Below are 57,671 nucleotides of genomic sequence, written 5' to 3' on the forward strand. Positions count from 1 at the left end.
TATCTATCGTGATGAGGTGTACCACGAAAACAGCGATCTGAAAGGGATTGCCGAGATCATTATTGGTAAGCAGCGTAACGGGCCGATCGGCACGGTGCGCCTGACGTTTAACGGGCAGTGGTCGAGATTTGATAATTACGCCGGCCCACAGTATGACGACGAATAAATCTCCCGAAGCGCATATGCTTGTGGAGAGCGCGAATCAGCTTTCGCGGCGATTCCGGATGTCGGCTATCCGCGCCTGTTGCGATGGCGGGGGCTTCTGATGAGTCGCGACAATGATGTTAATGACCTGGTGACATATTAAGTCAAGGAACAAAGATGCAAGCGGCAACCGTTGTAGTTAACCGCCGCGCGCTGCGTCACAACCTGCAGCGTCTGCGCGAACTGGCCCCTGCCAGCCGCCTGGTGGCAGTAGTGAAGGCAAACGCGTATGGCCATGGTCTGACAGAGACCGCCCGTGCGCTCCCGGACGCTGACGCGTTCGGCGTAGCCCGTCTGGAAGAAGCGATTCGTCTGCGCGAAGCGGGGATTACCCAGCCAGTACTGCTGCTGGAAGGCTTTTTCGAAGCTGCCGATCTGCTCACCCTGACGGCTCTTAATCTCCAGACCGCCATCCATAGCCAGGAACAACTGGAAGCGCTGGAGCAGGCGCAACTCGAAAAACCGATTACCGTGTGGATGAAGCTGGATACCGGCATGCATCGTCTGGGCGTTCGTCCGGAGCAGGCGCAGGCGTTTTATGAACGCCTTTCGCGCTGCCGCAATGTGGCGCAGCCGGTAAATATTGTCAGCCACTTTGCCCGGGCGGATGAACCGGAGTGCGGGGCGACAGAAAAACAGCTGGAGATTTTTAACGCGTTTTGTCATGGCAAACCAGGCCTGCGTTCTATCGCCGCCTCCGGAGGGATTTTGCTGTGGCCCGGGGCGCATTTCGAACAGGTACGTCCCGGTATCATTCTCTATGGCGTATCGCCGCTGGAGCAGAAGCCCTGGGGAGCGGATTTCGGTTTTTGGCCGGCAATGTCGCTGGTCTCCAGCCTGATTGTGGTACGCGACCATAAAGCCGGTGAACCGGTAGGCTATGGGGGGACCTGGACCAGTCCGCGTGATACCCGTCTGGGGGTGGTAGCGATGGGATACGGCGATGGCTATCCGCGCGCGGCGCCTTCCGGTACCCCGGTGCTGGTCAACGGACGCGAAGTGCCGATTGTCGGGCGGGTGGCGATGGACATGATCTGCGTTGACCTCGGCCCGGAGTCCGCAGACAAGGCTGGCGATCCGGTAGTGATGTGGGGAGAGGGGCTGCCGGTTGAACGCATCGCGGAAATAACCAAAGTTAGTGCTTACGAACTTATCACCCGGCTGACGTCGCGGGTAGCGATGAAATATATTGACTGACAGCTTGCCGTCGGCGGCGAAAAAACACAGGGGTATCTGGTTCGATACCCCGTTTTCGTTTTCCGGCACTCGATCTCCCGCCGCTTCCGGTTTATTGTGTCCTTTCGCAACATCGTAAACCTGGAGAACCAAGCGTGTTTCAGAAAGTTGACGCCTATGCCGGCGATCCCATCCTTTCTCTGATGGAACGTTTCAAAGAAGATCCCCGTCAGGACAAAGTGAACCTCAGTATTGGTCTTTACTACAACGAAGAAGGGATCATTCCGCAGCCTAGCGCCGTTGCCGCAGCGGAGGCGCGTCTGAACGCCCGGCCGCACGGGGCGTCGCTTTATTTGCCGATGGAAGGTCTGGGTAGTTACCGCCACACCATTGCGCCGCTGCTGTTTGGCGCCCACCACCGGCTGTTGCAGTCCGGTCGTGTCGTGACGATTCAGACCCTGGGCGGTTCCGGCGCGCTGAAAGTCGGCGCCGATTTTCTTAAACGTTATTTTCCGCAGTCGAAAGTATGGGTCAGCGATCCGACGTGGGAAAACCATGTTGCAATATTCTCCGGGGCTGGATTCGAAGTAGGTACTTACCCCTGGTTTGACAACGATACCAAAGGCGTGCGTTTTAGCGCGCTGCTGGAAGCCCTGAGCGCGTTGCCGCCCCGGGATATCGTATTGTTGCATCCTTGCTGCCATAACCCGACGGGCTCCGATCTGACCAACAGCCAATGGGATGCGGTGGTGGAAGTGCTGAAAGCGCGTGAGCTGATCCCGTTCCTCGACATCGCCTATCAGGGGTTTGGCGCCGGAATGGAAGAAGATACCTGGGCGATTCGCGCCATGGCTGACGCCGGCCTGCCGGTACTGGTCAGCAACTCCTTCTCCAAGATTTTTTCACTGTACGGCGAGCGGGTCGGCGGGCTGTCGGTAGTGTGCGAAGACGCCGATACCGCCGGGCGCGTGCTGGGACAACTGAAAGCCACCGTGCGTCGTAACTATTCCAGTCCGCCAAACTTTGGCGCTCAGGTGGTCTCCACCGTCCTCAACGATGATACTCTGCGCGCCAGTTGGCTGGCGGAAGTGGAAACCATGCGCCTGCGGATAATCGATATGCGTCAGGCGCTGGTGGACGTTCTGAAAACCGCGATGCCGGGCCGGGATTTTGATTACCTGCTCAGGCAGCGCGGGATGTTTAGCTACACTGGCCTGAGTGAGGCGCAGGTCACTGAACTACGGGAAACCCATGGTGTGTATCTGATTGCCAGCGGCCGAATGTGTGTCGCCGGGCTGAATAGCCGCAATGTTCAGCAGGTGGCGCGCGCCTTCGCCGCAGTGATGTAAGTATTTACTAACATTTCGTGCCCTGTGTTCTGCAGGGCACTGTACTCACATTTGACACTTTTTCCTCGATCTGTGTCGGATAAGTCCTTTCTGATGCTGGTGATTCACCAGGCGTTGCGCTAGTTTTTGATCGCTTAAGAACGATTTTCAGGGTAAAGGAATATCTCTATGCGCAAGTTGACCCGTACGTTGGGCGTACTGTGCCTGGTATTTGGTGCTTACCAGGCCGCTTTTGCCGCCACTTCTGCGTCTTTACCGCTCTGGCCGGGGGTGAACAGCGCCCAACTGGCAGCCCAGGCGCCGGTCCACTGGGTATCGGTGGCGCAGATAGAAAACAGCCTGACTGACCGGCCGCCAATGGCGATTGGCTTTGATATTGATGACACAGTGCTGTTTTCCAGCGCCGGTTTCTGGCGCGGGCAGAAAGAGTTTTCGCCGGGCAGCCAGGCGTACCTGAGTAACCCGGCATTCTGGGAAAAGATGAATAACGGTTGGGATGAGTTCAGCATCCCGAAAGAGGTGGCTCGTTCGCTGATCGCGATGCACGTCCGGCGTGGCGACAGTATTTATTTTATTACCGGGCGTAGCCCGACCAAAACTGAAACCGTCTCTCGTGTGCTGCAGGAGAATTTCCTGATTCCGGCGTCCAGTATGAACCCGGTGATCTTTGCCGGCGATCGTCCTGACCAGAACACCAAAATTCAGTGGATTAAAGAGAAGGACATCAGGATATTCTACGGCGATGCCGATGCGGATATCACCGCAGCTCGTGAGGCGGGGATCCGCGGTATTCGGATACTGCGCGCCTCGAACTCCACCTATCGACCTCTGCCCCAGGCCGGGAAGTTTGGTGAGGAAGTGATCGTCAACTCGGAATACTGATGAGCAAGTCCGTCGCGTGAATAAAAATTGCGCGGCGGGTTTTACCTTTCGCCGCTATGTAGCACACTTAAGGGAGCCATTTCACACACGGGAACAGAACATGTGGTTGCAACAAACCTTAACGTTGAGCGCGAAGCCGCGCGGGTTTCATCTGGTGACGGAGGAGATCCTCGGCCAGTTGCCTGATTTGTCGCGCATCAATACCGGTTTGTTACATCTGCTGCTTCAGCACACTTCCGCCTCGCTCACCCTGAACGAAAACTGCGATCCGACGGTGCGTCAGGATATGGAGCGTTATTTTCTCTCCAGCGTGCCGGACAATGCCCCGTATCAACACGACGATGAAGGGCCGGATGATATGCCGTCCCATATCAAGTCGTCGCTGCTCGGCGTCTCGCTGCTGCTGCCGGTACACCGGGGGCGGGTCCAGATGGGGACGTGGCAGGGGATTTGGCTGGGAGAACATCGAATACACGGCGGTTCGCGCAGAATCGTCGCCACGTTACAGGGGGAATAATAATGACCACTTCGGAGCTACTTCAGTACTGTATGGCGAAACCGGGCGCAGAGCAAAGTATGCACAGCGACTGGAAAGCCACCCAGATTAAGGTGGACGATGTGTTGTTTGCGATGGTTCATGACGTGGATCATCGCCCGGCGGTATCGCTGAAGAGTAGCCCTGAGCTGGCCGAGCTGTTACGCCAGAAGCATCAGGACGTTTTTCCCAGCGCGCACCTTAACAAAGCCCACTGGAGCACCCTGTGGCTGGACGGTACGCTACAGGACTCGCAGATTTACTATCTGGTTGACGCCTCTTACCAACTGGCGCTGGCATTGCTGCCGGAACACAGCCGCAGGCAGTTATTCCCGGAGTAATGCTGGCGGTTTGGCAGACTATAACGGCCAACAGTGGGAGCAGGTCATAGCTCGGCGGGCGGGAAAAGAATAATGCCCCCGAGAGGGCATTAGAGTTACTTCAGCATCGGCTTCAGGAAGCGAGCCGTGTGCGATGTCGGGCACTCAGCGACGGTTTCCGGTGTGCCGGAAACCAGTATTTCGCCGCCGCCGCTGCCCCCTTCCGGACCAAGATCGACAATCCAGTCGGCCGTCTTGATCACGTCAAGGTTGTGTTCAATGACCACGATCGTATTGCCCTGATCGCGTAGCTGATGCAGCACGTCCAGCAGTTGCTGGATATCGGCGAAGTGCAGGCCGGTCGTCGGTTCATCGAGAATATACAGCGTCTGGCCGGTACCACGTTTGGACAGCTCGCGAGCCAGCTTGACGCGCTGCGCCTCACCGCCGGAAAGCGTCGTGGCCGACTGGCCGAGCCGGATATAAGAAAGCCCGACGTCGATCAGCGTTTGTAGCTTACGGGCCAGCGCCGGCACGGCATCGAAGAACTCGCGTGCTTCTTCGATGGTCATATCCAGCACTTCGTGAATGCTCTTGCCTTTGTATTTAATTTCCAGGGTTTCGCGGTTATAGCGTTTACCTTTGCACTGGTCGCACGGTACATAAATATCCGGCAGGAAGTGCATCTCTACTTTGATCACCCCATCGCCCTGGCAGGCTTCACAGCGCCCGCCACGCACGTTAAAGCTGAAACGGCCCGGCGTATAGCCGCGGGAGCGGGATTCCGGTACCCCGGCGAACAGTTCGCGTACCGGGGTGAAAACACCGGTATAGGTGGCCGGGTTCGAACGCGGCGTGCGGCCAATTGGGCTCTGGTCGATATCGATGACTTTATCGAAATTTTCCAGCCCCTGGATATCGCGATAGGGCGCGGGTTCGCTCAGGGTCGCGCCGTTGAGCTGGCGCTGAGCGATAGGGAACAGCGTATCGTTGATCAGCGTCGATTTCCCCGAGCCGGACACCCCGGTGATACAGGTAAATAGCCCTACCGGCAGAGTCAGGGTAACGTCTTTCAGGTTATTGCCCCGGGCGCCGATCAGTTTCATCACCTTCTGCGGATCGGCCGGTACGCGCTGTTTCGGCACCGCGATCTGGCGAACGCCGCTCATGTACTGACCGGTCAGTGATTCCGGCGTCGCCATAATAGCGTCCAGCGACCCTTCGGCCACCACCTGGCCGCCGTGAACTCCGGCGCCGGGGCCGATATCGATAATATGGTCGGCGGTACGAATGGCGTCTTCGTCATGCTCCACCACGATCACGGTATTGCCGAGGTTGCGCAGATGGATCAGGGTTTCCAGCAGGCGCTCATTGTCGCGCTGATGCAGGCCGATGGACGGCTCATCCAGCACGTACATAACGCCGACCAGCCCGGCGCCAATCTGACTGGCCAGACGAATACGCTGGGCTTCCCCCCCGGAAAGGGTCTCCGCGGAACGGGACAGCGTCAGGTAGTTAAGGCCGACGTTAACCAGAAATTGCAGGCGATCGCCAATTTCTTTGAGCACCTTCTCGGCGATTTTCGCTCGCTGGCCGGCCAGCTTCAGATTGTTGAAGAAGTCCATCGCATGGCCGATGCTCATATCCGAAATGGTTGGCAGCGCGGTATTTTCAACAAAAACGTGGCGCGCTTCGCGCCGCAGTCGCGTACCTTCGCAACTGGCGCAGGGACGATTGCTGATAAATTTCGCCAGCTCTTCGCGCACTGCGCTGGACTCGGTCTCTTTGTAGCGGCGCTCCATATTATTCAGCACCCCTTCGAAGGGGTGGCGCCGCACCGAAGTATCGCCGCGATCGTTAATATATTTAAATTCGATGGTCTCTTTGCCGGAGCCGTAGAGCACTACTTTTTGCACCTGAGCGCTCAGGCTATCCCAGGGGGCTTCAATATCGAATTTGTAGTGCTCGGCCAGCGAGCAAAGCATCTGGAAGTAGTAAAAATTGCGACGATCCCAGCCGCGGATCGCGCCGCCGGCCAGCGACAGTTCGCTGTTTTGTATTACCCGATCGGGGTCGAAATATTGTTGCACCCCCAGACCGTCGCAGGTGGGGCAGGCGCCGGCCGGGTTGTTGAATGAGAATAGGCGCGGCTCCAGCTCGCGCATACTGTAGCCGCAGATCGGGCAGGCGAAGTTGGCGGAGAACAGCAACTCCTCGGCCTGCGGGTTATCCATATCCGCCACGACCGCAGTGCCGCCGGAAAGCTCCAGCGCGGTTTCAAACGACTCCGCCAGACGCTGGGCCAGATCTTCACGCACTTTAAAGCGATCCACCACCACTTCAATGGTATGTTTTTTCTGCAGTTCCAGCTTCGGCGGATCGGACAGATCGCAGATTTCGCCGTCAATGCGCGCGCGGATATAGCCCTGGCTGGCCAGGTTCTCCAGGGTTTTGGTATGTTCCCCTTTGCGCTCTTTAATGATGGGGGCCAGCAGCATCAGGCGTTGGCCTTCCGGCTGGGCCAGCACATTGTCCACCATCTGGCTCACGGTCTGGGCCGCCAGCGGTACATCATGATCCGGGCAGCGCGGTTCGCCGACCCGGGCGAACAACAGACGCAGGTAGTCGTGGATTTCGGTAATCGTCCCCACCGTCGAGCGCGGGTTGTGAGAGGTGGATTTTTGCTCAATGGAGATGGCCGGGGACAGCCCTTCGATATGGTCGACGTCCGGTTTTTCCATCAACGACAGGAACTGGCGCGCATAGGCGGAAAGAGACTCCACGTAACGGCGCTGCCCTTCCGCGTACAGGGTGTCGAATGCCAGAGAGGATTTGCCGGATCCCGACAGCCCGGTAACGACGATAAGTTTGTCGCGCGGGATGACGAGGTTGATATTTTTGAGATTGTGGGTGCGGGCGCCCCGAACTTCGATCTTATCCATTCACCTTTCCCGGTAATAACGTATGAACCTGGGTTGCTGCCTGTCTTTGTGATGTCGCGGAAGTGAGCGCCCGGCCTGCGCGGCGCAGGCGCGCAAAAGCGCCATCTACCGATTTGCAGACGAACTCAGCCCCCGGTGGACAACCATCGGCCTGAAACGGCTAATTATGACACAGTTTAACCTGAATGAATATACAGTAGTGGATGTCGTCTCGCAGGCCAGAATGTAACCGTTTCATCTGGCAAAACATTTTTGGAATCTGTTTCCCGGCGATTACAGCAGGCTTTTGCCGTGATAGAATCCCCGGTTTACACTCTTAAAGAAACGTTTTCAGGAGATTCGAACTATGGCCAGCAGAGGCGTCAACAAGGTGATTCTCGTCGGTAATCTCGGGCAGGACCCGGAAGTACGCTATATGCCGAATGGTGGCGCAGTTGCCAACATTACGCTGGCTACTTCCGAATCCTGGCGCGACAAGCAGACCGGCGAAATGAAAGAGCAGACCGAATGGCACCGCGTTGTGCTGTTCGGCAAACTGGCGGAAGTGGCCGGCGAATATCTGCGCAAAGGCTCGCAGGTGTATATCGAAGGTCAGCTGCGTACCCGTAAATGGCAGGACCAGAGCGGCCAGGAGCGTTACACCACTGAAGTAGTGGTCAACGTGGGCGGCACCATGCAGATGCTCGGCGGCCGTCAGGGCGGCGGCGCTGGCGCTCCGGCCGGTGGTGGGCAGCAGAGCGGCGGCTGGGGTCAACCACAGCAGCCGCAAGGTGGTAGCCAGTTCAGCGGCGGCGCGCAGTCGCGTCCGCAGCAGCAGGCACCGGCAGCACCGTCTTCCAGCGAACCGCCGATGGACTTTGACGACGATATTCCGTTCTAATCCTGTGGAATATCTGAGAGATCATTTGTTGATATCTCCTTTTTGGCCCCGATTATTTCGGGGCTTTTTTATTGTCGTATGAGATGAAAATACCCGTTCTGTCTTCTGCCGCAGTTTATGGCCTCACACAGGGCTGTCGCTTTGTGAAATATGCGATGTTCGGGTGTAGCAAAATTCCTCTAAACTTTCCGTTAACCCATTCTCTAATTTCTGCCTAATTTAGCGCGCTTTTTCCTTCCGTTTCCTTTCCCTTACTTTGCGGTTTCTATATCTCAGCATCTCAGCATCTCAGCATCTCAGCATCTCAGCATGTCGCCAGCGCTTGTGGATATTTACTGACGGCATATTGCGTTGATGCTTGCGTCAGTGCTCAAAGGTAGGTCGGATACACCTGGCTGGGGAAAGTTTTTCGCTGCGGTTGATGGGTTCAGGGGACTGCTGCAAACGCAACAGGGAATATCATCAGTTGTTGCGTTTCCCACTCCGTATAAAAATTTTAATTAATTTAACTGCATGAAAAATAATATTTTTTTATTTTTCTCAGTGTGGCACAACTATTGCTTTGGTCGCTTATAACATGAGTAGCCAGATGTGAAAATGTTTATTCAATAACGGTATAAAAATATCCATATGTACATTATGGCTATCGCGTGTGATAGCCGGGAAAGGAATGGTGATTATGTCTGTTAATACTGAGACCAAACGTTATATACAACACGCGCCGGATGCCCGGGTGATTGGCAGTGATTCGCAGGCGCTGGCGGTGGCTCATGAGGTTGCCGCGCTTTTACTCAGCGGCGCCGCTGAGCGGGATCGTACCGGCATTGTACCGCCGGAGATTATCAATGCTTTTTCCGACAGCGGTCTCTGGGGGATCACGGTGCCGCGTAAGTGGGGCGGCGCAGAGGTTTCTGCGGCGACTCTCGCATCGGTCATTGCGATCATCTCCGCGGCAGATCCCTCGCTGGGGCAAATTCCGCAAAACCATTATTGCCTGCTGGAAGATATCAGATTGCAGGGGAGTGAAGAGCAGCAGCGTTTCTTCTTTGAACTGGCGTTGAAGGGAAACCGCTTTGCCAATGCGTTATCGGAAACGACAGGGAAAAACGTTCAGGATATCCAGACCCGTCTGACTGAAACCGCGCAGGGGTTACGGATTAATGGGCGCAAAGGTTACTGCACCGGGTCGGCGTACGCCCACTGGATAGGTATTCTGGCGCTGGATGAGGCGGGTAACGCGCAGCTTGCCTTTGTGCCGCGCGATACGTGTGGCCTAACCGTACTGGATGACTGGGCGTGTCTGGGGCAGAAAACTACATCCAGCGGCACCGTCATTGCAGAAAACCTTGCGGTATCCGCCTTCCATTTAATCCCCACCTGGAAATCTTATGCTTCACCGACGCTGGCGGGACCGTTCGCCCAGTTAACCACGGCGGCTATTGATGCCGGAATTGCCCGGGCGGCGCTTAACGACACTGTGAACTTTGTACGTCAGATGGCGCGTCCGTGGATTGATGCCGGGGTTGAGCAGGCGGGGGACGATCCTTTAACGATTTACCAGGTAGGGATGCTGGATAGCCGACTGGCTGCAGCGGAAGTACTGCTGGAGCGGGCCGGTAAGGTACTGGATGAATTCCGGGATAACCTGAGTGAAGAAACCGTTGCGCTGGCTTCTGTCGCCGTCGCGCGGGCGAAAATTTTCACCACGGAAATCGCTCTGGAAGCGGCGAGCCGTCTGTTTGAACTGGGAGGTACGCGCTCGACCCATCCGCGTTATCACCTGGACATGCACTGGCGTAATGGTCGTGTCCATACGCTGCACGATCCGGTGCGCTGGAAATACCATCTGCTGGGCAACTGGGTGCTGAACAATAAATATCCGCCGCGTCACGACTGGAACTGAGGGGGCGATGATGCTGGCGTTACTGGCGGAAATCGACTGGGCCGATGTGGCGGAAGCGGGTATCGACACGCTGGTCATGCTGGCGTGCGCGTTAGGCTTTACGGTTTTGATTGGGCTACCGCTTGGGATCGTACTTTACCTGACCGGCCAGCCGCGTTTATTGCACGCTCCGTTGCTGCATCGGGCTTTGTCGCTGGTGGTGAATGTGCTGCGTTCGCTGCCGTTTATTATCTTGCTGATCGTGATGATCCCCCTTACCACGCTGCTTACCGGAACGTCGCTCGGCGTTGAGGGCACCATACCCCCTCTGGTCGCGGGCTGCGCGCCGTTTTTCGCTCGCCTGGTTGAAACGGCGCTACGCGAGGTCGATCACGGTCTGGTGGAGGCGAGCTGGGCCATGGGAGGTAATACCTGGCAACTGATCTGGCATACGCTGCTGCCGGAATCCCGTACAGGGATTATTGCCGCGGTCACCGTCACGGCCATTGTACTGGTGGATTATACCTCAATGGCCGGGGTCATCGGCGGCGGCGGTTTGGGGGATCTGGCGATCCGTTTCGGGTATCAGCGTTTTCAGACCGATGTGATGATCGTGACCGTGGTATTGCTGATCGCCTTAGTACAAATCTTACAAATGAGCGGCGACAGGTTAGTACGCCATGTCAGCCGTAAATAACCCTTACCTGTTGTTGAATTTAAAGGAAAATGCAATATGCAAAAACGACTTCTGGCTGTCCTGTTGGCTTTATTTCCGATATTTGTTTTCGCCAGTGAAACATTAACCGTGGGAGCGACTCCGGTACCCCATGCGGAAATTCTGGAGTTTGTGAAGCCGACGCTGGAAAAAGAGGGGGTGGAGCTGAAAATTAAAGTGTTTAACGACTTTATTCAGCCTAACCAACAACTGGCTGAGAAGAATCTGGATGCTAATTATTACCAGTATCGTCCGTTCCTTGATGATTACAATAAAACGCGTCATACCAACCTGGTTCCGGTGGTTGGGGTGCATATTGAACCGTTCGGCGCTTATTCAGTGAAGTACCACAGTATTAAAGATCTGCCTGACGGGGCGACCATCGCCGTTCCTAATGATCCGGTTAATATCGGGCGGTCGCTGGTATTGCTGAACGAAGCGGGACTGCTGACCCTGAAAAATCCGCAGGATCCGCAATCGGATGAAAAGGACATTATTGCCAATCCGCACCATTTTAAAATTCGCCAGTTAGAGGGCGCGATGCTTGCCCGGGCGGTTAATCAGGTCGATTTAGCCTTTATCTTTGCAAACTATGCGCTGGAAGCCGGTATTGATACCGATAAAGCCCTGATTGTTGAGAAAGGAAAAAGTCTCTATGTCGAATATCTGGTCGCCAGGCCGGACAATATCAACGATCCGCGGATTCAGAAACTGGCGAAAGCCCTGAACTCTGATGCGGTGCGCCAGTTTATTCTGACCCGCTATCAGGGGAAAATTATGCCCGGCTTCTGAGAACTTTGTATACCGGATGTTATCGCCTGGTCGGGTATCAGTGAGGGGGAGGAAAAGAGAGTGAATAATATCATTCGGGCGCCATATATTCAGTTAACCGGAATCAGTAAATCCTATGCGAATGGGGTTCAGGCATTACAGGATATCAACCTGGATATTTATCCCGGCGAGGTCTTTGGCATTATTGGTCGCAGCGGGGCAGGTAAGTCGACACTGTTACGCCTGTTTAACCGGCTCGAAGATGCGGATAGTGGAAAAATCACTATTGGCGGGGAGGATATCCGCCAGGGAGGCCACTCACGGTTGCGCGATTTACGGCGGCGGGTAGCGATGATCTTTCAACACTTCAACCTGATGTCGACCAAAACGGTGGCGGAAAACGTTGAACTGCCGTTGCGTATGGCTGGCGTACCGGCCAGTGAACGCCGCCAGCGAGTGGATGAGATGCTACATCTGGTTGGGCTGGAGGCATTGCGCGACAGTTGGCCGGCACGGCTTTCCGGCGGGCAGAAACAGCGCACCGGTATTGCCCGGGCGCTGGTGACGCAGCCGGAAATTTTATTGTGCGATGAAGCCACTTCGGCGCTCGATCCGGAGAATACGCTGTCAATACTGACGCTGCTCAGGCAGATTAATCAACGGCTTGGGTTAACCATTATCCTGATTACCCATGAAATGGATGTTATCCGTACGCTGTGCGATCGGGTCAGCGTACTGGAAAAGGGAAACATTATTGAGCAGGGGGAGGTGTGGCGAGTTTTCGGCGAACCGCAGCACGCGGTCACCCGAAGTATGCTGGGAACCCTGCATCATGGCCGACCGGAACGTGAAAACCGGTTGAATGACAGCCGCCAACAGATCACCCTGTATTTCAATGGCGCTAACGGCAGGGAGCCGGATCTGCAGCAGATAGCCAGCGTGCTGGGCAATCGCTCCAGGCTGATCTACAGCAGTTGTGAGCAAATCCAGGGGCGCGTGGTTGGCCAGCTACAATTCCGTATCGAGCGGCCATTAACCGCGGAACTATTACGAATGGCTGAACAGATTGCTGATAAAATCGCTATGCCATAGCCCTGGGTTTTCCCGGTTCCTGTCCGGCGTCGGTGAATAATAAATGCAACTGGTCTTTATGAGTCATTGATTATCGATAATTTTCGGCCTTGCCCGGACATTTCCCGGACAGTCGTTTTGGATTAAAAAATATTCTCTCCCGCAGGCCTGTCAGGAAAAGATGCGCCTGCGGATATTCCCGTTAACCGCGCCGATCTCAGAGATAACCGTCCCACTCCCCGCTATCAAGTGACTAAAGAGCGACTTCCCGAGCCGGTCGTTACGTTCGTTATATTCACGTTGTATATATATGTGGTCTTATGATCAATCCGCATTTATGGCCTGTGATAGGCTGAATCCATTAACCTTATTAAGAGCGCGGTGAAACGCGTCTATGTTGAGAGTCTGGCAGTAAAAATGAACAAAAAGACCTTTTTTACGCTGCTTCTGGTCGTGGTGGTGATTTCTCTTGCCGTCTTGTTCCGCGCACAGAATCAGGATCTTCTGTTGCAGGGGGAAGTGGATGCGACCGAAGTGATCGTGACCTCGAAGGCGAAAGGGCGAGTGGTTGAGCGTCTGGTGGAAAGGGGCGATGACGTTAAAGCCGGACAATTGCTGATGAAGCTGGAAGCCCCGGAGCTGATAGCCCAGCTTAAAGCCGCCCAGGCGGCCCGCGATCAGGCCCAGGCGCAGCTTGATTTATCCCTGCACGGCACCCGTGAAGAGAGCCTGCGTAATCTGAGGGCGAACCTTAAAGACGCCGAGGCCGCCTGGCGCAATGCCGAAGATGTCTGGCAGCGTAACCGCAGCGTGGCGGCGAAAGGCTATATCTCCGCTCAGGAGCTGGAAGATTCGCGCAACAGCCGCGATAGCGCCTGGCAGAAAGTTCAGGCGGCGAAGGCCAGTATGGACGAAGGGTTGAACGGCGATCGCGACGAGCAGCGCCGTATCTACGTCGCTCAGCTACGCCAGGCAGAGCAGGAACTGCTGGAAATTCAGGTCCAGGTTGACGATCTGAATGTGCTGGCGCCAGTTGACGGTGAAGTGGGCCCCATTCCGGCGGAAACGGGAGAACTGCTGAACGCCTCCAGCCCGTTAATTACCTTAGTGCGCCAGCCGCAGGCGTGGTTTGTATTTAACCTGCGTGAGGATATCCTCGCCCATGTCCGCAAAGGGGATAAGGTGAAGATCCGCGTGCCGGCTCTGAATAATCAGGAAATAGAGGCGGAGGTGCGCTATATCGCGCCGCTCGGCGATTACGCTACCAAACGCGCCACCCGGGCCACCGGGGATTTTGACCTGAAAACCTTCGAAGTCCGGCTGTGGCCGAGTCAGCCAGTTGACGGACTGCGTCAGGGGATGAGCGCGCTATGGCAATGGAAGGTTTAAGGTCCGGCTGGCGCAGCTTCAGCCAGGCTTTCCGCCGCGAAATTCGTACCGCGTTCCGTAAACCGGTGATCCACTGGCTGGGCTGGTGCTTTCCGCTGCTGCTGTTCGGCCTGATCGGCAGCAACTTTTCCGAGGGTACGCTGCTGGAACTGCCGGTGTCGGTGGTGGATAACGATCACAGTCAGCTTTCGCGTAACCTGATCCGTAAGCTGGATGCCGGTTCCCATGCGCGAATTTCCGCCTATGAAGGCGGTCTTGCGGCGGCGGAACAGCGGCTACGCAACGCCCAGGATTACGGTCTGCTGTATATCCCGGCGGATTTTGAAGCCGATGTGCTGGCCGGACGCCAGCCGCAGGTGGTGTTTTACTATAACGCGCTGTTTTACGGAGCCGGGCTCTACTCCACCCAGGATTTCAGTAGCCTGATGGCTGAACTGAACGGCAGCTATCGTTCGATTATCGCCGCCCAGACCGGCAAAACGCTGCCATCGCTGCCTGAGGTGGTGTTGTCCTATGACAGCCTGTTCAATGCCAGCGGCAGCTATGTGTATTATCAACAGTTTGCCGCGACCATCCACCTGGTGCAACTGTTCGTGGTGACCTGCATGATCTACGTACTGGCACGCAGTAAGCCGCTGATCTACTCCAGCTCTTTCAGCATGTCTTTACTGGGGAAGCTGGCGCCTTACACGCTTTGCTATACCACGCTGCTGATGGCGGAGCTGGCGTTACTGGTGTGGATTTTCGACGCCCGGGTAGTGGGAAATCCGTGGTATATGCTGTGCGTCGGTTTCTTTTACGTGATGGCCGCCCAGAGCATTGGTCTGCTGCTGTTCGCCTTCACCAGTAGTGCGATTACCGCTTATACCCTGATGGGGATTATGGTCAGTATCGCGCTGACCTTTTCCGGGGTGGCGGTGCCGGAGCTGTCGATGCCGCTGCCGGCGCGCATTATCGCCAATATCGAGCCGTTAACCCACGCGCTGTATGCGATGTTTGATATTTTCCTGCGTCAGGTGCCCGGCAAACCGGTGGTGAGTGTTTGCGCGCTGCTGTTGATCTACCCGCTGGTGGCGGGTCTGCTGGTGCGCAGGCGTCTGCCGGCCAGGCTGCGCAAGCAGGAGGTGGTGCGGTGAAAGCGGCGCTGAAAATGTACCAGGCGACCTTTATCAAAGTGTTGATGGGGTTGCTGGAGCGGCCGATGTGGATGCTGCTGTTGGTCTCCCTGTGCGTGATGAGCATGGTCTATGCCCACCGTACGGTCTGGGATCTGCCTGTGGCGGTGGTCGATCAGGATCACAGTACCGCCAGCCGGCTGCTAATTCGCAATCTTGATGCGACCGCGAAGATCAACATGCGCAGCTACGAAAGCGTTAACGAGGCGGTGCGCGATCTCGGCTGGCGCCGGCTGTTTGCGGTGATCATTATGCCGCAGGATCTGGAAAAGAAGCTGCTGGCCGGTAAGTCGGTGACGGTGCCGGTTTACGGCGATGCCACTAACCGATTAGCCAATGGTCAGATCCAGCAGGACGTGGTGGCCGCATACCAGGAGATGCTTAACCATTACGATATTGAATTGATGCTGCGCAGTGGCTTCAGCTATCGTCAGGCGCAGGTCATTCTGACGCCAATCATCGCCCAAACCCAGGATCTGTTTAATCCCGGTATCAGCTTTGCCGCGATTATTTTCCCCGGTCTGTTGGTGATGTTGTTACAGCATTCGCTGATGATCGCCAGCGTGCGGGTCAGTATCGCCATGCGCGCCCAGGGGAAGCCGCCGCTGCCGGTCTACCTCGGCGGGCTGTCGGCGCTGCTGCCGATCTGGCTGTTTCTATCGATTGTGCTGTTTGTACTGTGGCCCTGGGTACTGGGATACCGCCAGACGGCGGGGATAGCGGAAATCTTGCTGTTGACCTTTCCGTTTCTGCTGGCGGTGCTGGGGCTTGGCAAGTTGCTGACCGAGTGCCTGCGCAGCGTGGAGATGATCTATCTGACGCTGTCTTTCATCACCATGCCGGTATTTTATATTTCCGGTACTATCTGGCCGTTACAGGCGATGCCTGGCTGGGTGCGGGCGGTCTCTTATATGCTGCCGTCGACATGGGCGACCAAAGCGATCGCCGGCGTTAACCAGATGGGGCTCTCCTGGCACAGCGCGCTGACGGACGTCATGATGCTGTTACTGCTGGGGGCGTTTTACACGCTGCTGGGAATGGGCGTTGGGCTGCTGCGCGATACCGGGCGCCTGCGGAAACTGCTGCGGCGCCGGGCCGGATAACGGCTGCGTTACTCAGACCCGGCCCTGAATGCGTATTTGGGCCTGGTCGATGACGGGAGGGCTGATTATCAGTTCAGCATCATCGGCCATTCCGGCGGCGTGCGGCTCATCACATCCATGAATACCTCTTTGAAGTGGGCCCACATCACCGGAAAATCGAGACTCAGGCCCAGCAACCCGGTAGCGAACCAGCAGGAGGCGGCAATCCCCATGCCGCTGGAGACGATCGCCAGCGCGTGATAGTCCGACTTGCGAAATTTAACGTTCAGGGTGCTGGCCAGAAACATAAGCACCGCACTCAGCAACTGCCAGCGCATTAAAATCACACTGGTGGTGATGGTAGCCATGAAAACCGTTCCTCAGGATATGTCGAATAACGCTCACGGACGCTTGCGGCATCACAATCCGGGTCTGAGAGCGTTAGTTGCTGCAGAAAAATAGACAGAGAGCGGGTTAGCTCTCTTTTGTGAACTATATCACATTTGCGGATTTATTCACCAGCAACAAAACGGCGCCTGGCGCGGTTAATGCCCCACGGCGGCGGCGGGGCCGCCAGCGGGCTTTCAGGCGTGGTGGCGGTAGTCGGTCGGGGTGCGGTCATACTCCCGGCGAAAGACCCGGGAAAAGGTTTGCTGGGAAACGTAGCCAAAATCCATGGCGATATCAAAAATAGGTTTTTTGGTGGTGCGCAACGCTTCGGCAGCCAGCACCAGGCGACGCTGGCGAATGTAGTCGCCCAGGGTCTGGCGCATCACTGTGCGGAACATACGCTGCAGGTACCACTTCGAATAACCGGATTTTTTGGCCACGATATCAATGTTCATGGGCTGGTCAATGTGCTCGTCAATCCATGCAGTCAAGGTGTGAATAATCTCCCGGTGTGACATGTCATCCTCTCCTTTATCGATTAGCTCTTGTTACTGACCGGGAGTATAATTCCTCAAGTTAACTTGAGGTAAAGTCCATTTTGCAAAACCAGGCATCTGCTTTAAAAAAATTCCTCACCCCCGGCGAAGTAGCGAAGCGAAGCGGCGTGGCGGTGTCGGCCCTGCATTTTTATGAGAGCAAAGGGCTTATCAAAAGCATTCGCAGCGCCGGCAATCAGCGGCGCTATACCCGCGATGTCCTGCGCTATGTGGCGATTATCAAAATCGCCCAGCGTATCGGCATTCCGTTGAGCACTATCCGCGATGCGTTCAGCGTTCTGCCGGAGGGGCATACCCTGAGCGCTAAAGAGTGGAAGGTGTTGTCGCGCCAGTGGCGTGAAGAGTTGGATCGGCGTATTCGCACCCTGGTGGCGCTGCGCGACGATCTGGATGGCTGCATCGGCTGTGGCTGTCTGTCGCGTCGCGACTGCCCGCTGCGCAACCCTGACGATCGTCTGGGTGAGCAGGGGACCGGCGCCCGATTGCTGGAAGACGACTAAACGCTGTTCGCGTAGCGGTAGTGATTAGCCGGCGCGTCCACGCCGCCGGGCGGAATCGCGCGCTATTCTCTATAGTGGAATGAATCTCACCGCTTTGCGGAGGCACTATGGTTGTTGTCCACCACCTTGAACGTTCGCGCTCCTGGCGCGTGCTGTGGATGCTCGAAGAGCTTGGTATTCCCTGGAAAATGGTGCGCTACTCCCGGGAACCTTCGATGCTGGCGCCGGAGGCATTGAAGAAGATCCACCCGCTGGGTAAGTCGCCGGTCATTGAAGACAACGGCCATGTACTGGCGGAGTCCGCGGCGATTCTTGAGTATCTACAGGAAACGTACGACAGTGCGCAACAGTTGCGGCCGCAAGGGCAGGAAGAGCGCCTGCAATACCGTTTCTGGCTGCACTATGCCGAAGGTTCCCTGATGCCGCCACTGTTGCTGAAACTGGTACTTGGGCAAATGGGCAAAGCGCCGGTACCCTGGCTGCTGCGCCCGCTGGGTAAGGTGCTGGGTAAAGGGGTGGAAAGCGCCTTTCTCAACCAGCAACTGGCGACCCATAGTCGCTTTATTGAGCAGCATCTGGCTGAGCACCGCTGGTTCAGCGGCGAGCAGTTCAGCGTCGCCGATATCCAGATGAGCTTTCCGGCGTCGGTTCTGCTGGCGCGCGGTGGGCAGGGCGATTTACCCCATCTGAGCGACTGGCTGGCGCGCGGCAGGCAACGTCCGGCGTGGCAGCGGGCCGAGGAGGCGGGCGGTCCTTTTGATCTGCCTGGTTAGTGTGAACGGCGCAGATGTTAATAATTTGCGCACCGGCGATAACGTTTGCGCATCAGCAGGCGATTAATTCGCCGGCAAGCGGTTTTTTTCGCAAAAAGCGTGAAAGTTTGGTTGAAACGGGCGCTATGAAGACCGGATAATCGTTTGCCTGTATTTCTTAGCCGTTTTTTACGCGCCAGGTTAAACGTTTGCGTGGCGACTGGCGTAATGCAGCAGGGCAGATATTTTGCCGGCGAAAGGATGTTCGCGCTGCGGGAAAATTCAATCATAAATACTCAGGGGATGTTTCACTATGTCTACGCCTTCAGCGCGTACCAGCGGTTCGCTTGACGCCTGGTTTAAGATTTCCGCACGCGGCAGTACCGTGCGTCAGGAAGTTGTCGCCGGTCTCACCACGTTCCTCGCTATGGTCTATTCGGTTATCGTGGTGCCGGGAATGCTGGGCAAGGCCGGTTTTCCGCCAGCGGCCGTGTTTGTTTCAACCTGCCTGGTCGCTGGTTTCGGGTCCATCGTCATGGGGCTGTGGGCAAACCTGCCGATGGCTATCGGCTGCGCCATCTCATTAACCGCATTTACCGCTTTTAGCCTGGTGCTGGGTCAGCAGATCAGCGTACCGGTGGCTCTCGGCGCCGTATTCCTGATGGGGGTACTGTTTACCGTTATCTCCGCGACTGGTATCCGCAGTTGGATCCTGCGTAATTTGCCGATGGGCGTCGCTCACGGTACCGGCATCGGGATTGGTCTGTTCCTGCTGTTGATTGCCGCCAACGGCGTTGGCCTGGTGATTAAAAACCCGCTGGAAGGGTTGCCGGTGGCATTGGGCCACTTCACCAGCTTCCCGGTGATCATGACGCTGATCGGGCTGGCGGTCATTATCGGTCTGGAGAAAATGAAAGTGCCGGGCGGTATTCTGCTGACCATTATCGGCATCTCTGTTGTCGGGCTGATTTTCGACCCGACAGTGCATTTCTCCGGCATCTTTGCCATGCCGTCCCTCAGCGATGAGCAGGGTAACTCACTGATTGGTAGTCTGGATATTATGGGCGCGCTTAACCCGGTAATTCTGCCCAGCGTGCTGGCGCTGGTCATGACCGCGGTATTTGACGCCACCGGGACCATTCGCGCGGTGGCCGGCCAGGCGAACCTGCTGGATAAAGACGGGCAGATTATTGATGGCGGCAAGGCGCTGACCACCGACTCCCTGAGCAGCGTCTTTTCCGGCCTGGTTGGGGCGGCGCCAGCGGCGGTATATATCGAATCCGCGGCGGGTACCGCGGCAGGAGGCAAGACCGGCCTGACGGCGATTACTGTCGGCGTGTTGTTCCTGCTGATTCTGTTCCTGTCGCCGCTCTCTTACCTGGTGCCGGCCTACGCTACCGCGCCGGCGCTGATGTATGTTGGCCTGCTGATGTTGAGCAACGTCGCTAAAATCGATTTCAACGACTTTGTTGACGCGATGGCCGGGCTTATCACCGCGGTGTTTATTGTCCTGACCTGCAACATTGTGACCGGTATTATGATCGGCTTCGCGTCGCTGGTGGTGGGGCGCATTGTCTCCGGCGAATGGCGTAAACTGAACGCCGGCACCGTGGTTATCGCCGTGGCGCTGGTGGCGTTTTACGCCGGTGGTTGGGCTATCTAACGTTTCTGACTTTCCCGGACAGGCCGAATTTTCGGCCTGTTTTTTTATCTGGTTTAATCCGCTTCCTGTTTCCTTATCGTAGAAAAAGTTGTTCTATTATCAGAACAACATTCGCCTGCCGGTTGGCGGGTAGCAAAACATCGCGACTAAGGAAAGCATGGAAATCTTTTTTACTATTCTCATTTTGACCCTTGTGGTCTCACTGTCCGGCGTAGCCACGCGCATCCTGCCTTTTCAGGTTCCCCTGCCGCTGATGCAGATTCTGCTCGGGGCGCTACTGGCATGGCCGACGTTCGGGTTGCATGTCGACTTTAACCCGGAACTGTTCCTGGTACTGTTTATCCCGCCGCTGCTGTTCGCCGATGGCTGGAAGACCCCCACCCGGGAGTTTATCCACCACGGCCGGGAAATTATCGGCCTGGCGCTGATGCTGGTACTGGTGACCGTCGTCGGGATCGGCTACCTGATTTACTGGATGGTGCCGGGGATCCCGCTGATTCCGGCGTTCGCCCTTGCGGCTGTATTGTCGCCCACCGATGCCGTCGCTCTGTCAGGCATTGTCGGCGAGGGGCGTATTCCCAAGAAAATCATGGGGATTTTGCAGGGCGAGGCGCTGATGAACGACGCTTCCGGCCTGGTGTCCCTGAAGTTTGCCGTCGCCGTGGCGATGGGGACGATGGTCTTTACCGTCGGCGGCGCGACCTTTGAATTTATGAAAGTGGCCGTGGGCGGTCTGCTGGCGGGGATTGCCGTCAGCCTGCTGTACGGGCGCTCTCTGCGCCTGATGAGCCGCTGGAGCGGCGACGAACCGGCAACCCAGATTGTCCTGCTATTCCTGTTGCCGTTCGCCTCTTACCTGATTGCGGAACATATCGGCGTTTCCGGGATTCTGGCGGCGGTGGCCGCCGGGATGACCATTACCCGCTCCGGGGTGATGCGCACCGCGCCGCTGGCAATGCGCCTGCGCGCTAACAGCGTCTGGGCGATGCTGGAATTTGTGTTCAATGGCATGGTGTTCCTGATGCTGGGTCTGCAACTGCCGGGGATTTTGCAAACCTCGCTGGCGGCGGCGGAGATCGATCCCAACGTGGAGACCTGGATGCTGTTTATGGACATTATCCTGGTCTACTTTGCGCTGATTCTGGTGCGCTTCCTGTGGCTGTGGGCAATGAAGAACATCAGCCTGCGTTTCCTGAAGAAGAAGCCGATGGAGTTTGGTAGTTACAGCACCCGGGAACTGCTGATCGCCTCCTTTGCCGGGGTGCGCGGCGCCATCACGCTGGCCGGCGTGCTCTCTATCCCGCTGTTCCTGCCGGACGGCAGCGCCTTCCCCGCCCGTTATGAACTGGTGTTTATCGCCGCCGGAGTGATTCTGGTCTCGCTGCTGGTGGGGGTTGTTATGCTGCCCATCCTGTTGCGCCACGTCGAGGTGACTGATCATGCCCAGGCGCACAAAGAGGAGCGCCTTGCCCGGTCAACAACCGCGGAAGTCGCTATTGTGGCGATTCAGAAGATGGAAGAGCGCCTGCTGACGGATACCAACGAGAACATTGACGATCAATTGATTAAAGAGGTGAGCTCGCGGGTGATCGGTAACCTGCGGCGCCGGGCCGATGGTCGTGACGACGCGGGCAATAGCGAGATGGAAGAGAACCTTGAGCGCCGTTTCCGCCTGGCGGCGCTGCGCTCCGAACGCGCCGAGCTCTACCATCTGCGCGCCACGCAGCAGATTAGCAACGAGACCCTGCAAAAGATGCTGCACGATCTCGACCTGCTGGAAGCATTACTGATCGAGAAGAGTTAACTCTCAGGCTGGCCGGCAGACGTCGGCCAGCGCTGCTGGCAGCAGTCGATCCATGCCCGGGCGCTGTGGGACTGGTAGACGCCGTCGCGCCAGATCATCCCCAACTGCCACTGTAGCTGGCTGTTCAGAGGCAGCCACATCAGGCGCTCCCTGTCCAGCCGCTGGCATACCGGCTCCGGCAACACCGCAATGCCGACGCCGGCTTCCACCATCGCCGCCAGAAAATCCCACTGCCCGCTGCGTACCGCAATGCGCGGCGTGACGTTGCGCTCCTGAAACAGCTGCATAAGCTGGCGGTTCAATGAAAAGTCTTCACTGTAAATTACCAGCGGATGCTCGCCGAGCTCCTCCGGCGCCAGGGCCGCGCGCTGCTGCCAGTCGGCGGTTTTCGGTACCAGCACGCACAGTGGATAACTGAATAACGGCATGGTGGCGAAATGGCTCTCATCCGCGAGGGGAAAAGCGGTAATGGCGAGGTCCAGCTCGCCGTTCATCACCGCCTGCTGGACCGTCAGGCCGCCAAATTCGGCGATTTTCAGCTCCACGCCGGGGTATTGCTGACGATAGGCGCTCAGCGGCCCGGCAATCATCATTCCGACCATGGGGGGAATGCCGAGGCGCAGGATCCCTTTGTTAAGGTGGTTGATATCCCCCAGCTCGCTTTCCAGTTGGTGGAATTCCGCCAGAATCGCCAGCCCGCGTTCATACACCACCCGGCCGGTATCGGTCAGCAGTAGCCTGCGGCCGTTGCGCAGCAGCAGGGTACAGTTAAGTTCGTCTTCCAGGTTACGCAGCATCTTGCTGATGGTCGGCTGGGTGACAAACATTTTTTCCGCCGCGCGAGTGAAACTCTGCTGACGCACGACTTCGACAAAATAGCGCAGCGTTCGGATATCCATAACTATTCCTGTTAACTATACCTGCAATGATTTTAATTCATTTCCTGCCAGTAAAGCGCCTCTCTATACTGCCATTTCTCTCTCTTCCTGGAATGTGATCATGTCTGTGGCGTTACGTCGTTTTACGCCCGCTGTGTTGCAGCGCCTTCAGGTACCGGTTCAGGTACTGCTGTATGCTGGATTGTTTGTGGTGGCCGAGCGGCTGGTGGCCTGGCTGCATTTACCGCTGCCCGCCAATCTGGTGGGGATGGCGCTGCTACTGGCGCTGATTTTGTGTCGTATCGTCCCCCTGAACTGGGTACGCGCCGGTGCGCGCTGGCTGCTGGCGGAGATGCTGCTGTTTTTTGTGCCGGCGGTGGTTGCGGTGGTGAATTATGCCCAGTTACTGATGGTGGACGGCTGGCGAATTTTCATGGTGATCGCGCTCAGCACAGTGATGGTGCTCGGCTCTACCGCCTGGGTGGTGGACCGCATCTATCGCTATGAGCTGGTCAGGGAACGGCGCAGAGGTGACAGACGATGAGCGGTATTGTCCTGAGCCAGTTTTGCCTGCTGGCGACCCTGGCGCTGTATTTCGCCAACAAAAAGTTATACCGACGCTTCCACGCCCTGCCGCTAATGCCGCTGGTCCTGACGCCACTGTTGCTGGTGGCGATACTGGTATCCGGGCATATCTCTTACCAGAGCTACATGGGAGAAGCCCACTGGTTGCTCTGGCTGCTGGGGCCGGCGACCATCGCCTTCGCCGTACCGGTCTACGATAATCTGGCGGTGATTAAACGCCACTGGATGTCGTTGTCGGCAGGCGTGGTGACCGCGACGCTGGTGGCGGTCACCAGCTCCGTCTGGCTGGCGCGTCTGTTTACTCTGCCGGATGAAGTGCAGCGTAGTCTGGCGGTGCGCTCCATTACCACGCCGTTTGCTCTGGCGGCGGCGAAACCGCTGGGGGGCCAACCAGATCTGGTAGCTCTCTTTGTGGTAGTGACCGGGGTATTTGGTATGGCGGTGGGAGATATGCTATTTCTACGCCTGTCGATTCGCGCTGCGATGGCAAAGGGCGCCGGGTTTGGCGCCGCATCCCACGGTGCCGGCACTGCGCGCAGTTACGAGCTCGGTCAGCGGGAAGGCGTGGTCGCCAGCCTGGTGATGATGATGTCCGGGGCGCTAATGGTGGTTGTGGCGCCGCTGGTGGCGTGGGTGATGTTCTGAACGGTACCCTCCATGGAATTGCGAGGGGAATCTCCATCAGGGAGGATGGCACATTGTTTATTCTGCAGGATCTGTTTACTGGCTGGCGTGCAGGCACTTTTGGCCGGGTGAAGTTTTTTATCTATTTTCTGGTGCTGGCAGTCAACGTTTGGTTGGGCGTGCAGGTCATTTGGCTCACGTATTTCGTCAATAACTGGCTGCTTCAGTGGCTGTTCTGGCTAACAGTGGTGCTTAATTACTACTGCGGTCTGTTGCTGTACATCAAACGCTTGCGCCAACTGGTGGCGTACCCTGTGCCATGGGCATTGGGGTGCTGGATATTAACGATATTGTTTCAGCGTTTCCCCTGGAGTCACGAGCAGTACTGGCTACGCATGGGGATATCTCTGGTGAATTTAGTCATGCTGTGCCTGCTGTTGTTTTCGCCGGCGCGGCGTTTCACTGCGCCGGTGAAAACAGCGGCCTCTTCCTGAGGCCGATCGTCATATTAATGGGCGCGGCCCTGCTCAATACCGATCCCGGTCTGGGAGCGGATAAACTGGGCGCGGAACTGTTCGCGCTCCAGACTCCCCTCCGGGCTGTTATCGGTGATGGAGAAGAACCAGATACCGATAAACGCCACCAGGATAGAGAACAGCGCCGGGTATTCGTAGGGGAAGACCGGTGCGGCGTGGCCTAAGATCTGTACCCAAATCGTCGGGCCGAGGACCATCAGCACCACGGCGGTGAGCAGCCCCAGCCAGCCGCCGATCATCGCGCCGCGGGTGGTCAGTTTCGACCAGTACATCGACAGCAGAATGATCGGGAAGTTACAACTGGCGGCGATGGAGAACGCCAGTCCGACCATAAAGGCGATGTTCTGGTTTTCAAACAGGATCCCCAGCAGAATGGCGATCACCCCCAGCACCAGTACCGTAATTTTTGATACCCGCAGCTCGTCGCGTTCGGTGGCGCCTTTGCGGAACACATTAGCGTACAAGTCATGAGAGACCGCGGAAGCGCCGGCCAGCGTCAGCCCTGCGACAACCGCCAGGATGGTGGCGAAGGCCACGGCGGAGATAAAGCCGAGGAACAGGTTGCCGCCCACCGCGTCGGCCAGGTGTACCGCCGCCATGTTATTGCCGCCGATCAGCCCGCCCGCCGCGTCTTTAAACGCCGGGTTAGCCCCCACCAGCATGATGGCGCCGAAACCAATGATAAAGGTCAGGATGTAGAAATAACCCATAAAGCCGGTAGCGTAGAACACGCTCTTGCGCGCCTCTTTGGCATCGCTGACCGTAAAGAAGCGCATCAGAATGTGCGGCAGGCCGGCGGTGCCGAACATCAGCCCCAGGCCGAGCGACAGGGCGGAGATCGGGTCTTTAACCAGACCGCCGGGGCGCATGATCGCTTCGCCTTTCGGGTGGACCGCCATCGCTTCGCTGAACAGATTGCTGAAGTTAAAGCCGACATGCTTCATCACCATAAAGGCCATAAAGCTGGCGCCGAACAGCAGCAGTACCGCTTTGATGATCTGTACCCAGGTGGTGGCCAGCATGCCACCAAACAGTACGTACATCACCATCAGTACTCCGACCAGCACCACCGCGACGTGATAGTTAAGGCCGAACAGCAGTTCGATCAGCTTGCCGGCGCCCACCATCTGGGCGATGAGGTACAGCGCTACCACCACCAGAGAACCGCAGGCGGAGAGGGTGCGGATCGGGCTTTGCTTCAGGCGGTAGGACGCCACATCGGCGAAAGTATAACGCCCGAGGTTGCGCAGCCGCTCGGCTATCAGGAACAGAATGATCGGCCAGCCGACCAGAAAGCCCAGCGAGTAGATCAGGCCATCGTAGCCGGAGGTGTATACCAGCGCTGAAATGCCGAGGAACGATGCGGCGGACATATAGTCGCCGGCGATGGCCAGGCCATTCTGGAAGCCGGTAATATTGCCGCCGGCGGTATAGTAGTCGCTGCGTGAGCGGGTTCGTTTAGAGGCCCAGTAAGTGATGCCAAGGGTAAAACAGACGAAAACGACAAACATAATAATCGCCTGCCAGTTGGTCGGCTGGCGCTCGACCGGGCCGCTGAGGGCGTCGGCCGCCATCACGCCGGCGGGCAGGCTGAAAAGGGAAACGGCCAGCGCCGTGAGAAACGCTTTCATAATGCCTTTACCTCGCGCAGGACGGCGTTATTCAGCCGGTCGAATTCTTTATTGGCTCGCCAGACATAAATCCCTGTCATTACAAAAGAAATAATAATAATCCCCATCCCGATGGGAATACCGCGCGTAACGCTGGTATCTGGCCCAATGGGGGCGCCCAGCCAGCCAGGGGCAAAGGCGATAAGTAAAATAAAACTGATATAAATCACCAGAATAATCAGTGACAGGATGCCGGCAAACCGTTGCCTTTTTTCGACTAACTCCCTGAAATGCGCACTGTCTTCTATCCGTTGATAAATGGGTTCATTCATCACAGAGTCTCCAGAGGTAAAGTACAGGTTGTCGTTATGGAAAATCTCCCGGCGAGTAACGGCCGTATCCACCGCCTGAATCGAGGATATTCAGGCGGTTTCCACGCCGGGAGTTGAGGTTATGATGGCATGGCGATCGCTTGTTTTTCTTCCAGCAGTTTCTCCACCACGCCCGGATCGGCCAGGGTTGAGGTATCGCCGAAGTTGCTGGTATCCCCGGCGGCGATTTTGCGTAGAATGCGGCGCATTATCTTCCCGGAGCGGGTCTTGGGCAGCGAGTCGGTCCAGTGCAGAATATCCGGCGTCGCCAGCGGGCCAATCTCTTTACGCACCCAGTTACGTACTTCGGCGTACAGCTCCGGTGACGGCTCTTCGCCGTGGTTCAGGGTGACATAGGCATAGATGGCCTGGCCTTTAATGTTATGGGGGATACCCACCACGGCGGCTTCGGCGATCTTCGGGTGTGAGACCAGCGCGGATTCGATCTCCGCCGTTCCCAGACGGTGGCCGGAGACGTTCAGCACATCGTCGACGCGTCCGGTGATCCAGTAGTAGCCGTCCTCGTCGCGGCGGGCGCCGTCGCCGCTGAAGTACATGTTTTTGAAAGTAGAGAAGTAGGTTTGCTCGAAACGCTCGTGGTCGCCGAACAGGGTACGCGCCTGACCCGGCCAGGAGTCGGTGATCACCAGATTGCCCTCGGTGGCGCCTTCCAGCGGATGGCCTTCATTATCCACCAGCGCCGGCTGGACCCCGAAGAACGGACGGGTGGCGGAACCGGCTTTCAGTTCGGTGGCGCCAGGCATTGGGGTTATCATAAAACCGCCGGTTTCGGTCTGCCACCAGGTGTCCATCACCGGACATTTCTCTTTGCCAAACTTTTTCCAGAACCACTCCCAGGCTTCCGGGTTGATGGGTTCCCCCACCGAGCCGAGAATGCGCAGCGAATCAAGGGAGGTACCCTCGATGGCGATATCGCCTTCCGCCATCAGCGCGCGGATCGCCGTCGGCGCGGTATACAGAATATTAACTTTATGCTTGTCCACCACCTGGGCCATACGGTTGGGCTTCGGCCAGTTCGGTACGCCTTCAAACATCAGCGTGGTGGCACCGCAGGCCAGCGGCCCGTAAAGCAGGTAGCTGTGGCCGGTAACCCAACCCACGTCGGCGGTACACCAGTAGATATCACCGGGATGGTAGTCAAAGACGTATTTGAAGGTAGTGGCGGCGTAGACCAGGTAACCGCCGGTAGTGTGTAATACCCCTTTTGGTTTACCGGTTGAGCCGGAAGTATAAAGAATAAACAGCGGATCTTCGGCGTTAACTTCCACCGGCCGGTGATCGCTGCCGACTTTCTCGATTTCGTCATGCCACCACAGATCGCGTCCTTCATGCCATTCGGTGTTGCCGCCGGTACGGCGCAGAACCACCACATGCTCCACGCTGGTGACGCCGGGGTTTTTCATGGCGTCATCGACGTTTTTCTTCAGCGGGATGGTGCGTCCGGCGCGCAGGCCTTCGTCGGCGGTAATGATCAGGCGGGCGCTGGAGTCGATAACGCGCCCGGCGACGGCTTCCGGAGAGAATCCGCCGAAGATCACCGAATGAATTGCGCCGATACGCGCGCAGGCCAGCATAGCGACGGCGGCTTCCGGCACCATCGGCATATAGATAGCTACCACATCGCCTTTCTTAATGCCCAGTCCCACCAGCACGTTGGCGAAGCGGCAGACATCGTGGTGCAACTGTGTATAGGTTATAGTTTTGCTCTGGCTGGCGTCGTCGCCTTCCCAGATGATGGCCGGCTGGTCGCCGCGTTCATGCAGGTGGCGGTCGAGACAGTTAGCCGCGAGGTTAAGGGTGCCGTCTTCGTACCACTTAATCGAAATGTTGCCCGGGGAGAATGACGTGTTTTTTACCAGGGTATAAGGTTTGATCCAGTCGAGAATTTTGCCCTGTTCGCCCCAGAACGCGTCGGGGTCCTGAACTGACTGTTGGTAGCCGCTTTGATACTGCTGCGGATTTATCAGGCAATGTTGCGCAATGTTTGCGGGAATAGGATGCTTGTGTATTTGGCTCATGGCTTTTTTTCTCCTTAAGATTGTTAATAATATGTCAATTAAAGGTTAATTAAAGAGATAACAAAAGCTTTGTTTGTTATTTGAGCTGTAGATCACGCAATGTAAGTGTTGATTAATTCTTAATCGAACGATGCTTAATAAAGAAATAGTCACTCTGTTTGATTATTCGGTAAGGGGTGTGCAAATATCATTTCATAACAAATGGTTATATTTGAAGATTGGTAAAAAATAGCGATTATTTGGCTTTTGCAAGTGAATAGCCCTTTTCCCCGGGGGTTGCATAGCAGGCCATGCAAATGGTACTGATTACCCACGATAAAAAAATCCACACAACCATCCATCGTTTGTCATAACCCTTTCCGTTATTGACGTTCTCATACGGCAACAGCATGGGAATGGCGTGTTACTGAGGAAGTTCCTTGATGAAGAAAAATAAAATCAGCCTGGCCTGGCAGATCCTGCTGGCCCTGGTGCTGGGTATTCTATTGGGTAGCTTTTTGCACTATCAGTCTGACAGTCGGGAGTGGCTGATCAGTAATTTGCTCTCACCGGCGGGAGATATCTTTATTCATTTGATCAAGATGATCGTAGTACCGATAGTGATTTCCACGCTGATCGTCGGCATTGCCGGGGTGGGCGACGCAAAGCAACTGGGGCGCATTGGCGCCAAAACTATCATCTATTTTGAGGTGATCACCACCGTCGCCATTGTGCTCGGTATTACGGTCGCCAATGTGTTCCAGCCCGGTCACGGAATCGACATGTCGCAGCTGGCGACTGTGGATATTTCTAAGTACCAGAGCACGACCCAGGAAGTACAGAACCACGCCCACGGTCTGATGGGCACCATCCTCTCGCTGGTGCCGACCAACATTGTGGCGTCGATGGCGAAAGGGGATATGCTGCCGATTATCTTCTTCTCGGTACTGTTTGGACTCGGGCTGTCGTCCCTGCCCGCCGCTCATCGCGACCCGCTGGTCACTGTTTTCCGCTCAATCTCCGAAACGATGTTTAAAGTCACCCATATGGTGATGCGCTACGCGCCGGTTGGGGTATTCGCGCTGATTTCCGTCACGGTGGCGAACTTTGGTTTTGCCTCACTGTGGCCACTGTTGAAACTGGTGGTGCTGGTTTACCTGGCGATTCTGTTCTTCGCGCTGGTGGTACTGGGGGCGGTGGCGCGCCTGTGCGGGCTGCGGATCACCATTTTGATCCGTATCCTGAAAGACGAGCTGATTCTGGCCTATTCCACCGCCAGCTCCGAGAGCGTTTTGCCGCGAATCATTGAAAAGATGGAGGCTTACGGCGCGCCGGCGTCGATAACCAGCTTTGTGGTGCCGACCGGCTATTCATTCAATCTGGATGGCTCCACGCTGTACCAGAGTATCGCCGCTATCTTTATTGCCCAGTTGTACGGTATTGAGCTGTCGATTGGCCAGGAGATCATTCTGGTACTGACGCTGATGGTGACTTCGAAAGGCATTGCTGGTGTGCCGGGCGTGTCGTTTGTGGTGCTGCTGGCGACCCTGGGCAGCGTCGGGATCCCGCTGGAAGGACTGGCGTTTATTGCCGGGGTGGATCGGATTCTCGACATGGCGCGCACCGCGCTGAACGTGGTGGGTAATGCGCTGGCGGTACTGGTTATTGCCAAATGGGAGCATAAGTTCGATCGCAAAAAGGCCCGCGCTTACGAGCAGGAGATGCTGGGGAGCTTTGATAAGCAGGTCAACTCTTAACGGCTGAGACGTCAAAAAGGACCGCCTCCCGGGGGCGCGGTCCTTTTTTTGGTCTTTATCCCAGCGCGCTTTCGCGCAGCCGTGATTTCAACTTGTTGTACTCGTCAATCACATAGCGTTCGGCGGCCTGCTGGTCGGCAATCGGTTCAACCCGCACCGCGCAGTACTTATATTCCGGCGTTTTGGTGATGGGACTGAGATTTTCCGTCACCAGCTCATTGCAGGCGCCAATCCACCACTGATAGGTCATATACACGGCGCCCTGGTTGGGCCGCTCGCTGACCTGGGCGCGGGTGATAACTTTGCCTTTGCGGGAATGGATCCATACCAGCTCCTGATCCTGAATGCCGAGGCGTTCAGCGTCCGCGCTGTGCATCTGGGCATAGCCGGGCTCATCCGCCAGCGCGGAGAGCGCCGCGCAGTTGCCGGTCATCGAGCGACAGGAGTAGTGGCCGACCTCACGCACCGTGGAGAGCACCATCGGAAACTCTTCCGTCAGCTTGTCGACTGGCGCTACCCAGTCGCAGGTAAAGAACTGCCCCAGCCCGTTGGCGCGGTCGAATTTTTCCGCATACAGATAAGAGGTACCCCGATCGGCATCCGATTCGTCGCGGCACGGCCACTGGATATACCCCAGTTCGCCCATTTTTTCATAGGTGGCGCCAAAGAAGTTCGGGCACAGCGCGCGCAGCTCGTCCCAAATCTCTTTGGTGTTGGTGTAGTGCATCGGGTAACCCATACGGGTGGCGATTTCACTGATGATCTGCCAGTCGGTTTTCAGATCCCATTTCGGCTCCACCGCTTTAAAGAAGCGCTGGAAACCGCGATCCGCGGCGGTGAACACCCCTTCATGTTCGCCCCATGAGGTGGAGGGCAGGACGACGTCCGCCGCCGCTGCGGTTTTGGTCATAAAGATGTCCTGAACTATCACCAGTTCCAGATCTTCAAAACCCTGGCGCACCGCGGACAGCTCGGCATCGGTCTGCAAAGGGTCTTCGCCCATGATATACGCAGCGCGTACTTCACCGTGGGCGGCGCGGTGCGGCAGTTCGCTAATGCGATAACCGACCCGATCCGGTAGTGATTCCACCCCCCAGGCCGCGGCGAACTTTGCCCGGTTCTGCGGGTTCGTGATGAACTGATAGCCTGGATAAGTATCCGGCAGGGCACCCATATCGCAGGCGCCCTGGACGTTGTTCTGGCCGCGCACCGGGTTGATGCCGGTATTCGGTTTACCCAGGTTGCCGGTGAGCAGCGCCAGGCTGGTCAGTGAGCGTACGGTTTCCACGCCCTGGTAGAACTGTGTTACTCCCATACCCCACAGGATGGTGGCGGTTCTGGCGCTGGCATACATCCGCGCCGCAGCGCGAATCTGCGCCGCGCTGATACCGGTGATTTCCTCAACCGATTCCGGGGTATAGCCGGCGACGATTTTACGGTATTCCTCAAAACCTTCAGTACGCCCGGAGACAAAGGCCCGGTCATAGAGGTTTTCGGCAACGATCACATGGCCAATGGCGTTCAGCAGCGCAATGTTGGAACCATTACGCAGTTGTAAATGGATATCGGCGATGCGCGCCGTTTCAATGACCCGCGGATCGCAAACGATGATTTTCGCCCCCTTCTGTTTAGCCTTAATCACGCGATTGGCCACAATGGGGTGTGAATCCGCCGGGTTATACCCGAAGATCAGAATTAAATCGGTATCTTCTATCTCGACGATAGAGTTACTCATGGCGCCATTACCGACCGACTGGTGCAGACCTGCAACCGAAGGGCCGTGTCAGACGCGCGCGCAGCAATCGACGTTATTGGTGCCAATAACGGCGCGCGCGAATTTCTGCATGATGTAGTTGGTCTCATTGCCGGTACCGCGCGAAGAGCCGGTGGTCATAATGGCATCGGGACCATATTTTTCTTTTACCGCGCTCAGGCGGGCGGCGACGTAGTCCAGCGCTTCGTCCCAGGAGACGGCTTCCAGCTTGCCGCCGCGCTGGCGGCGAATCATCGGGGTTTTCAGGCGCGGGGTCAGGATCTGGGTATCGTTAATAAAATCCCAGCCGTAATAGCCCTTCAGACATAAGTTTCCCTGATTGGTTTTCCCCATTGCGCCTTCCGCCCGGACGATTTTCCCGTTATCAACCACCAGGTTAATCTTGCATCCCGAGGCGCAGTATGGGCAAACAGTGACGACCTTTTTCATCCACATTGCTCCATTAATGCTGTGTTGCTGTAGCGGCGCGCCAGGCGCCATATTGTTGTCATTTATGCCATATCAAAAGCAGGGTTACTGACGATGATACGCAGAAAAAATGGCCGAAACCCTGATGAAAAACAGGTCACCGGTAAAATCGCCGCGACGGTGGCTGGCGGTGAATGTGACAGAGGTTGAATTTTCGAGATTCATTGTTGGCGATTTTGCCGCACGATCAGCACCATCACAGGCTGGTCACTCCATCCTCCCCGGAGAAATTATGATAAAACCTGCCATTATGGTGGTGGATGACGACCCGGCGATTTGTGATGTTTTACGCGATGTTCTCAATGAGCATGTCTTTGACGTGCGTATTTGTCATCGCGGCAATGACGCGCTGGCGCTGGTGGCTCATCGTCCTGAAATCGCGCTGGTCCTGCTGGATTTAATGCTCCCCGACATCAATGGATTGCAGGTGTTGCAGCAAATTCAGGCGCTGCGGCCGGAACTGCCTGTGGTCATGCTCACCGGTATGGGCAGCGAGTCGGATGTGGTGACAGGGCTGGAGATGGGCGCTGACGACTATATCGTCAAGCCGTTTCATACCCGGGTGGTGGCGGCGCGGGTCAAAGCGGTGCTGCGGCGTAGCGGCGTGATGGCGGGAGAACTGCCGGTGAAAACCCGCGCCGGGATGACTTTCAATGGCTGGACGCTGGATACCGAACGTTGCCTGCTGCTGAATTCGCGGCGCGAGTCCGTTGAACTGAGCCAGAGCGAATACAGCCTGTTGCTGGTACTGGCCAGTAATGCCCGCAAGGTGCTGAGCCGTGAACAACTGCTGGCGCTGACCCATAGTGAATCACGGGAAATATTCGATCGCACTGTCGATGTTTTGATTATGCGGTTGCGGCGAAAAATTGAGACCAACCCGCAGCACCCGGGATTGATCCGTACCATTCGCGGCGCGGGATACGTGTTTTCTGCGGATGTAGCGCCGATAGAAGATACCGCAATATAATGCCGGGGTCGCAGAGGTTGTTGTAAATACTTTGTGCGTTTTTAATTATTAAACTGAAATAACTTTTTTGATATGGAATGCCGGTAACTTTATGAAAAACCAAGAGAAGTTAATTTTATGTTACAGCGTGGGTTCTTAATAAATATATTATATATTGCCATGGTATTTACTCTGTTCAGTAAGTAATGGCGCTGGTCGTTAGCTTTCGCTAACGCTGATTTATATTCAGAATAATATTATATAAGCGATGTCATAATGCGGTTGAATAATTATAATGCGACACCGTCGCGATATTATCCCTTCATTGATGGACTACGGGCTTTAGCGGTTATTTCAGTTATTATCTACCACTTACACGCTTCGTGGCTGCCCGGCGGTTTTGTCGGGGTGGATGTCTTTTTTGTGATATCCGGTTTTGTGGTCAGTGCGTCAATCACCCATTTCCGGGGCAGCGGCTTCTGGCATTTTCTGGCGTTTTTTTATGCGCGCCGCATCCGACGTATCTTTCCGGCACTGATTGTCTGCCTGCTGGTAACCGCCGTAGTTTCGGCGTTATTCATTCCCGACTCCTGGCTCAGCGATGTTAACCAGCAGACCGGGTTATTCGCTTTTTTTGGACTCAGCAACTTTATTCTGGCGGCGAACGGCCGGGATTATTTTGCGCCAACCACGGAATTTAATCCTTTCACCCACACCTGGTCGCTTGGCGTGGAAGAGCAGTTCTACCTGATTTTCCCCGCGCTGTTTTTTGCCTGGCTGTGCGGACAGCGCGGCAGAGGCATTTCGGTCGCTCTGTTTGCGATTGGGCTACTGACTTCCGCGGTGTTTTCGGCATGGCAGTCGCAGGTACAGCCCACCAACGCCTATTTTCTGAGTCCGGGACGTTTCTGGGAACTGGCGAGCGGCGTATTGCTGTACCAGATAATCACCTGGTCGCGCCCGCAGGGGGAGGGGGGCGGAAGCGGGTTTGCGAACACGATTGGCGTCGCGGCGTTTATCGGCTTATTGATCTCTTTTGTTGTTTCCACACCGCACCAGTTCCCGATGCCGGGCGCGCTACTGGCTGCCGTTTCAACACTGGGTATTATTTATAGCCTGTACCGACAGCCGGGGCTGCCGTGGCTGCACGCGTTATTGGGCAACCGCTATATTCTGTTTTTCGGCAAAACCTCCTATTCGCTGTATTTGTGGCACTGGCCGACATTTGTGCTATTCCGCTGGACCTGCGGCCTGGAATCTCCGCTAACAATGCTGTGTGCGCTGGCGGTGACCCTGGTACTGGCAACGCTGTCTTATTACCTGATTGAAACGCCAATGCGCCAGTCCGGGCTGGTTAAAAAGGCCGCCAATGCGCTGGTGATTAGCGCAGGATTGTGCGTGATAGCCATCGCTTGCTGGGGCGCCAGCGTGCTGAATGCGCATTCGAACAGGCTGTCCCTGAGCCAGGTTAGCGCCGATGCCGATCTCTGGTACCCCGATCGTGGGCCGGCGACACCCGATTTTCCCGGTTGTCGCGCCGATCCTCAGACCCTTGACGTGGAAGGGACCAGCGTGATGGTGATTAAACCGGAAGGCTGCCTGCAGGAGAGCGCTTCCCGCTACAACGTGCTGCACGTGATCGGCGACTCCCACACTCTTGCCTATATGACGCTGTATAAGCAACTGGCCATTCGAAACAATCTGCAGGTGGATGTTTATCGTAACGGCGGTTGCCCGTTTGTCAGTTTCCAGACCGAGCGCGATCTGGATGATGCCCACTGCCGGCAGAATATCGCGTCATCTTTACGCGCTCTGCGCCAGCGTATCAGGCCTGGCGATGTCCTGCTGCTGGCCTCTTTACGCCTGCCGCGGTTTGGCGATCAATGGGTCTATTTCGGCGCGGCAGCACACCAGCAAAGTTTCTTTAGCGATCGGGCGCAGGCTAACCGACAGCGCTCAGTAGAGTGGGCAATAGATGTGCTACGGGAATTCAGCGCCAAAGGGGCTCAGGTGGTTTTTGAAGCGCCGAAACCTATCTTTCAGGTGCCGCCCTATCGCTGTGCCGACTGGTTTAACCGCGATAATCCGATTTGCGCGCCGGGTATGACCATGGATCGCGCGTTATTACAGAAATACCGGGCGCCGGTGCTGGACAGCTACGCACAGGTAGTTCAGGCGGTTCCATCGGTGAGCGTCTGGGATCCTTTCCCGGTATTGTGCCCGGGTGAGGTCTGCAGCGTCTGGAAAGACGGCCACGCGCTGTTTTTCGACGGCGACCACCTGAGCGCCTGGGGTAGCATGACGCTGTTGGCGGATTTTTCCGCCCGCGTACTGCCGAGACTGCGCAAGCCCGCCCGGGAAGGCAGTATGCATATTCCTGAACAGGGCTACGCCTTTAATCAGCAGGGAGTACCCGATTTTCTGGACAGCCTCTCCGGGTTATCCCACGTCGAATCATGGGGACGCTGGAGCGATGGTCGTCTGGCGCCGGTGGTGCGCCTGGCGTTTCACCAGCCGCTGCCGCAGGATTTTACCCTTGAAGTGACCGCTCAGGGGTATGGTCCCAATATCAACCAGCCGGTGAGCGTTGTTGTTGGCAACGAACGTCACCAAATGCGCGTTGCCGGGCAGCCAACAACGACGAAACTGTATTTCGCCAATCCAGGCGGCGCCAGGGTGATTGAAATCACGCCGCCTTATCCGCAAAGTCCACAGGCCTCCGGAGAGTCCGGGGATGGCAGGCTGTTAGGTATCGGGCTGGTGGCGATTAAAATTACCGCCGCCGCATCGCATTAACCGGAGTACCGCCAGCCGCAGGCGGAATGACGCGTCGGCGGGAGGCTCCCGGGTCGTCATAATTGTTGAACGCGATCACATTCAGCGTCTGTCAACATTTGTGTAACATTCATCCGCCGGGTAGTGTCAGGTTTTTACAGCGGAGAGTGGCTATGTGGCGGTCGGTGTATCAGTTTCTTGTCAGTGTCCGGGGCCGGCTATTATGTTTCAGCATGCTGGCGATAGTGTTGCTGCTGGCGGTCGGCGCCAGCGCGGTATTTAGCCTCCGGCAGGCCGGAGCGCAGGCGGCGCAGATTCAACCGACGGTGGCGCTTACGCTGCTGGCGCTGGTCGCGCTGGCGGCGGCGGGCGGGTATCTTTACCGTAATATCGGCACCAATCTGGCGGCGATTTCCCGGGCGATGAGCCAACTGGCGCGCGGTGAATCCGGTGTCAGCGTACCTTCCCTGCTACGCCGGGATGAACTGGGCGAACTGGCGCGGGCCTACGATATTTTCGCCCGCAATATGACATCGCTGGAGGATGCGTCGCGGCTGTTGAAGGAAAAAACCAGCCAGCTGGAAGCGACTTTTCACGCCATGCGCGACGGGCTGGCGCTGTTTGATAATTACGGCAATCTGGTGGTGTGGAACCCCCAGTACCCGGTGATGCTCGGGCTGAACGGCAACATGCTGCAGCGCGGCCAGCACTATTTGACCCTGCTCAGCCAGGTCGCATCATTGTCAGGGCCGCTACTGGATAACCTGCAGCAGCCCCATCCCCGCACTCAGGAGATCAAACTGGCGGATAACCGCACCATTGAACTGCGCTTCAGTCCGGTGCCGGAGCGCGGTATGGTCAACGTGGTGTTGGATCGAACTGAACACAAAGGGCTGGAAGAAGCGCTGCTGCATAGTCAGAAAATGAAGGCGGTTGGGCAACTGACTGGTGGACTGGCCCACGATTTTAATAATCTGCTGACGGTGATTATCGGTAGCCTGGAGCTGGCGGCCCCGGATTCGCCGGACGCGCCACGCGTCACTCGCGCCCTGAAAGCGGCGGAGCGCGGCGCACAGCTTACCCAGCGTCTGCTGGCCTTTTCCCGTAAGCAGTCTCTGCATCCGCGCCCGGTAGCGCTGAAATATCTGCTGGAAAACCTCCAGGAGCTGATGCGCCACTCACTACCCGCCAGCCTGACGCTGGAAATTGAAGCCCAGTATCCCGCCTGGCCGGCGTGGATTGACGTCAACCAACTGGAAAACGCCATCATTAACCTGGTAATGAATGCCCGGGACGCCATGGAAGGGCGCAGTGGCGTTATCCGGATTCGTACCTGGAATCAGCGGGTAATGCGCAGCGACGGGCGCCGCCAGGATATGGTGGCGCTGGAGGTAATTGATAGCGGCTGCGGTATGTCTCCGGAGGTACGTTCCCAGGTGTTTGAACCGTTTTTTACGACCCGGGTTCACAGCGGCGGTAGCGGGCTGGGACTGTCGATGGTGTACGGTTTTGTCCATCAGTCCGGCGGCAGGGTGGAAATTGAAAGCACCCCCGGAGCAGGGACCACCGTGCGCCTGCAACTTCCCCGGGCGGCGGTGGAGGTGGATACTGCGCCGCCCCAACAAACGCCTCCTGAGCCAGACAGCGACGATCGGTTGGTACTGGTGCTCGAGGATGAGCCGGACGTGCGCCAGACCCTGTGTGAACAGCTTCATCAACTGGGCTACCTGACCCTGGAAGCGGAAAACGGCGAACAGGCGGTTGCGTTGCTGGAGGCGGTGGAAGATATTCGTATTTTTATCAGCGATTTAATGTTGCCTGGCCATCTGAGCGGGGCGGATGTGCTCAACCACGCCCGCGCCCATCATCCCCATTTGACGCTGCTGCTGATTAGCGGCCAGGACTTGCGTCCGGCTCATCACCCATTACTGCCGGATGTGGAACTGCTGCGTAAGCCGTTCACCAGCCAGCATCTGGCGCTGGCGTTGCGCCGGGCCGGCAGCTAACCGGCGGATTTGGGAATTCTCCGCTACTGATCGCTGCGGTGGCTGATTAGCGTAAAGCCGGTCATCAGATGGAGGCAGGTGTTATGAAATATTCTCTGGGGATTCTGGCGCTCGGGCTATCGCTGGCTGGCGGTCAGGCCGCGCGGGCTGACGTTATTGATGAGGCGGTCAGTAATATTCAGCAGGCGCTGGAAGAGGCCTGGCCGACGGGCAAGGCCGATACCGATAGCGAACGGCGTTCGTCTGCCGTCGGCGCTGACGGCGGCAACCGCCAGTACGACAACCAGCGCCGGCAGCTTGAGGCGCGCCAGCAGCAGATCGACGATCGCCAGCGTCAGCTCGATCGGGAGCAACGTCAACTGGATGATGAATACCGGCGCCTGGAGGACGAGTACGATCGTTAGGTAACAGGAGAGGTCTTCACCCGACGATTGGTGATTTCTTTATCGTGGTCCAGCAGACGTGATAATACGCCGATCGCTCCAGGCGGCGGATCATAAAAATAGTGGTGCAATATCACCTGATGGGTGCCGGACCAGAGACGGAAAACCGCGGCGGGTTGTACCGCCGCATCGGCGGGAATTAACGGAATACGGTGACCGCATCCACCAGACGGGTCGCCTGGTATTTGACCGTGGCGGAGGCCTGCGCGCCCTGCTGTACCAGCGTGGCGTTCTGGCGGGTGATATGGTCCAGCTCATCGACGGCGCGGGTCAGATCGCTTAACCCCTGGGCCTGATGGCTGGTGGCGACGCTGATTCGGGCGATCAATTCACTGACGTTTTTCACTTTGTCGACAATGTCGCGCATGGTATGGCCGGCAGTCTGCACATGTACCGATCCCGACTCCACTTTCCCGGCGCTGGCCTCAATCAAACGGCGGATATCGCTGGCCGCGGTGGCGCTGCGCTGGGCCAGGCTGCGCACTTCGCCGGCGACTACCGCAAAGCCTTTCCCCTGCTCGCCGGCGCGCGCGGCTTCAACCGCGGCGTTGAGCGCCAGAATATTGGTCTGGAAGGCGATACTGTCGATTAAACTGGTGATAGAGCCTATTTCCCGGGTGCTTTCGGCGATCTGCGCCATAGTGGTGATGACGGTTTCCATCGCCTCGCCGCCGTCAGATGCCGCATCACGAGCCGCAAGAGATAGTTCATCGGCTGCGGTGGCGGTTTCTGTGTTATTGCGTACCGTGGTGGAGAGTTGATTCATGGTGGCCAGAGTTTGCTGAACGTTGACCGCGGTCTGGCGGGTACGTTCGTTGAGATCTTCATTGCCTTTGGCCAGTGAGTCGCTCCCTTCGCGGACATCAAAGACCTGACTGCTGACATCGTTGACCAGCCAGCGGAACATTAGCCCCAACTGGCTGATAGCGCGCAGGGTGGTGCCCACTTCATCGGCGCGCTGCATATGCTCCACGCTGTGGCTGGCGCCGGTGGCCACCCGCAGCGCCTGCTGGCAGACCTTTTCAACCGGCCGGGCTATCTGGCTTTCCAGCCACCAGGCGATCAGTAGGATCAGGAACGTATGGATGCCCGGCAACGTCAGAGCAAGCGCCAGCGGTAATTTCAGGGGCCATAGCGCGAGTGCAAAAAGCGGAATAGAGCATATCAGCGGCGTTCTGACTCGCCAGCGCAGGGGCAGAGTTTTTAGCCATGACAGCCAGGACAGCGGGCCGCGACGTACCAGCAGGCCGCTGTGAAAGCGGCGTCCGGGCATTTTCCCTTCGTTCATTGCCCGATAGCGCTGGCTGGCCTGCTCTATCTCTTCGCGGGTCGCCTTGGTGCGTATCGACATGAAGCCGATAGTCTGATTGTTACGCACGATAGGCACCGCGTTGGCGCGTACCCAGTAATAATCGCCATTTTTACGGCGGTTTTTGACCAGACCGGTCCACGGATGGCCTTTTTTCAGCGTTGCCCACATATCGGCAAAGACCTGTTTGGGCATATCCGGGTGCCGGACGACATTATGGGGATGACCGAGTAATTCGTCACTGCTGAATCCGCTGACTTCAATAAAACTGTCATTGGCATACGTAATATAACTTTGTAGGTCCGTGGTAGACATTAATGTGGCATTGTCTTCCAGAATATATTCAGTATTGGTAGTGTAAGGCGTATGTCGCATGATAGTTTCCTGCGCAGCGTTAGCGGATTACGACGGTTCTGTTATTTTCGGCATATTCAGGGCGCGCTTTATATCTGGCGGGAAATATTTTTAATAAAAATTAAACAATCAATATATTATATACAAAAGAATATATATTTTCATTCGACGGCGGAAACGTATACCCGATAATTAACCAGATGAGCAGGAGGAAACGGGGAAGGCGGGTTGTTTATATTGGCCCCGACACTGATGGCCGGGGCGCCAGAATCAGTTTTTCTTCACGAATTCAGATTTCAGCTTCATGGGACCAAAACCATCGATTTTACAGTCGATGTTATGATCGCCTTCCACCAGGCGGATATTCTTCACTTTGGTACCGATTTTCAGCATTGAAGAACTGCCTTTTACCTTCAGGTCTTTAACCACAGTAACGCTGTCACCGTCTGCCAGCAGGTTGCCGTTGGCGTCTTTAACTACCAGCGCATCACTCTCTTCCGCCGGCTGCTGGTCATTCCACTCGTGGGCACATTCAGGGCAGATATACATGCCGTTATCTTCATAGGTATATTCAGAATTGCACTGCGGGCAATGAGGGAGTTGCATTGTATCGTCCTCGGTATCGGGTTACAGGCTGAAAAAAAGAGATTTCAGCGCAAAAATGGGGCAAGTTGCCCAAAAAGTGGCGTGATTATACATGAATCCCCGCATTCAGTGGGGAGAATTTTGCCACGCGGCATATTTACTCGCCATCGGCCTGGCGCGATGAATGACGTGAGATATGTCATTCATCATGTTCATGCCTCAGCGAACGGCGCGTTTTTCAGCCTTGCCGACCGGCAGGTAACCGACCGGATTGGCCGCACTGTGACCATACCTGACCGGGTGGATAGGGTTGTAGTGTTGCAGCATCAGATCCTGAACCAACGGGTACCGATGAATGCCAGCGATAAAATTGTCGGCATTCTGGCTATGCCAGTTATGCCGCCAGTATGAGGCAGCAGGTGGATATGATGGTTCATACTATTCCGGCGTTGATGAATGTCACCGCCCAATATGTCGCCGCGGTTTTCCACCTGGCGGGGCAGCGCTGGGGACCTTCCTGGGGCCGGACAGTACGCGCGATTCTGCGGGAAGGCGGTTTTGGGCCGGTGATTACCGCTGAATAATGCTGGTCAGCGTCCGGCAGGGCTGTTTTCATATCACCAGACGGGTTTTGTGAACTGAATGTGCCGGGTTAGTAAAGGAGGCTTGCCCGGACATGATATTTTAGTCCGGCAAAATACTGGCCTGGCTTATGTCAGCATTGTTATTTTTTCTCCGTCAGCGTAAAAATAAGCAGGGTTTATAAAGTTAGCTGGAGATAAGGATGAACTCTGAGAAATATGGGCTGTTGACTTACTATCCCGTTCAGTTTGTTGCGTATTCCGCTGTCATATCGGTGTTTGGTTATATTTTTTATCTGAATAAACCATCACAAATGATAATTTCATTCTCTATTCTTGCTATCGTTGCTGTACTTTTCGTGATTATATTTTCTCCGGTTGATTATTTGCGAAAGATAAAACCAGCAGGGAAGCTACCGCCCGTTATTCTGCAAAGATATCAGCAAGATAATCCGTTCTGCAAACTGACTGATTTTACATTTTTTGCATCATTGTGCGTGCTGATTCTTTTTTGCGCTGCATTCTGTGTGTATCGACTGGGCTATAGTAGTGATTGGATATGGTTTTGTGCTTTTCTTTTTCTGATGACGCACTCAATCACAGTCTATTTTAAAGTCAGTGACCTGAGCTTTATGCAGGGTGAAAAAGGTAAAACCATCAAGATTTTTATCGTCTTTTTTGTGACTGCCCTGTGGAGCTTCTTCAACTATTATTTAGATAATGTAGCTCGGGGGTTTGTGACGGAGACGCTTGATATTCCGGCATACTCTATAGCAGCAAAAGTCACTTCTGATGGCAGCGCCTGGGTGATAAAAATCGCTTTCTTGCTGATGATTGCTTATGCATTTAGCTCCGCGTTTCTGTTATTTCCTGATCGCTGGGAATATGGCGAAGAGGGAGGAGTAAATTACTCGGTGAACAATGGGTTTATCTCTCTTTCTCTGTTGAGCATCAGTTCTGCGTTATTATTTATCGTCGTTTTTAAGAGCAGTCTTGACGGAATATATCAGAGTGTATTCGAGAAAACGGTCAGGATGGAGACGAGAGATACCATTTTTTGTAACGGTGAATACCAGACTGTCCGGGAGGGTGAAGGCGTTACCGTTCGGGTACTGGAAGTTGCTAAAAACGAGTATCGTATGATTTCTTTTTACCCGAACGCCATGCCGGTATACCGACTTGAATGCACCGACCAGGCACCCTGGTATCGCTACACACCGGTGCAAACGACAAAAAGCCTGCTTGAGGATCAAAAAAGAGAAGCCGAGGTCGGTGATTTGTTGACGACGCTTATTCAGCGGGGCAGGTCGAGCAGCGAACGCTGCGAGAAATGAAGGAATATGCTGGTGCGCAGACATTGAACAGCGCGCTTGCCGCGCTGGCCCCGAAGGGGTGAGCCGCTTGCGGCGAATAATCGAACGTAGTTCGATGGAGAGTCCGGGAGTACCAAAAGCAAAAACCCAGCCAAAGGCTGGGTTTTCTGAATAAGTGGTGCCCGGACTCGGAATCGAACCAAGGACACGGGGATTTTCAATCCCCTGCTCTACCGACTGAGCTATCCGGGCAACGGGGCGCATTAAACCTGATTCGGTACAGCGCGTCAATGGCAAAATCACAAAAGGGCGGTTAATTGATTAACATTACAGCACATCCGGTCTTTTCCTGCCTGGCGGATCGCTAAACGTAGCCGGTACCAGGCGCCATGTATTACGGTATCGCATGGCTTAGCGTCAGGTCAGCGCTCCGGCGGTGCGACATTTAGCAAAGCGCAAAATATCTTCCGCCAGCCGATAAGCGGTATCAATGTCGGCCTGGCTGCGTTTTACCAGCAAACGACTCAGGCAGCCTTCCAGCACCAGCTCCATCTGCTTCGCCACCATGGCGGGATCGTCCACTTCCAATTGGGTCAGCAGTTCGTGACTAAACTCCCAGGCGGCCTGTTTCTGCTGCTCCGCCAACTGGTGAATCGGGTGATCGGCATCCGGGTAAAACGTACAGGCGGCGATAAACAGGCATCCCGGATAGCGTTGTTTATTCACGCATTCTGTTAGTGCCGGGTAGCGGGCCAGCAGCTTTTGCTCCGGCGTCATCTCTTCGTTGTACATCAACTGCCGACGCCAGATATCAACCTGCTGACTCAGGTAGCGCAGGGCATCATAAATCAGCGCTTCGCTGTCGGGCCAAAAACGCTGGATCTCTCCCGGCGCACAGTTGGCGGTTGTGGCGACCATTTCCAGCGTCGTACTGGCTATACCTTCCTGCTCAAGTACCTGCAGGGCGTGGTCCAGAACCTCTTCGCGTTGCACTGTTTCCTCCTCCGTTGTCCCAACGGTTTTCTCAAAGTGTTACTTACGGCCGCTGATTGCGCAAATGATTCGCAAAGTCGGCGGCGTTCATAAAACCGGTGACTCGTTGCTGCGGATGTTCGACGCCGCTGGCGTCAAAGAACAAAATCGTCGGCAGCCCGAGCACATTCAAATGGCGCAACAGCGCCACATCCTGCGGGCGATTGGCCGTGACATCCGCCTGCAGAAGTACCGTATCTTTCAGTGCTTCCTGAACCCGGGTATCGGTAAAGGTATATTTGTCGAACTCTTTACAGGCCACACACCAGTCGGCGTAGAAGTCGAGCATCACCGGTTTGCCCTGCGCGCGCGCCAGGGCGCTGTTAAGCTCTTCTACGCTGCTCACCCGGGTAAAACTGAGGTGCGGCTTTTCTGTTACCGCACTGCTGCCGAAAGCCCAGTCCTGTAGAGGACGAGCGCAAACCAACGCGGCGCCCAGCAGCACAATCTGAACCAGACGCATCCAGCGTTTTTCTGCTTTCAGGCTGGTAATAAATGCCCAGCCGAAGAAGGCCACGCCCAGCAACCCCCACAGACGCAGGCCCCAGATATCGCCGAGCACTCGCTCCAGCAGGAAAACCGGCAGCGCCAGAATGACGAAGCCAAAAGCGGTCTTCACGCTTTCCATCCATGGCCCGCTTTTGGGCAGCAAACGGTTCCCAAAAACGGTAATCAGGATCAGCGGCAGACCCATGCCAAGCGCATACAGATACAGCGTGCCGCCCCCCAGCCACATATTACCGCTCTGGGCGATATACAGCAGAATGGCGCTCAGCGGCGCGGTGGTGCACGGAGAGCAGATCAGCCCGGCCAGCGCCCCCATGGCGAATACACCGCCGGGCGACCCCCCTTGCTGACGATTACTCATCAGCGTCAGGCGAGTCTGGAGCGAAGAGGGCAACTGCAGAGTGAACAGGCCGAACATCGACAGACCCAGCAATACAAACAGCGCCGACAGACCGATCAGTACCCAGGGGTGCTGTAACGCAGCCTGGAACTGCAGCCCAGCCGCCGCGACCACCAGTCCCAGCGCCGTGTAAGTCAACGCCATCCCCTGGACATAGATAAACGCCAGCACCAGCGCCCGGGCAGTAGACAGGCGCTGCTTACCGCCGAGGACGATACCTGAAATCAGCGGGTACATTGGCAATACACAGGGGGTAAATGCAATGCCGATACCAATTAACAGCGCCCACAGGGCGGAGAAGGGAAGTTGAGCGGGAGGCGCCTCTGAAACCGGGATCGGTTGTGTCGGCGTCGGCGCGGCGGCGGGTTGCTCAGCGGTGTCCGCGATGGGCGAAACCGCGCTCAACGGCACCATTTTGGTTTCCGGCGGATAACAAAATCCGGCTTCGGCGCATCCCTGGTAGGTTACGCGCAGCGTCGCCCCTTGTTCGGCGCTGTGCAACTGCACCGGCACTGTTAACTGCCCGGTGTAGATTTCGCTTTTGCCGTAGAATTCGTCTTCGTGCCATGTACCTGCCGGCAGCGTTAGCGGCGCGAAAGCCGCCTGAACTGGCTCAACGCTGATTTGCTGGCGGTACAGATAATAACCGGGTTTGATTTGCCAGCTCAGCGCAAGCTGGCGGTCCTGCTGCCTGAAATCAAAGGCAAATGCCTGATCGACGGGAACAAACTGGTTTTTCCCCTGATTGCTGAACAGGCCAGCGGAAACGGATGTGCTGAGGAATAGCAGAATCAGCGTAAGGAAGCGTAGAGCCATGACAAATATTCGCTATCTCCGTAGGTAACGGGCAGAACCAACAGTTCCGGGGTCTGATAAGGGTGGTGCGATTTCAGACAGGCGACGAGCGCCTCCTGGTGCGCCTGATCGGTCTTTAACAGCAGTTGTACCTCATACTCCTGCTCAAGTTTACCTTCCCAGTAATACAGCGATGTTGCACCAGGGATGATAGTGGCACAGGCGGCGAGTCTTTCGGCCAGCGCCAGGGAAGCAAGCTCTTGCGCAGAGGCTTCATCCGGAGCGGTGCACAGCAGGACTACGGCGTCAGGGGTGGACATGGCACACCTCATATCAGAACCAGTGAAGGTGCGACTATACCATGAGTGGGGAAAAGCAGAGCAAGAAACGGGCTGCGGGGCAGCCCGTTTTTACATCTTACAGAACCATCCCGCCGACAACGAAGCCGAGGATGACGCAGAGTGCGATGGCCACAACCCCCGGGATCAGGAAGGCGTGGTTAAAGACATACTTACCGATACGGGTCGAGCCGGTATCGTCCATTTCTACCGCCGCCAGCAGCGTCGGGTACGTCGGCAGAACGAACAGTGCGGACACCGCCGCGAATGAGGCGATAGCGGTGAGCGGAGTCACACCCAGCATCAGCGCGGCAGGCATCAGCGCCTTAGTGGTCGCCGCCTGAGAGTAGAGCAGTGTGGCGGCAAAGAACAGTACCACCGCCAGCAGCCACGGGTAGCTTTGCAGCAGTTCGCCGGCTACTTCCTGAATGTCGCTGATATGGTTTTTCACGAAGGTGTCACCCAGCCATGCCACACCCAGTACGCAGATACAGGCGCTCATACCGGATTTAAAGGTACTGGCGTTAAGGATTTCGCCCGTGTCGACTTTACAAGTGATGCAGATAAGCGTCGCGACAGTCAACATGAAGACCACGATAGCTTCGTTACGCGGCAGCACCGGGTTTTCGATCAGGCCAACGGTGTCGCTGATTGCGGTAGCATAGAACATAACGGCGACAATACCGATCAGGAACAACAGGACGGAGCGTTTAGCGCCCGGTTTCAACTGGAACACCTGCTCGCCGCGCAGCTTAACTTCACCTTTGGCAAGACGTTCCTGATAAACCGGATCGTCTTTCAGTTCGCCGCCGAGGAAGTTACACAGTACCGCAGTCAGCATGACGGCGACCAGAGTCACCGGGATACAGATGCCCAGTAGCGTCAGGTAGCTTACGCCCAGCGGTTCCAGAATACCGGCGAAGAAGACCACCGCGGCGGAAATCGGCGAGGCGGTAATGGCAATCTGCGAAGCGACAACGGCGATCGAGAGCGGCCGGGAAGGGCGAATACCCTGTTCTTTGGCCACCTCGGTAATCACCGGCATCGTTGAGAATGCCGTGTGACCGGTACCTGCCAGGATCGTCATAAACCAGGTGACCAGAGGCGCCAGGAAGGTGATGTATTTGGGATGCCGGCGCAGCAATCTTTCCGCCAGGCTAACCAGGTAATCCATCCCGCCGGCAACTTGCATAGCGGCGATAGCGGCGATAACCGCCATGATGATTTCAATGACGTCAAAGGGAATGGCGCCGGGGTTGATTTGAAATAATAACGTTAATACCAGTACCCCGAAACCACCCGCAAAACCGATGCCGATGCCTCCGAGTCTGGCGCCAAGATAGATCGCCAATAGGACGATAATAAGTTCAGCTCCAAACATAGGTGCCTTCCTTGTTAGTTAGCCAGTTGAAAATTAAATGTTGTGTATATGTGCTAATGGAACAAAAAAAAGGCACGTCGCGCGTGACGTGCCTTTAATTATCAAGGTGAACAATTATTGTTCGTTTTCATCGGTATAACGCTTCGCTTTATAGGCCGGATGCATCAGATTATCGACAGAGAATATGTCATCCAGCTCCGCTTCGGTTAACAGGCCGCGCTCAAGTACGACCTCCCTCACACTTTTACCGGTTTCGGCACAAATTTTACCCACAATATCGCCGTTATGGTGACCAATAAACGGGTTCAGGTAAGTGACGATGCCGATAGAATTATAGACATAACTTTCGCAGACTTCTTTATTTGCGGTAATACCGGAAACACATTTTTCCAGCAGGTTATAGCAGGCGTTAGTCAGAATATGGATGGATTCAAAAATCGCCTGACCAATAACCGGCTCCATCACGTTCAACTGTAATTGCCCGGCCTCGGAAGCCATAGTGACCGTGGTGTCGTTACCGATGACTTTAAAGCATACCTGATTAACGACCTCCGGTACTACCGGATTGACTTTAGCCGGCATGATAGAAGAGCCTGCCTGCAGTTCCGGCAGGTTGATTTCATTCAGACCGGCGCGCGGACCGGAAGAGAGCAGACGCAGGTCATTACAGATTTTCGACAGTTTCACCGCCAGACGTTTCAGGGAACTGTGCACCATAACGTAGGCGCCGCAGTCGGAGGTAGCCTCAATCAGGTCTTCTGCCGGTACGCAGGGCAGGTTACTGACTTCCGCCAGTTTCTGTACCGCCAGTTGTTGGTAGCCGTCCGGGGTATTCAGGCGGGTACCGATAGCCGTCGCGCCGAGGTTAACTTCCAGCAGCAATTCGCCGGTACGCAGCAGGTTTCTGGTCTCTTCGTTTAACAGTACGTTGAATGCATGGAATTCCTGGCCAAGGGTCATTGGCACCGCATCCTGTAGCTGGGTGCGACCCATTTTCAGGATGGTCTCGAATTCTTTGGCTTTGCCCTGAAAGCCTTCTCCCAGTTGGTTGATGGCATCCACCAGTTTAACGATTGAGTTGTAAACCGCGATACGGAACCCGGTTGGGTAGGCATCGTTGGTGGACTGGCATTTGTTCACGTGGTCGTTAGGGTTGAGGTACTGGTATTCACCTTTCTGGTGGCCCATTAGCTCAAGACCAATGTTGGCGAGAACTTCGTTGGTGTTCATATTGACTGAGGTGCCGGCTCCGCCCTGGTAGACATCGACCGGGAACTGGTCCATGCACTTACCGTTATTCAGTACTTCATCACAGGCGGCAATAATGGCATCCGCAATACTGCGTGGGATGGTCTGTAGCTCTTTGTTTGCCATGGCGGCGGCTTTTTTGACCATCACCATGCCACGAACAAATTCCGGTATGTCACTGATTTTATTGTTACTGATGTAGAAGTTTTCAATCGCTCTCAGAGTATGGACGCCGTAGTAGGCATCCGCCGGCACTTCCCGTGTACCCAACAAATCTTCTTCGATACGAATGTTATTTAACATGTGAACCTTCTTCTTCAAGCTGCCAATGGGGAAACCAGGTCTCTCACAGGATATGTGGTTGTGTGATGGTCAGGCCGACGATTATGTCCATAATCGGCCCGATGAGTATGATGATATGCTGATGATACAAAAAAGCAGTAATCTGGATCACTTATTATTGTCTTTGTCTTATGACTATTTCTAATATGTGAAATAGCTCACTGCTTAACAATCTATACAAAAAAGAGTACTGGACAGCGATTGATTTTTGTCTACCGTGCCTCAATCTCTTGATGTATGCGCTTTGCGCTCCCATTTCCGCGCGGCCGCTGCGGCGTTCGCCCTAATCGACAGGAGAATCCGGTGCGCTGGATACCGTTCATTGCTATTTTTCTCTATGTTTACATTGAGATTTCTATATTCATCCAGGTCGCTCACGTGCTGGGCGTACTACTGACGCTGCTGCTGGTCATCTTTACCTCCATCGTCGGCATGTCGCTGGTGCGCAATCAGGGATTTAAAAACTTTTTGCTGATGCAACAGAAACTGGCCGAGGGAGAAAGTCCGGCGGCCGAGATGATCAAAAGCGTTTCGCTGATCATTGCCGGCTTACTGCTGCTGTTGCCGGGCTTTTTCACCGATTTTCTGGGGCTTCTGCTGTTGCTTCCGCCGGTACAGAAGCATTTGACCATGAAATTGTTACCGCATTTGCGTTTTGCTCGTATGCCCGGAGGTGGCTTTGGTGCCGGCTACCAGAGCGGAGATACCTTTGACGGCGAGTATCAGCGCAAAGATAAAGATGAAGGACGTGAACTGCCGAATCATGACGATGACGATCGGCGGCGTTGAGTTAAGTTAAACGATTGAGGTTATGACGCGCTTCCCCTTGTTCACCCGGGAAGCGCGTTTTTTATGGGTGAGTAGAAGTCGCTGCGGCGTTCAGTCTGCGGCGCGGCAGAAATGCCCACAAACCTGCCAACACGATCAGTGCGTAAAGGCTCTTCCAGCCCACCATCGCGAGTAGCAGCAGACAAAGTACGCCGCCGACGATCGCCAGTAGCCGGTAGCGGCCTTTCAGCAAGCGACAGCCGGCCAGCATGCACAGCAGATAGATCATAATAAAGATGCCGTTGGCATAAACAATCAGCGCTTCAAGATCCATCTCCAGAACGTATATCCCGATTGTGCTGAGAGTACAACAGGCCAGTACCGCATACAGCGCGTTTAGCGGCAGATGACGGCCCGATAGCCTGGCCAGCGGGCTATGAGGTTTGTACTGCGCCTGCGACCAGACCAGGCGTGCGAAACTCTGAATATAGATGTTCAGACTGGCAAAGCAGGCCAGGTAACCGATCACGCAGGCAATCCACAAGGCGTTGACGCCAAACAGTTGCACTACGACGTCTGGCAGCGAGGTAGCTGCCGCGCTGGCGGCGCTGTAAGCGTTGAAGTGCAGGACGATGACGGTACACGCCCAGTACACGGTGCCTGCCAGTAGCAGGCCAATCATTAGCGCCCGCGGGAAATCACGCTGCGGGTGTTTAAATTCCGACGCGAGATGGGCGAAGGCCTCCAGACCGACAAAGCACCAGAACATCACGGCCAGCGCGGCAAACAGCCCCTGCGGCGCGATCTCCGCCGGCGGCGGGAAGGGAATATCCGACACAGAGAGGGAGCCGAACCACCAGATGGCGGCGATTAAGGCGACGATCAGTCCGGCAATCAACGATTGCAGATTGGCGCTGGAGCCTGCGCCGCGGGTACCGAGAAACCACACCAGGGAAAGCGTCACCAACTCTGCTATCAGGAGCTGTCCATCGTGCCAGCCAAATAGCGCCTGCCAGAAGCCTGCGGCGATATGGAGCGCGGCAGGCAGTCCTACCGGGATTACCGACAGGAATAGCCAGCCGGTTACCCTTTCCATATGGTGGCCGAAAGCCATACCGACGAAGTGTGCAACGCCGCCAGCACTGGGGAAATGTCGTCCCAGTACCGCAAAGACAATGGCGATGGGAAAGACCAGAATGATCAACACCGGCCACGCCCACAGGCTGCTGTTGCCGGCTGCCAGCGCCGCAAGAGCCGGGACGGCAAAAACGCCGGTGCCCAGCAGCGATGTCGACAACAGACCAATTCCCTGAACCAGTCCCAGTTCTTGTTTAAGTCCACTCATGCGATTTACTTACCCGATCCGTACCCCGGGCAGGGGACAACAAAAGAATTTTTTATGGTATCACAACCTTCATACGGAAAGGCTATTGGTCTGTAATTGCTAATTTTCTGTTTTTACGCGGTTTTTTACTTTACTGGCAAGAATGCGATTTTTTTTCTTGCTCCCCCCTTGAAGGGCTAAAAATCCGTCCCCATCTCTCTGGTCACCAGCCGGGAAACCGTTTACGGGCCGGCGTCATCCATAACTGATAATGACCTTCTCAAAGGAGAGCTATCAATGAGTATTCGTCCGTTACATGATCGTGTGATCGTCAAACGTAAAGAGGTTGAATCTAAGTCCGCTGGCGGCATCGTTCTGACCGGTTCTGCAGCAGGTAAATCAACTCGTGGCGAAATCATCGCTGTCGGTAAGGGCCGCATCCTGGAAAATGGCACTGTGCAGCCGCTGGACGTTAAAGTTGGCGACATCGTGATTTTTAACGATGGCTACGGTGTAAAAGCTGAGAAGATCGACAATGAAGAAGTGTTGATCATGTCCGAAAGCGACATTCTGGCAATTGTTGAAGCGTAATTTCACGCGCGAAACTGAACGAGTTTGAGGGAAATATTGATATGGCAGCTAAAGACGTAAAATTCGGTAGCGACGCCCGCGTGAAAATGCTGCGCGGCGTAAACGTACTGGCAGACGCAGTAAAAGTTACCCTGGGCCCGAAAGGCCGTAATGTAGTGCTGGACAAATCCTTCGGCGCGCCGAATATCACTAAAGACGGCGTTTCCGTGGCTCGTGAAATCGAACTGGAAGATAAGTTTGAGAACATGGGCGCTCAGATGGTGAAAGAAGTTGCCTCTAAAGCTAACGATGCTGCAGGCGACGGTACCACCACTGCGACCGTACTGGCGCAGGCTATCATCACCGAGGGTCTGAAAGCCGTTGCCGCTGGCATGAACCCGATGGACCTGAAGCGCGGTATCGATAAAGCCGTTGCCGCCGCGGTTGAAGAGCTGAAAGCGCTGTCTGTACCGTGCTCTGACTCTAAAGCTATCGCTCAGGTAGGGACCATCTCCGCTAACTCCGACGAAACCGTAGGTAAACTGATCGCTGAAGCGATGGATAAAGTCGGTAAAGAAGGCGTTATCACCGTTGAAGATGGTACTGGTCTGGAAGACGAGCTGGATGTGGTAGAAGGTATGCAGTTTGACCGTGGCTACCTGTCTCCGTACTTCATCAACAAGCCTGACACTGGCGCCGTTGAGCTGGAAAGCCCGTTCATTCTGCTGGCTGACAAGAAAATCTCCAACATCCGCGAAATGCTGCCAGTTCTGGAAGCCGTCGCTAAAGCAGGCAAGCCGCTGGTGATTATCGCTGAAGACGTTGAAGGCGAAGCGCTGGCGACTCTGGTGGTTAACACCATGCGCGGCATCGTTAAAGTCGCAGCGGTTAAAGCGCCGGGCTTCGGCGACCGCCGTAAAGCTATGCTGCAGGACATCGCGACGCTGACCGGTGGTACCGTTATCTCTGAAGAGATTGGTATGGAGCTGGAAAAAGCTACTCTGGAAGACCTCGGCCAGGCTAAACGCGTCGTCATCAACAAAGACACCACCACCATCATTGATGGCGTAGGTGAAGAAGATGCTATCCAGGGTCGTGTTGCCCAGATCCGTAAGCAGATCGAAGAAGCCACTTCCGATTACGACCGTGAAAAACTGCAGGAGCGCGTAGCGAAACTGGCAGGCGGCGTTGCAGTAATCAAAGTGGGCGCGGCGACTGAAGTTGAAATGAAAGAGAAAAAAGCGCGCGTTGATGACGCCCTGCACGCGACTCGTGCTGCGGTGGAAGAAGGCGTGGTTGCCGGTGGCGGCGTGGCGCTGGTACGTGTCGCCGCTAAACTGTCTGGTCTGACAGCTCAGAACGAAGATCAGAACGTTGGTATCAAAGTTGCTCTGCGCGCGATGGAGTCTCCGCTGCGCCAGATCGTATCCAACGCCGGTGAAGAGCCGTCTGTTGTCGCTAACAACGTCAAAGCTGGTGAAGGTAACTACGGTTACAACGCGGCGACTGAAGAGTACGGCAACATGATCGACTTCGGTATCTTGGATCCGACTAAAGTCACTCGTTCTGCTCTGCAGTACGCGGCCTCTGTTGCTGGCCTGATGATTACTACCGAGTGCATGGTTACCGACCTGCCGAAAGGCGATGCGCCTGATTTAGGTGCAGCTGGTGGTATGGGCGGCATGGGTGGTATGGGCGGCATGATGTAATTGCCTGTTACCGCACATAATGCGTAATAACCCCCGGGTCAGAGATGACCGGGGGTTTTTCTTTTGGTGTTGATTTTAGTATAAAGTTTGCACCGGAAAGTATTATTCGATTCGTTGATCATGGGGAATAACATGGGCGTAAAAGTTTCAGCAGGAATGGTTGTCGCAGCGCTGCTGCTGGCCGGTTGCAGCACCAGCAACCAGCTGACCGCGGGCGGGCAGAATGTTCGCTTTGTGGAAGAAAAGCCTGGCAGTGAGTGCCAGTTGTTAGGGACCGCGACCGGCGAACAGAGTAACTGGCTGTCTGGTCAGCGTGGCGATGAGGGCGGCTCTATGCGTAGCGCAGCCAATGCGCTGAGAAACCAGGCCGCGGCAATGGGCGGCAATGTGCTGTATGGCGTGAGCAGCCCGACACAGACAATGCTTTCCAGCTTTGTGCCGACGGCGACACAGATGATTGGTCAGGTCTATAAGTGCCCGGAGTGATACCTTAGCGGGTTATCCCTCTCCAGATGGAGAGGGGAACCCGGGTTGGAGGTATTCAACATCTCAGCCTCCTGCTCCACATCCATGTGGAGTTCCCCATTATTCACCCATCAATGACTTCCGAAAAGCTGCCAGTGGCCGTAGAGCCTGTTCAAGCGTGGGAGTGATATTTTTTTCAACCTCCAGAGGCTGAGTATAAATATGGGTAATCTGCGAATAGTATGGACTTAGTTTTTGACTGAGAGAAGCAAATAATCTGGCAATGTTCTCTGCCTCTTTGCTACCGGCAATGACGTTAGTTTTTATTACGCTTCCACACAGGAGTTCACTGCCATTCTGCGTTTCAGTACGATACATAATCAGTATGTAATTATTGAATAGCTCCATTTTCCAGCCTTCATGTTGATACTGGCTGTAGTCCATTGAGTTATCAGGTGCAAATAGTGAGTCATATAAGGGGAGAAAATCCAGGGCAACGGTGATCTGCTGAGCAATTTCCTGGCTTCCTGCATTATTCATTGCCTGGCTGATAGCCATGATGAGGAATTCTATTTGAACATCCTGAATCTGAAGATGGCTGATTTGCTCATTTTGCAGACAGAAAAGTAAGTTAAAGTAGTCATCTCTAAAGCTCGCTGACAACGACGTTATCAGCCTTCCCGGGTCGGGATTTTGAACATCATTCATCTCTATTTGTGGTATATTGCCTGCCAACTCCTGATTTGCTTTTTCGGCTAGTATTCTCAGTGATTCCATATCCAACTGAGCTCTGCGAACTAAGGAAATCAATCTGTTCTGTAAAAGCATGAGGAAATCTTTCAGAACCGAAACCTGCATATAAAAAATCTCGGTCTGCTCGTTATCATTTCTTATCTTCAGCGCCAGAGCCAGAAATTTTTCCTCATGGAGAAGGATACCTGTATTGAGTCCTTTTATTTTTAATGACATTTTAATATTTCCTTACTCTGAATTAATGTGCCGGGGGAAGGGCATTTTTTCCATACTGAGATAGATCGATAATGCGGTCCGCTGATGCTATAGTTGAAGGTCTATGAGCAACAATAATTCGCGTGATTTTTAAACCGGAAATCGACTGATTAATAAAAGATTCGTTTGCCAAATCGAGGTGGCTGGTTGCTTCATCCATAAACAGAATACTGGGCTGGCGATACAACGCTCGGGCAATAAGTATGCGTTGCTTCTGGCCACCGGAAATCCCCAGACCTAGTTCACCAACAATAGATTCATATGCCATCGGCATACGCATAATTTCATCATGTATATTACAGTAGCGAGAACAGGCAATGATTCTGTTCTGATCTGGGTTATCTTCAAAACTGCAAATGTTGTCAGAGATAGACCCTGAAAATAATCGATCTTCCTGCAATACACAGGCAGTGCTGTACCGATAATTGTTGAGACCAATTTTACTGACATCCAGACCATCAACCAGGACATGGCCTTCACTGGGAACTAATAATCCACACATGACTTTAAGCAGTGTCGTCTTACCGATCCCAGATGGACCGACAAGCGCGACGGATTCTCCTGGCTGAATGACCAGATTTAGACCAGAAAAGATTGGGCGAGAAAATGGATCGTACTGATAGCTTAAATCCTTGACTTCCAGTGAGACGCCTTTATTTTCTTCAAAGATTCGACGAGAGGGTTGCTCAGTTTCCGGTTCGCTGAAGACTATTTCCGACAGGCGCTCGTTATGTAGTGATAGCATTCTGAGTTGCATCACCAGGTCTATCAGACTGGAAGCCCGCTGAGAAAATTGTCCACGATAAGCATTGAATGCCATAAACATCCCTAGTGTCATATTATTTTCAATCACCATTACGGCACCAAGCCAGAGAATGACGACTTGATCAATACTGCTGATGAAGGTGTTTATTCCTCCGAAAAGCATGTCAAAACGGGTTTGCTTAATACCTGCATTACAGGCTTCAATGTTAATATTGAGCCAGTTTTGTGAGCGTCTCTCCTTAAGATTTAATGCCTTGATGGTCGAAATACCGTAGAGTGACTCCATAAAATGCGAGCTGGACCGGGCGCTTTTGATAACCTGTTCTTCTGCTATTCGCCGATAAAAACGATAAGTGCCAAAACGCATTAGCGCATAGCAAAGTGTAAAGCCGATAACCACCCAAATCAGCCACCCACCGTATAATGTCATCATTATCAACAACCCAATGGTCATAATGATATCAATTACACCGGTTACAATACTATTAGTAAAGGTAGAACGAATAATATCCAATGATGAAAAGCGAGACTGTATATCTCCAAGGTGACGCTTTTCAAAAAAGGTCAGCGGCAGACTCATCAGATGATCAAATAAGGTCGTTTTCCACTGAATATCGGTCAGGGTGTTCAGAGTTAGGGAAGTCCATGCTCGCAGCATGCTGACAAAGGTGCGAAAGAGTGTAAAGACGACCAGACCGATACAAATCACTGCCAACAGGCTATGGTCATGCGCGATAATGACATGATCAGTCACTAATTGTGTACCTATTGGCATTAGTAAGTTTATGGTTTCAATGACTACTGAAAGAGCAAATATTTTTATCAGTGCTGATTTCAGACCAACAATATTTTTCATTAAATCCAGCAGACGCAGTCGACTTTTGGCTTTTTCTTGCTGGAAATTACTGTCTGGCCATAGCTCCAGGGCTACGCCAGTGAAGTAATTTGACATTTCCTGAACACCAACAATACGTTTACCTAGTGCAGGATCGTGAACAACAAAGCTTGAGCGTTTTACTGCGACCAATACCACATAATGGTTCATACCCCAGTGTAGAATACATGGTAGTTTGAGTTGCCTGATTTCATCCAGGTCCAGTGATAAAGCACGGTTCTTCAGATTTGCCTGTTCGGCGATTTTGCTGAGTTCAAGCAGTGTTGCACCTTGTGAGGAGTGACCGAAACGTTGACGGAAATTGAACAGATCGATTTCCATACCGTAGTAACCGCAAATCATTGATAGGCTTGCAATACCACACTCAGATGCTTCTGATTGAAGAATGACCGGCGTTTTTTTTCGCAATGAAAAATTCAATTTAGCTACGATCGATTTAAATAATTCATTATTCATTGATTGGCCCACTTACGCTCTGTGCAATTTTATAGAAGGGAGTAAATATCCACATATATAGTGGGCGCTCTTCAAGAAAGACTATTGCCTGAGCTTTCAAACCATTAGAAAGTGATAGTGTTTTACCATTATAGGTAAATGATTTGTCTTTAATTTCAACAAGAGTTTTATAAAGAGCTAATTCCTGTTGATTCATACCATTATTAACATTTACATTTGTATATTCTGCCATTTCCTGACGAGAGGCAGGAACTGATGAAATAGATTTAATGGTTCCCGGAAATTGCCCGAATTTATCTGACGGGAAGGCATCGTAGCGAATGTTTACAGTGTCGCCTTTTTTTATATAGGGAAGGCTGTTATTAGGAAGCCATAGTACCAAATAGTATTCCACATTACCTGTGGGCTTTATTTGTACCAGGCTGCTTCCTTTATCTACCATTTGTCCTGCTGTAACGGACATAGATTCAATTTTTCCATCTGTAGTCGCTTTAATAATAACATTGCCACTGGCATTAGACTCGACTAATTGATTTTTAAAATCATTGATTTGATTTTTTTGACTGGATATTTGATTATCGAAATCAGCGGCTTTGGTAACAATGTCACTTTTTAACTGCGTAAGTTGAGACTCCAGTTGCATTTTTTGGCTAGTCAGAGACTGGTAGGCGCTTTGTTGTTGAAAGTATAATG

General features: G+C 54.8%; 51 protein-coding genes, 1 tRNA gene and 2 pseudogenes (2 of these 54 cut by a window edge). 33 read left to right on the forward strand and 21 right to left on the reverse strand.

All coding sequences use genetic code 11. The features are described from left to right. The 6 genes from dnaB to AQ981_RS14340 form a co-directional block, all read left to right on the forward strand. Window positions 1-166, forward strand: the 3' portion of a protein-coding gene (dnaB, locus tag AQ981_RS14315; RefSeq protein ID WP_058912430.1) for a replicative DNA helicase. Its footprint begins 1,247 nt before the window's first position; the window shows 166 of its 1,413 coding nt (coding positions 1,248-1,413); its start codon lies off the left edge, out of view; the stop codon is at window positions 164-166. Window positions 167-321: 155 nt separating this feature from the next. Next, the gene (alr, locus tag AQ981_RS14320) at window positions 322-1,401 is read left to right on the forward strand and encodes an alanine racemase (protein WP_058912431.1); all 1,080 of its coding nucleotides are present in this window, start codon (window positions 322-324) and stop codon (window positions 1,399-1,401) included. A 134-nt stretch (window positions 1,402-1,535) separates the two neighbouring features. Continuing rightward, complete coding sequence (locus tag AQ981_RS14325) at window positions 1,536-2,729, forward strand: amino acid aminotransferase (protein ID WP_058912432.1); 1,194 nt, start codon at window positions 1,536-1,538, stop codon at window positions 2,727-2,729. Window positions 2,730-2,897: 168 nt separating this feature from the next. Next, window positions 2,898-3,611 (forward strand): acid phosphatase AphA, encoded by a 714-nt coding sequence (gene aphA / locus AQ981_RS14330; protein WP_058912433.1) that lies wholly within the window; start codon window positions 2,898-2,900, stop codon window positions 3,609-3,611. 100 nt (window positions 3,612-3,711) lie between these two features. Beyond that, entirely contained in the window at window positions 3,712-4,128 is a 417-nt protein-coding gene (locus AQ981_RS14335) for a secondary thiamine-phosphate synthase enzyme YjbQ (RefSeq protein ID WP_058912434.1), read from the forward strand. Window positions 4,129-4,130: 2 nt separating this feature from the next. Further along, window positions 4,131-4,487 carry an MmcQ/YjbR family DNA-binding protein gene (locus AQ981_RS14340; RefSeq protein ID WP_058912435.1) on the forward strand — a complete coding sequence of 119 codons (357 nt, stop codon included), beginning with the start codon at window positions 4,131-4,133 and terminating at the stop codon, window positions 4,485-4,487. 95 nt (window positions 4,488-4,582) lie between these two features. Here AQ981_RS14340 and uvrA read toward each other — a convergent pair whose 3' ends face one another. Beyond that, window positions 4,583-7,408, reverse strand: coding sequence for an excinuclease ABC subunit UvrA (uvrA, locus tag AQ981_RS14345; RefSeq protein WP_058912436.1), 2,826 nt, complete (start codon window positions 7,406-7,408; stop codon window positions 4,583-4,585). Window positions 7,409-7,754: 346 nt separating this feature from the next. Here uvrA and ssb1 point away from each other — a divergent pair, with 346 nt between their 5' ends. From ssb1 to AQ981_RS14385, 8 genes are all read left to right on the forward strand, one after another. After that, window positions 7,755-8,288: a single-stranded DNA-binding protein SSB1 gene (ssb1, locus tag AQ981_RS14350; protein ID WP_058912437.1), complete on the forward strand. Its 534-nt coding sequence runs from the start codon at window positions 7,755-7,757 to the stop codon at window positions 8,286-8,288. A 679-nt stretch (window positions 8,289-8,967) separates the two neighbouring features. Beyond that, the gene (locus AQ981_RS14355) at window positions 8,968-10,191 is read left to right on the forward strand and encodes an SfnB family sulfur acquisition oxidoreductase (protein WP_058912624.1); all 1,224 of its coding nucleotides are present in this window, start codon (window positions 8,968-8,970) and stop codon (window positions 10,189-10,191) included. 10 nt (window positions 10,192-10,201) lie between these two features. Then, entirely contained in the window at window positions 10,202-10,867 is a 666-nt protein-coding gene (locus AQ981_RS14360; protein ID WP_058912625.1) for a methionine ABC transporter permease, read from the forward strand. 36 nt (window positions 10,868-10,903) lie between these two features. Further along, entirely contained in the window at window positions 10,904-11,677 is a 774-nt protein-coding gene (locus AQ981_RS14365) for a MetQ/NlpA family ABC transporter substrate-binding protein (protein WP_058912438.1), read from the forward strand. 60 nt (window positions 11,678-11,737) lie between these two features. Continuing rightward, window positions 11,738-12,748 (forward strand): methionine ABC transporter ATP-binding protein, encoded by a 1,011-nt coding sequence (locus AQ981_RS14370; protein ID WP_058912439.1) that lies wholly within the window; start codon window positions 11,738-11,740, stop codon window positions 12,746-12,748. 396 nt (window positions 12,749-13,144) lie between these two features. Continuing rightward, on the forward strand, window positions 13,145-14,116 hold the full coding sequence (locus AQ981_RS14375; RefSeq protein ID WP_058912440.1) for an HlyD family secretion protein: 972 nt from the start codon (window positions 13,145-13,147) through the stop codon (window positions 14,114-14,116). Next, on the forward strand, window positions 14,098-15,252 hold the full coding sequence (locus tag AQ981_RS14380) for an ABC transporter permease (RefSeq protein WP_058912441.1): 1,155 nt from the start codon (window positions 14,098-14,100) through the stop codon (window positions 15,250-15,252). Before AQ981_RS14375 ends, AQ981_RS14380 begins: the two co-directional genes overlap by 19 nt. An 8-nt stretch (window positions 15,253-15,260) precedes the next feature. Then, on the forward strand, window positions 15,261-16,394 hold the full coding sequence (locus tag AQ981_RS14385; RefSeq protein ID WP_058912626.1) for an ABC transporter permease: 1,134 nt from the start codon (window positions 15,261-15,263) through the stop codon (window positions 16,392-16,394). Between the two features lie 68 nt (window positions 16,395-16,462). Here AQ981_RS14385 and AQ981_RS14390 read toward each other — a convergent pair whose 3' ends face one another. Together AQ981_RS14390 and soxS are read right to left on the reverse strand one after the other, a co-directional pair. After that, window positions 16,463-16,741: a YjcB family protein gene (locus AQ981_RS14390; RefSeq protein ID WP_058912442.1), complete on the reverse strand. Its 279-nt coding sequence runs from the start codon at window positions 16,739-16,741 to the stop codon at window positions 16,463-16,465. Window positions 16,742-16,957: 216 nt separating this feature from the next. Then, a complete protein-coding gene (gene soxS, locus AQ981_RS14395) occupies window positions 16,958-17,281 on the reverse strand; it encodes a superoxide response transcriptional regulator SoxS (RefSeq protein WP_058912443.1) in 324 nt (107 codons plus the stop codon). Window positions 17,282-17,361: 80 nt separating this feature from the next. Here soxS and soxR point away from each other — a divergent pair, with 80 nt between their 5' ends. Together soxR and AQ981_RS14405 are read left to right on the forward strand one after the other, a co-directional pair. After that, window positions 17,362-17,820, forward strand: coding sequence for a redox-sensitive transcriptional activator SoxR (gene soxR / locus AQ981_RS14400; protein ID WP_058912444.1), 459 nt, complete (start codon window positions 17,362-17,364; stop codon window positions 17,818-17,820). Window positions 17,821-17,927: 107 nt separating this feature from the next. After that, window positions 17,928-18,593, forward strand: a complete 666-nt coding sequence (locus AQ981_RS14405; RefSeq protein ID WP_058912445.1) for a glutathione S-transferase family protein — start codon at window positions 17,928-17,930, stop codon at window positions 18,591-18,593. 17 nt (window positions 18,594-18,610) lie between these two features. Here the strand turns inward: AQ981_RS14405 and AQ981_RS14410 are convergent, their stop codons facing one another. Further along, a complete protein-coding gene (locus AQ981_RS14410; RefSeq protein ID WP_058912446.1) occupies window positions 18,611-18,862 on the reverse strand; it encodes a hypothetical protein in 252 nt (83 codons plus the stop codon). 23 nt (window positions 18,863-18,885) lie between these two features. On the opposite strand from AQ981_RS14410, the gene AQ981_RS14415 reads away from it, so the two are divergent. Both AQ981_RS14415 and AQ981_RS14420 read left to right on the forward strand, forming a co-directional pair. Beyond that, entirely contained in the window at window positions 18,886-20,235 is a 1,350-nt protein-coding gene (locus AQ981_RS14415; RefSeq protein WP_058912447.1) for an NCS2 family permease, read from the forward strand. A 157-nt stretch (window positions 20,236-20,392) separates the two neighbouring features. Beyond that, entirely contained in the window at window positions 20,393-22,039 is a 1,647-nt protein-coding gene (locus tag AQ981_RS14420) for a Na+/H+ antiporter (RefSeq protein ID WP_058912448.1), read from the forward strand. On the opposite strand, the gene AQ981_RS14425 is transcribed toward AQ981_RS14420, so the two are convergent. After that, window positions 22,036-22,938, reverse strand: a complete 903-nt coding sequence (locus AQ981_RS14425) for a LysR family transcriptional regulator (RefSeq protein ID WP_058912449.1) — start codon at window positions 22,936-22,938, stop codon at window positions 22,036-22,038. The two genes, AQ981_RS14420 and AQ981_RS14425, sit on opposite strands and share 4 nt — an antisense overlap. Window positions 22,939-23,038: 100 nt before the next feature. Here AQ981_RS14425 and AQ981_RS14430 point away from each other — a divergent pair, with 100 nt between their 5' ends. The 3 genes from AQ981_RS14430 to AQ981_RS14440 are packed head-to-tail and all read left to right on the forward strand — an operon-like array spanning window position 23,039 to window position 24,620. After that, entirely contained in the window at window positions 23,039-23,461 is a 423-nt protein-coding gene (locus AQ981_RS14430; RefSeq protein WP_058912450.1) for a CidA/LrgA family protein, read from the forward strand. Then, the gene (locus AQ981_RS14435; protein ID WP_058912451.1) at window positions 23,458-24,147 is read left to right on the forward strand and encodes an LrgB family protein; all 690 of its coding nucleotides are present in this window, start codon (window positions 23,458-23,460) and stop codon (window positions 24,145-24,147) included. The genes AQ981_RS14430 and AQ981_RS14435 overlap by 4 nt, the downstream gene beginning before the upstream one ends. 53 nt (window positions 24,148-24,200) lie before the next feature. Then, the gene (locus AQ981_RS14440) at window positions 24,201-24,620 is read left to right on the forward strand and encodes a hypothetical protein (RefSeq protein ID WP_058912452.1); all 420 of its coding nucleotides are present in this window, start codon (window positions 24,201-24,203) and stop codon (window positions 24,618-24,620) included. A gap of 14 nt (window positions 24,621-24,634) precedes the next feature. Here the strand turns inward: AQ981_RS14440 and actP are convergent, their stop codons facing one another. The 3 genes from actP to acs form a co-directional block, all read right to left on the reverse strand. Continuing rightward, window positions 24,635-26,293, reverse strand: coding sequence for a cation/acetate symporter ActP (gene actP, locus AQ981_RS14445; RefSeq protein WP_058912453.1), 1,659 nt, complete (start codon window positions 26,291-26,293; stop codon window positions 24,635-24,637). Next, complete coding sequence (locus tag AQ981_RS14450) at window positions 26,290-26,604, reverse strand: DUF485 domain-containing protein (protein WP_058912454.1); 315 nt, start codon at window positions 26,602-26,604, stop codon at window positions 26,290-26,292. Before AQ981_RS14450 ends, actP begins: the two co-directional genes overlap by 4 nt. A gap of 119 nt (window positions 26,605-26,723) precedes the next feature. Then, complete coding sequence (gene acs / locus AQ981_RS14455; protein ID WP_058912455.1) at window positions 26,724-28,682, reverse strand: acetate--CoA ligase; 1,959 nt, start codon at window positions 28,680-28,682, stop codon at window positions 26,724-26,726. A gap of 422 nt (window positions 28,683-29,104) precedes the next feature. On the opposite strand from acs, the gene gltP reads away from it, so the two are divergent. Further along, a complete protein-coding gene (gene gltP, locus AQ981_RS14460) occupies window positions 29,105-30,418 on the forward strand; it encodes a glutamate/aspartate:proton symporter GltP (RefSeq protein WP_058912456.1) in 1,314 nt (437 codons plus the stop codon). A 55-nt stretch (window positions 30,419-30,473) separates the two neighbouring features. Here gltP and fdhF read toward each other — a convergent pair whose 3' ends face one another. Further along, window positions 30,474-32,621 (reverse strand): formate dehydrogenase subunit alpha, encoded by a 2,148-nt coding sequence (gene fdhF / locus AQ981_RS14465; RefSeq protein WP_082683201.1) that lies wholly within the window; start codon window positions 32,619-32,621, stop codon window positions 30,474-30,476. 274 nt (window positions 32,622-32,895) lie between these two features. Here fdhF and AQ981_RS14475 point away from each other — a divergent pair, with 274 nt between their 5' ends. From AQ981_RS14475 to yjdP, 4 genes and pseudogenes are all read left to right on the forward strand, one after another. Further along, entirely contained in the window at window positions 32,896-33,630 is a 735-nt protein-coding gene (locus tag AQ981_RS14475; RefSeq protein WP_058912627.1) for a response regulator transcription factor, read from the forward strand. Between the two features lie 255 nt (window positions 33,631-33,885). Further along, window positions 33,886-36,405, forward strand: a complete 2,520-nt coding sequence (locus AQ981_RS14480) for an acyltransferase family protein (RefSeq protein WP_058912459.1) — start codon at window positions 33,886-33,888, stop codon at window positions 36,403-36,405. Between the two features lie 317 nt (window positions 36,406-36,722). Then, a pseudogene (locus AQ981_RS14485) lies at window positions 36,723-38,390 on the forward strand (ATP-binding protein); the annotation flags it as partial. An 83-nt stretch (window positions 38,391-38,473) separates the two neighbouring features. Next, entirely contained in the window at window positions 38,474-38,794 is a 321-nt protein-coding gene (yjdP, locus tag AQ981_RS14490; RefSeq protein ID WP_058912460.1) for a DDRRRQL repeat protein YjdP, read from the forward strand. Window positions 38,795-38,972: 178 nt separating this feature from the next. On the opposite strand, the gene AQ981_RS14495 is transcribed toward yjdP, so the two are convergent. Both AQ981_RS14495 and AQ981_RS14500 read right to left on the reverse strand, forming a co-directional pair. Next, window positions 38,973-40,517, reverse strand: a complete 1,545-nt coding sequence (locus tag AQ981_RS14495; RefSeq protein WP_058912461.1) for a methyl-accepting chemotaxis protein — start codon at window positions 40,515-40,517, stop codon at window positions 38,973-38,975. A 249-nt stretch (window positions 40,518-40,766) separates the two neighbouring features. Beyond that, window positions 40,767-41,102, reverse strand: a complete 336-nt coding sequence (locus AQ981_RS14500; RefSeq protein WP_058912462.1) for a zinc ribbon domain-containing protein YjdM — start codon at window positions 41,100-41,102, stop codon at window positions 40,767-40,769. Between the two features lie 159 nt (window positions 41,103-41,261). Here AQ981_RS14500 and AQ981_RS14505 point away from each other — a divergent pair. The 3 genes and pseudogenes from AQ981_RS14505 to AQ981_RS14510 form a co-directional block, all read left to right on the forward strand. Then, window positions 41,262-41,468: pseudogene (locus AQ981_RS14505) on the forward strand (hypothetical protein); the annotation flags it as partial. Between the two features lie 38 nt (window positions 41,469-41,506). Then, window positions 41,507-41,665 (forward strand): hypothetical protein, encoded by a 159-nt coding sequence (locus tag AQ981_RS27665; RefSeq protein WP_154675941.1) that lies wholly within the window; start codon window positions 41,507-41,509, stop codon window positions 41,663-41,665. Between the two features lie 200 nt (window positions 41,666-41,865). Next, on the forward strand, window positions 41,866-42,996 hold the full coding sequence (locus tag AQ981_RS14510; protein WP_058912464.1) for a hypothetical protein: 1,131 nt from the start codon (window positions 41,866-41,868) through the stop codon (window positions 42,994-42,996). 155 nt (window positions 42,997-43,151) lie between these two features. On the opposite strand, the gene AQ981_RS14515 is transcribed toward AQ981_RS14510, so the two are convergent. The 6 genes from AQ981_RS14515 to aspA all read right to left on the reverse strand — a co-directional run bounded on the left by AQ981_RS14515 (window position 43,152) and on the right by aspA (window position 48,979). Beyond that, window positions 43,152-43,227: transfer RNA gene (locus AQ981_RS14515), tRNA-Phe, on the reverse strand. Between the two features lie 165 nt (window positions 43,228-43,392). Further along, the gene (locus AQ981_RS14520; protein WP_058912465.1) at window positions 43,393-43,968 is read right to left on the reverse strand and encodes a transcriptional regulator; all 576 of its coding nucleotides are present in this window, start codon (window positions 43,966-43,968) and stop codon (window positions 43,393-43,395) included. A 43-nt stretch (window positions 43,969-44,011) separates the two neighbouring features. Next, window positions 44,012-45,730, reverse strand: a complete 1,719-nt coding sequence (locus tag AQ981_RS14525) for a protein-disulfide reductase DsbD (RefSeq protein ID WP_058912466.1) — start codon at window positions 45,728-45,730, stop codon at window positions 44,012-44,014. Continuing rightward, the gene (gene cutA, locus AQ981_RS14530) at window positions 45,706-46,029 is read right to left on the reverse strand and encodes a divalent cation tolerance protein CutA (RefSeq protein WP_058912467.1); all 324 of its coding nucleotides are present in this window, start codon (window positions 46,027-46,029) and stop codon (window positions 45,706-45,708) included. Before cutA ends, AQ981_RS14525 begins: the two co-directional genes overlap by 25 nt. Before the next feature lie 97 nt (window positions 46,030-46,126). Next, a complete protein-coding gene (locus AQ981_RS14535; RefSeq protein WP_058912468.1) occupies window positions 46,127-47,428 on the reverse strand; it encodes an anaerobic C4-dicarboxylate transporter in 1,302 nt (433 codons plus the stop codon). 114 nt (window positions 47,429-47,542) lie between these two features. Next, window positions 47,543-48,979, reverse strand: a complete 1,437-nt coding sequence (gene aspA / locus AQ981_RS14540) for an aspartate ammonia-lyase (RefSeq protein ID WP_058912469.1) — start codon at window positions 48,977-48,979, stop codon at window positions 47,543-47,545. 342 nt (window positions 48,980-49,321) lie between these two features. Here aspA and AQ981_RS14545 point away from each other — a divergent pair, with 342 nt between their 5' ends. Further along, on the forward strand, window positions 49,322-49,807 hold the full coding sequence (locus AQ981_RS14545) for an FxsA family protein (RefSeq protein ID WP_058912470.1): 486 nt from the start codon (window positions 49,322-49,324) through the stop codon (window positions 49,805-49,807). Between the two features lie 61 nt (window positions 49,808-49,868). On the opposite strand, the gene yjeH is transcribed toward AQ981_RS14545, so the two are convergent. After that, entirely contained in the window at window positions 49,869-51,131 is a 1,263-nt protein-coding gene (yjeH, locus tag AQ981_RS14550) for an L-methionine/branched-chain amino acid transporter (protein ID WP_058912471.1), read from the reverse strand. 276 nt (window positions 51,132-51,407) lie between these two features. Between yjeH and AQ981_RS14555 the strand changes: the two genes are divergently transcribed. The 3 genes from AQ981_RS14555 (at window position 51,408) to AQ981_RS14565 (ending at window position 53,875) form a co-directional block, all read left to right on the forward strand. Beyond that, window positions 51,408-51,701: a co-chaperone GroES gene (locus tag AQ981_RS14555; RefSeq protein ID WP_007372708.1), complete on the forward strand. Its 294-nt coding sequence runs from the start codon at window positions 51,408-51,410 to the stop codon at window positions 51,699-51,701. 41 nt (window positions 51,702-51,742) lie between these two features. Continuing rightward, a complete protein-coding gene (gene groL, locus AQ981_RS14560; RefSeq protein ID WP_058912472.1) occupies window positions 51,743-53,389 on the forward strand; it encodes a chaperonin GroEL in 1,647 nt (548 codons plus the stop codon). 132 nt (window positions 53,390-53,521) lie between these two features. Further along, window positions 53,522-53,875: a DUF4156 domain-containing protein gene (locus AQ981_RS14565; RefSeq protein ID WP_058912473.1), complete on the forward strand. Its 354-nt coding sequence runs from the start codon at window positions 53,522-53,524 to the stop codon at window positions 53,873-53,875. 99 nt (window positions 53,876-53,974) lie between these two features. Here the strand turns inward: AQ981_RS14565 and yjeJ are convergent, their stop codons facing one another. The 3 genes in view from yjeJ to AQ981_RS14580 are tightly spaced (at most 22 nt apart) and all read right to left on the reverse strand, a layout consistent with a single transcriptional unit that may run on beyond the window. After that, window positions 53,975-54,823: a YjeJ family protein gene (gene yjeJ, locus AQ981_RS14570; protein ID WP_058912474.1), complete on the reverse strand. Its 849-nt coding sequence runs from the start codon at window positions 54,821-54,823 to the stop codon at window positions 53,975-53,977. A 22-nt stretch (window positions 54,824-54,845) separates the two neighbouring features. After that, window positions 54,846-56,978, reverse strand: coding sequence for a peptidase domain-containing ABC transporter (locus AQ981_RS14575; RefSeq protein ID WP_058912475.1), 2,133 nt, complete (start codon window positions 56,976-56,978; stop codon window positions 54,846-54,848). Beyond that, on the reverse strand, window positions 56,971-57,671 hold the 3' portion of the coding sequence (locus tag AQ981_RS14580) for an HlyD family secretion protein (protein WP_058912476.1). The gene runs 592 nt beyond the window's last position; the window shows 701 of its 1,293 coding nt (coding positions 593-1,293); its start codon lies off the right edge, out of view; its stop codon occupies window positions 56,971-56,973. Before AQ981_RS14580 ends, AQ981_RS14575 begins: the two co-directional genes overlap by 8 nt.

Origin of the sequence: Entomohabitans teleogrylli, from assembly GCF_001484765.1 — a bacterium.
GTDB lineage: Bacteria > Pseudomonadota > Gammaproteobacteria > Enterobacterales > Enterobacteriaceae > Entomohabitans > Entomohabitans teleogrylli.

Coding starts and splice junctions, on each gene's coding strand:
- AQ981_RS14375 (WP_058912440.1), top strand. CDS start 13,145: ATGAACAAAAAGACCTTTTTTACGCTGCTTCTGGTCGTGGTGGTGATT.
- AQ981_RS14430 (WP_058912450.1), top strand. CDS start 23,039: ATGTCTGTGGCGTTACGTCGTTTTACGCCCGCTGTGTTGCAGCGCCTT.
- AQ981_RS14510 (WP_058912464.1), top strand. CDS start 41,866: ATGAACTCTGAGAAATATGGGCTGTTGACTTACTATCCCGTTCAGTTT.
- AQ981_RS14495 (WP_058912461.1), bottom strand. CDS start 40,517: ATGCGACATACGCCTTACACTACCAATACTGAATATATTCTGGAAGAC.
- actP (WP_058912453.1), bottom strand. CDS start 26,293: ATGAAAGCGTTTCTCACGGCGCTGGCCGTTTCCCTTTTCAGCCTGCCC.
- ssb1 (WP_058912437.1), top strand. CDS start 7,755: ATGGCCAGCAGAGGCGTCAACAAGGTGATTCTCGTCGGTAATCTCGGG.
- yjeH (WP_058912471.1), bottom strand. CDS start 51,131: ATGAGTGGACTTAAACAAGAACTGGGACTGGTTCAGGGAATTGGTCTG.
- uvrA (WP_058912436.1), bottom strand. CDS start 7,408: ATGGATAAGATCGAAGTTCGGGGCGCCCGCACCCACAATCTCAAAAAT.
- AQ981_RS27665 (WP_154675941.1), top strand. CDS start 41,507: ATGATGGTTCATACTATTCCGGCGTTGATGAATGTCACCGCCCAATAT.
- aphA (WP_058912433.1), top strand. CDS start 2,898: ATGCGCAAGTTGACCCGTACGTTGGGCGTACTGTGCCTGGTATTTGGT.
- alr (WP_058912431.1), top strand. CDS start 322: ATGCAAGCGGCAACCGTTGTAGTTAACCGCCGCGCGCTGCGTCACAAC.
- AQ981_RS14365 (WP_058912438.1), top strand. CDS start 10,904: ATGCAAAAACGACTTCTGGCTGTCCTGTTGGCTTTATTTCCGATATTT.
- AQ981_RS14535 (WP_058912468.1), bottom strand. CDS start 47,428: ATGTTTGGAGCTGAACTTATTATCGTCCTATTGGCGATCTATCTTGGC.
- yjeJ (WP_058912474.1), bottom strand. CDS start 54,823: ATGTCATTAAAAATAAAAGGACTCAATACAGGTATCCTTCTCCATGAG.
- AQ981_RS14355 (WP_058912624.1), top strand. CDS start 8,968: ATGTCTGTTAATACTGAGACCAAACGTTATATACAACACGCGCCGGAT.
- groL (WP_058912472.1), top strand. CDS start 51,743: ATGGCAGCTAAAGACGTAAAATTCGGTAGCGACGCCCGCGTGAAAATG.
- AQ981_RS14500 (WP_058912462.1), bottom strand. CDS start 41,102: ATGCAACTCCCTCATTGCCCGCAGTGCAATTCTGAATATACCTATGAA.
- AQ981_RS14525 (WP_058912466.1), bottom strand. CDS start 45,730: ATGGCTCTACGCTTCCTTACGCTGATTCTGCTATTCCTCAGCACATCC.
- AQ981_RS14360 (WP_058912625.1), top strand. CDS start 10,202: ATGCTGGCGTTACTGGCGGAAATCGACTGGGCCGATGTGGCGGAAGCG.
- AQ981_RS14415 (WP_058912447.1), top strand. CDS start 18,886: ATGTCTACGCCTTCAGCGCGTACCAGCGGTTCGCTTGACGCCTGGTTT.
- cutA (WP_058912467.1), bottom strand. CDS start 46,029: ATGTCCACCCCTGACGCCGTAGTCCTGCTGTGCACCGCTCCGGATGAA.
- AQ981_RS14380 (WP_058912441.1), top strand. CDS start 14,098: ATGGCAATGGAAGGTTTAAGGTCCGGCTGGCGCAGCTTCAGCCAGGCT.
- acs (WP_058912455.1), bottom strand. CDS start 28,682: ATGAGCCAAATACACAAGCATCCTATTCCCGCAAACATTGCGCAACAT.
- AQ981_RS14575 (WP_058912475.1), bottom strand. CDS start 56,978: ATGAATAATGAATTATTTAAATCGATCGTAGCTAAATTGAATTTTTCA.
- AQ981_RS14410 (WP_058912446.1), bottom strand. CDS start 18,862: ATGATTGAATTTTCCCGCAGCGCGAACATCCTTTCGCCGGCAAAATAT.
- AQ981_RS14425 (WP_058912449.1), bottom strand. CDS start 22,938: ATGGATATCCGAACGCTGCGCTATTTTGTCGAAGTCGTGCGTCAGCAG.
- AQ981_RS14435 (WP_058912451.1), top strand. CDS start 23,458: ATGAGCGGTATTGTCCTGAGCCAGTTTTGCCTGCTGGCGACCCTGGCG.
- AQ981_RS14565 (WP_058912473.1), top strand. CDS start 53,522: ATGGGCGTAAAAGTTTCAGCAGGAATGGTTGTCGCAGCGCTGCTGCTG.
- AQ981_RS14480 (WP_058912459.1), top strand. CDS start 33,886: ATGCGGTTGAATAATTATAATGCGACACCGTCGCGATATTATCCCTTC.
- gltP (WP_058912456.1), top strand. CDS start 29,105: ATGAAGAAAAATAAAATCAGCCTGGCCTGGCAGATCCTGCTGGCCCTG.
- AQ981_RS14405 (WP_058912445.1), top strand. CDS start 17,928: ATGGTTGTTGTCCACCACCTTGAACGTTCGCGCTCCTGGCGCGTGCTG.
- AQ981_RS14335 (WP_058912434.1), top strand. CDS start 3,712: ATGTGGTTGCAACAAACCTTAACGTTGAGCGCGAAGCCGCGCGGGTTT.
- AQ981_RS14450 (WP_058912454.1), bottom strand. CDS start 26,604: ATGAATGAACCCATTTATCAACGGATAGAAGACAGTGCGCATTTCAGG.
- soxS (WP_058912443.1), bottom strand. CDS start 17,281: ATGTCACACCGGGAGATTATTCACACCTTGACTGCATGGATTGACGAG.
- AQ981_RS14340 (WP_058912435.1), top strand. CDS start 4,131: ATGACCACTTCGGAGCTACTTCAGTACTGTATGGCGAAACCGGGCGCA.
- AQ981_RS14555 (WP_007372708.1), top strand. CDS start 51,408: ATGAGTATTCGTCCGTTACATGATCGTGTGATCGTCAAACGTAAAGAG.
- AQ981_RS14420 (WP_058912448.1), top strand. CDS start 20,393: ATGGAAATCTTTTTTACTATTCTCATTTTGACCCTTGTGGTCTCACTG.
- AQ981_RS14390 (WP_058912442.1), bottom strand. CDS start 16,741: ATGGCTACCATCACCACCAGTGTGATTTTAATGCGCTGGCAGTTGCTG.
- aspA (WP_058912469.1), bottom strand. CDS start 48,979: ATGTTAAATAACATTCGTATCGAAGAAGATTTGTTGGGTACACGGGAA.
- yjdP (WP_058912460.1), top strand. CDS start 38,474: ATGAAATATTCTCTGGGGATTCTGGCGCTCGGGCTATCGCTGGCTGGC.